The sequence below is a fragment of the Ruminococcus sp. RTP21198st1_G1_RTP21198_201120 genome (assembly GCF_040924265.1).
Lineage (GTDB): Bacteria > Bacillota > Clostridia > Oscillospirales > Ruminococcaceae > Hominimerdicola > Hominimerdicola aceti.
In genome coordinates, this window is the sequence record NZ_JBCOMH010000017.1 from 1 (window position 1) to 57,671 (window position 57,671).

The 57,671-nt window shown below is 43.0% G+C and carries 54 protein-coding genes (1 of these 54 running past the window's edge); 18 read left to right on the forward strand and 36 right to left on the reverse strand.

Annotation, left to right across the window (positions count from 1 at the left end; genetic code table 11):
* Positions 1 to 129: 129 nt before the first annotated feature.
* Both AB5627_RS11205 and AB5627_RS11210 read right to left on the reverse strand, forming a co-directional pair.
* Positions 130 to 2,757, reverse strand: a complete 2,628-nt coding sequence (locus AB5627_RS11205) for a valine--tRNA ligase (protein ID WP_022286824.1) — start codon at positions 2,755 to 2,757, stop codon at positions 130 to 132.
* A 363-nt stretch (positions 2,758 to 3,120) separates the two neighbouring features.
* Positions 3,121 to 4,320, reverse strand: coding sequence for a 6-phosphofructokinase (locus AB5627_RS11210; RefSeq protein WP_022286825.1), 1,200 nt, complete (start codon positions 4,318 to 4,320; stop codon positions 3,121 to 3,123).
* Positions 4,321 to 4,664: 344 nt separating this feature from the next.
* On the opposite strand from AB5627_RS11210, the gene AB5627_RS11215 reads away from it, so the two are divergent.
* Entirely contained in the window at positions 4,665 to 5,201 is a 537-nt protein-coding gene (locus AB5627_RS11215) for an SH3 domain-containing protein (RefSeq protein WP_022286826.1), read from the forward strand.
* A gap of 177 nt (positions 5,202 to 5,378) precedes the next feature.
* Here the strand turns inward: AB5627_RS11215 and AB5627_RS11220 are convergent, their stop codons facing one another.
* The 5 genes from AB5627_RS11220 to nth form a co-directional block, all read right to left on the reverse strand.
* Entirely contained in the window at positions 5,379 to 5,786 is a 408-nt protein-coding gene (locus AB5627_RS11220; RefSeq protein ID WP_022286827.1) for a DUF6465 family protein, read from the reverse strand.
* Between the two features lie 31 nt (positions 5,787 to 5,817).
* The gene (locus AB5627_RS11225) at positions 5,818 to 6,093 is read right to left on the reverse strand and encodes an HU family DNA-binding protein (RefSeq protein WP_022286828.1); all 276 of its coding nucleotides are present in this window, start codon (positions 6,091 to 6,093) and stop codon (positions 5,818 to 5,820) included.
* A gap of 350 nt (positions 6,094 to 6,443) precedes the next feature.
* Positions 6,444 to 6,647, reverse strand: coding sequence for a hypothetical protein (locus AB5627_RS11230; RefSeq protein ID WP_022286829.1), 204 nt, complete (start codon positions 6,645 to 6,647; stop codon positions 6,444 to 6,446).
* A gap of 11 nt (positions 6,648 to 6,658) precedes the next feature.
* A complete protein-coding gene (locus AB5627_RS11235) occupies positions 6,659 to 7,195 on the reverse strand; it encodes a DUF5662 family protein (RefSeq protein WP_038670656.1) in 537 nt (178 codons plus the stop codon).
* Positions 7,196 to 7,261: 66 nt separating this feature from the next.
* Positions 7,262 to 7,888, reverse strand: coding sequence for an endonuclease III (nth, locus tag AB5627_RS11240; protein ID WP_117857484.1), 627 nt, complete (start codon positions 7,886 to 7,888; stop codon positions 7,262 to 7,264).
* 411 nt (positions 7,889 to 8,299) lie between these two features.
* Here nth and gdhA point away from each other — a divergent pair, with 411 nt between their 5' ends.
* A complete protein-coding gene (gene gdhA / locus AB5627_RS11245; protein WP_265290808.1) occupies positions 8,300 to 9,652 on the forward strand; it encodes an NADP-specific glutamate dehydrogenase in 1,353 nt (450 codons plus the stop codon).
* A 143-nt stretch (positions 9,653 to 9,795) separates the two neighbouring features.
* Here gdhA and AB5627_RS11250 read toward each other — a convergent pair whose 3' ends face one another.
* The 3 genes from AB5627_RS11250 to AB5627_RS11260 all read right to left on the reverse strand — a co-directional run bounded on the left by AB5627_RS11250 (position 9,796) and on the right by AB5627_RS11260 (position 13,334).
* Positions 9,796 to 10,563, reverse strand: a complete 768-nt coding sequence (locus AB5627_RS11250; RefSeq protein ID WP_265290847.1) for a uracil-DNA glycosylase family protein — start codon at positions 10,561 to 10,563, stop codon at positions 9,796 to 9,798.
* A 2-nt stretch (positions 10,564 to 10,565) separates the two neighbouring features.
* On the reverse strand, positions 10,566 to 11,606 hold the full coding sequence (locus tag AB5627_RS11255) for a YafY family protein (RefSeq protein ID WP_022286522.1): 1,041 nt from the start codon (positions 11,604 to 11,606) through the stop codon (positions 10,566 to 10,568).
* A gap of 738 nt (positions 11,607 to 12,344) precedes the next feature.
* The gene (locus tag AB5627_RS11260) at positions 12,345 to 13,334 is read right to left on the reverse strand and encodes a 2-hydroxyacid dehydrogenase (RefSeq protein WP_022286523.1); all 990 of its coding nucleotides are present in this window, start codon (positions 13,332 to 13,334) and stop codon (positions 12,345 to 12,347) included.
* A gap of 209 nt (positions 13,335 to 13,543) precedes the next feature.
* On the opposite strand from AB5627_RS11260, the gene AB5627_RS11265 reads away from it, so the two are divergent.
* Complete coding sequence (locus AB5627_RS11265) at positions 13,544 to 14,953, forward strand: helix-turn-helix domain-containing protein (RefSeq protein ID WP_022286524.1); 1,410 nt, start codon at positions 13,544 to 13,546, stop codon at positions 14,951 to 14,953.
* Positions 14,954 to 14,989: 36 nt separating this feature from the next.
* On the opposite strand, the gene AB5627_RS11270 is transcribed toward AB5627_RS11265, so the two are convergent.
* The 4 genes from AB5627_RS11270 to galE form a co-directional block, all read right to left on the reverse strand.
* Complete coding sequence (locus tag AB5627_RS11270; RefSeq protein ID WP_022286525.1) at positions 14,990 to 15,655, reverse strand: sigma-70 family RNA polymerase sigma factor; 666 nt, start codon at positions 15,653 to 15,655, stop codon at positions 14,990 to 14,992.
* Between the two features lies 1 nt (position 15,656).
* Positions 15,657 to 16,073, reverse strand: coding sequence for an anti-sigma F factor (gene spoIIAB, locus AB5627_RS11275; RefSeq protein WP_117863155.1), 417 nt, complete (start codon positions 16,071 to 16,073; stop codon positions 15,657 to 15,659).
* A 4-nt stretch (positions 16,074 to 16,077) separates the two neighbouring features.
* Positions 16,078 to 16,494: an anti-sigma factor antagonist gene (locus AB5627_RS11280; RefSeq protein WP_022286527.1), complete on the reverse strand. Its 417-nt coding sequence runs from the start codon at positions 16,492 to 16,494 to the stop codon at positions 16,078 to 16,080.
* A gap of 159 nt (positions 16,495 to 16,653) precedes the next feature.
* Complete coding sequence (gene galE, locus AB5627_RS11285) at positions 16,654 to 17,664, reverse strand: UDP-glucose 4-epimerase GalE (protein ID WP_038670643.1); 1,011 nt, start codon at positions 17,662 to 17,664, stop codon at positions 16,654 to 16,656.
* A gap of 170 nt (positions 17,665 to 17,834) precedes the next feature.
* Here galE and AB5627_RS11290 point away from each other — a divergent pair, with 170 nt between their 5' ends.
* From AB5627_RS11290 to AB5627_RS11310, 5 genes are all read left to right on the forward strand, one after another.
* On the forward strand, positions 17,835 to 18,704 hold the full coding sequence (locus AB5627_RS11290) for an AraC family transcriptional regulator (protein WP_195249534.1): 870 nt from the start codon (positions 17,835 to 17,837) through the stop codon (positions 18,702 to 18,704).
* A 48-nt stretch (positions 18,705 to 18,752) separates the two neighbouring features.
* On the forward strand, positions 18,753 to 19,337 hold the full coding sequence (locus AB5627_RS11295; RefSeq protein WP_038670641.1) for a hypothetical protein: 585 nt from the start codon (positions 18,753 to 18,755) through the stop codon (positions 19,335 to 19,337).
* A 78-nt stretch (positions 19,338 to 19,415) separates the two neighbouring features.
* The gene (locus AB5627_RS11300; RefSeq protein WP_022286531.1) at positions 19,416 to 20,363 is read left to right on the forward strand and encodes a glycosyltransferase family 2 protein; all 948 of its coding nucleotides are present in this window, start codon (positions 19,416 to 19,418) and stop codon (positions 20,361 to 20,363) included.
* Positions 20,350 to 23,298, forward strand: coding sequence for a YfhO family protein (locus AB5627_RS11305; protein ID WP_368369843.1), 2,949 nt, complete (start codon positions 20,350 to 20,352; stop codon positions 23,296 to 23,298). Before AB5627_RS11300 ends, AB5627_RS11305 begins: the two co-directional genes overlap by 14 nt.
* Positions 23,299 to 23,430: 132 nt before the next feature.
* Complete coding sequence (locus AB5627_RS11310) at positions 23,431 to 24,252, forward strand: zinc ribbon domain-containing protein (protein WP_022286533.1); 822 nt, start codon at positions 23,431 to 23,433, stop codon at positions 24,250 to 24,252.
* Between the two features lie 75 nt (positions 24,253 to 24,327).
* Here the strand turns inward: AB5627_RS11310 and nrdD are convergent, their stop codons facing one another.
* From nrdD to AB5627_RS11325, 3 genes are all read right to left on the reverse strand, one after another.
* On the reverse strand, positions 24,328 to 24,618 hold the full coding sequence (nrdD, locus tag AB5627_RS11315) for an anaerobic ribonucleoside-triphosphate reductase (RefSeq protein ID WP_022286534.1): 291 nt from the start codon (positions 24,616 to 24,618) through the stop codon (positions 24,328 to 24,330).
* Positions 24,619 to 24,750: 132 nt separating this feature from the next.
* Positions 24,751 to 25,437 carry a M48 family metallopeptidase gene (locus AB5627_RS11320; RefSeq protein ID WP_181986022.1) on the reverse strand — a complete coding sequence of 229 codons (687 nt, stop codon included), beginning with the start codon at positions 25,435 to 25,437 and terminating at the stop codon, positions 24,751 to 24,753.
* A gap of 56 nt (positions 25,438 to 25,493) precedes the next feature.
* The gene (locus AB5627_RS11325; RefSeq protein ID WP_022286536.1) at positions 25,494 to 26,045 is read right to left on the reverse strand and encodes an SH3 domain-containing protein; all 552 of its coding nucleotides are present in this window, start codon (positions 26,043 to 26,045) and stop codon (positions 25,494 to 25,496) included.
* 314 nt (positions 26,046 to 26,359) lie between these two features.
* On the opposite strand from AB5627_RS11325, the gene AB5627_RS11330 reads away from it, so the two are divergent.
* Both AB5627_RS11330 and fliB read left to right on the forward strand, forming a co-directional pair.
* Positions 26,360 to 27,292, forward strand: coding sequence for a hypothetical protein (locus AB5627_RS11330; RefSeq protein WP_022286537.1), 933 nt, complete (start codon positions 26,360 to 26,362; stop codon positions 27,290 to 27,292).
* 101 nt (positions 27,293 to 27,393) lie between these two features.
* Positions 27,394 to 28,497 (forward strand): flagellin lysine-N-methylase, encoded by a 1,104-nt coding sequence (fliB, locus tag AB5627_RS11335; RefSeq protein ID WP_022286538.1) that lies wholly within the window; start codon positions 27,394 to 27,396, stop codon positions 28,495 to 28,497.
* On the opposite strand, the gene AB5627_RS11340 is transcribed toward fliB, so the two are convergent.
* The 3 genes from AB5627_RS11340 to AB5627_RS11350 are packed head-to-tail and all read right to left on the reverse strand — an operon-like array spanning position 28,494 to position 29,568.
* Positions 28,494 to 28,829: a hypothetical protein gene (locus tag AB5627_RS11340; protein ID WP_022286539.1), complete on the reverse strand. Its 336-nt coding sequence runs from the start codon at positions 28,827 to 28,829 to the stop codon at positions 28,494 to 28,496. The genes fliB and AB5627_RS11340 overlap by 4 nt on opposite strands.
* Positions 28,816 to 29,268 carry a hypothetical protein gene (locus AB5627_RS11345; protein WP_022286540.1) on the reverse strand — a complete coding sequence of 151 codons (453 nt, stop codon included), beginning with the start codon at positions 29,266 to 29,268 and terminating at the stop codon, positions 28,816 to 28,818. The genes AB5627_RS11340 and AB5627_RS11345 overlap by 14 nt, the downstream gene beginning before the upstream one ends.
* Positions 29,269 to 29,307: 39 nt before the next feature.
* Positions 29,308 to 29,568 (reverse strand): hypothetical protein, encoded by a 261-nt coding sequence (locus tag AB5627_RS11350; protein ID WP_022286541.1) that lies wholly within the window; start codon positions 29,566 to 29,568, stop codon positions 29,308 to 29,310.
* A gap of 82 nt (positions 29,569 to 29,650) precedes the next feature.
* On the opposite strand from AB5627_RS11350, the gene AB5627_RS11355 reads away from it, so the two are divergent.
* Positions 29,651 to 30,133, forward strand: a complete 483-nt coding sequence (locus tag AB5627_RS11355; RefSeq protein WP_022286542.1) for a metallophosphoesterase — start codon at positions 29,651 to 29,653, stop codon at positions 30,131 to 30,133.
* 78 nt (positions 30,134 to 30,211) lie between these two features.
* On the opposite strand, the gene AB5627_RS11360 is transcribed toward AB5627_RS11355, so the two are convergent.
* Positions 30,212 to 31,138: a LysR family transcriptional regulator gene (locus AB5627_RS11360; RefSeq protein ID WP_022286543.1), complete on the reverse strand. Its 927-nt coding sequence runs from the start codon at positions 31,136 to 31,138 to the stop codon at positions 30,212 to 30,214.
* A 309-nt stretch (positions 31,139 to 31,447) separates the two neighbouring features.
* Between AB5627_RS11360 and AB5627_RS11365 the strand changes: the two genes are divergently transcribed.
* The 3 genes from AB5627_RS11365 to AB5627_RS11375 all read left to right on the forward strand — a co-directional run bounded on the left by AB5627_RS11365 (position 31,448) and on the right by AB5627_RS11375 (position 35,260).
* Positions 31,448 to 32,758, forward strand: a complete 1,311-nt coding sequence (locus AB5627_RS11365) for an MATE family efflux transporter (RefSeq protein ID WP_022286544.1) — start codon at positions 31,448 to 31,450, stop codon at positions 32,756 to 32,758.
* Between the two features lie 125 nt (positions 32,759 to 32,883).
* On the forward strand, positions 32,884 to 33,990 hold the full coding sequence (locus AB5627_RS11370; protein ID WP_022286545.1) for an ATP-binding protein: 1,107 nt from the start codon (positions 32,884 to 32,886) through the stop codon (positions 33,988 to 33,990).
* A 79-nt stretch (positions 33,991 to 34,069) separates the two neighbouring features.
* Positions 34,070 to 35,260: a metallophosphoesterase gene (locus AB5627_RS11375; RefSeq protein WP_022286546.1), complete on the forward strand. Its 1,191-nt coding sequence runs from the start codon at positions 34,070 to 34,072 to the stop codon at positions 35,258 to 35,260.
* A 52-nt stretch (positions 35,261 to 35,312) separates the two neighbouring features.
* On the opposite strand, the gene AB5627_RS11380 is transcribed toward AB5627_RS11375, so the two are convergent.
* The gene (locus tag AB5627_RS11380; RefSeq protein WP_022286547.1) at positions 35,313 to 37,703 is read right to left on the reverse strand and encodes a CotH kinase family protein; all 2,391 of its coding nucleotides are present in this window, start codon (positions 37,701 to 37,703) and stop codon (positions 35,313 to 35,315) included.
* Positions 37,704 to 37,921: 218 nt separating this feature from the next.
* On the opposite strand from AB5627_RS11380, the gene AB5627_RS11385 reads away from it, so the two are divergent.
* The 3 genes from AB5627_RS11385 to AB5627_RS11395 all read left to right on the forward strand — a co-directional run bounded on the left by AB5627_RS11385 (position 37,922) and on the right by AB5627_RS11395 (position 40,807).
* On the forward strand, positions 37,922 to 38,944 hold the full coding sequence (locus AB5627_RS11385; RefSeq protein ID WP_022286548.1) for an ABC transporter substrate-binding protein: 1,023 nt from the start codon (positions 37,922 to 37,924) through the stop codon (positions 38,942 to 38,944).
* 86 nt (positions 38,945 to 39,030) lie between these two features.
* The gene (locus AB5627_RS11390; RefSeq protein ID WP_022286549.1) at positions 39,031 to 40,002 is read left to right on the forward strand and encodes an ABC transporter permease; all 972 of its coding nucleotides are present in this window, start codon (positions 39,031 to 39,033) and stop codon (positions 40,000 to 40,002) included.
* Positions 40,003 to 40,012: 10 nt separating this feature from the next.
* A complete protein-coding gene (locus AB5627_RS11395; protein ID WP_022286550.1) occupies positions 40,013 to 40,807 on the forward strand; it encodes an ABC transporter ATP-binding protein in 795 nt (264 codons plus the stop codon).
* Positions 40,808 to 40,872: 65 nt separating this feature from the next.
* Here AB5627_RS11395 and AB5627_RS11400 read toward each other — a convergent pair whose 3' ends face one another.
* The 10 genes from AB5627_RS11400 to htpG all read right to left on the reverse strand — a co-directional run bounded on the left by AB5627_RS11400 (position 40,873) and on the right by htpG (position 52,801).
* Entirely contained in the window at positions 40,873 to 41,577 is a 705-nt protein-coding gene (locus AB5627_RS11400; RefSeq protein WP_022286551.1) for a hypothetical protein, read from the reverse strand.
* Positions 41,574 to 42,029, reverse strand: coding sequence for a LytTR family DNA-binding domain-containing protein (locus AB5627_RS11405; RefSeq protein ID WP_022286552.1), 456 nt, complete (start codon positions 42,027 to 42,029; stop codon positions 41,574 to 41,576). The genes AB5627_RS11400 and AB5627_RS11405 overlap by 4 nt, the downstream gene beginning before the upstream one ends.
* A 154-nt stretch (positions 42,030 to 42,183) precedes the next feature.
* Positions 42,184 to 43,806, reverse strand: coding sequence for a von Willebrand factor type A domain-containing protein (locus AB5627_RS11410; RefSeq protein ID WP_022286553.1), 1,623 nt, complete (start codon positions 43,804 to 43,806; stop codon positions 42,184 to 42,186).
* A 51-nt stretch (positions 43,807 to 43,857) separates the two neighbouring features.
* Positions 43,858 to 44,661, reverse strand: a complete 804-nt coding sequence (locus AB5627_RS11415; RefSeq protein WP_368369844.1) for a hypothetical protein — start codon at positions 44,659 to 44,661, stop codon at positions 43,858 to 43,860.
* Complete coding sequence (locus tag AB5627_RS11420) at positions 44,654 to 45,214, reverse strand: RNA polymerase sigma factor (RefSeq protein ID WP_195249543.1); 561 nt, start codon at positions 45,212 to 45,214, stop codon at positions 44,654 to 44,656. The genes AB5627_RS11415 and AB5627_RS11420 overlap by 8 nt, the downstream gene beginning before the upstream one ends.
* 220 nt (positions 45,215 to 45,434) lie before the next feature.
* Entirely contained in the window at positions 45,435 to 47,069 is a 1,635-nt protein-coding gene (gene ptsP / locus AB5627_RS11425) for a phosphoenolpyruvate--protein phosphotransferase (RefSeq protein WP_022286556.1), read from the reverse strand.
* Positions 47,070 to 47,202: 133 nt separating this feature from the next.
* Positions 47,203 to 47,460 (reverse strand): HPr family phosphocarrier protein, encoded by a 258-nt coding sequence (locus AB5627_RS11430; protein WP_022286557.1) that lies wholly within the window; start codon positions 47,458 to 47,460, stop codon positions 47,203 to 47,205.
* A gap of 19 nt (positions 47,461 to 47,479) precedes the next feature.
* On the reverse strand, positions 47,480 to 49,633 hold the full coding sequence (locus AB5627_RS11435; RefSeq protein ID WP_333635118.1) for a glucose PTS transporter subunit IIA: 2,154 nt from the start codon (positions 49,631 to 49,633) through the stop codon (positions 47,480 to 47,482).
* Positions 49,634 to 49,741: 108 nt separating this feature from the next.
* Positions 49,742 to 50,578, reverse strand: a complete 837-nt coding sequence (locus AB5627_RS11440) for a PRD domain-containing protein (RefSeq protein WP_022286559.1) — start codon at positions 50,576 to 50,578, stop codon at positions 49,742 to 49,744.
* 333 nt (positions 50,579 to 50,911) lie between these two features.
* Positions 50,912 to 52,801 carry a molecular chaperone HtpG gene (htpG, locus tag AB5627_RS11445; RefSeq protein WP_368369845.1) on the reverse strand — a complete coding sequence of 630 codons (1,890 nt, stop codon included), beginning with the start codon at positions 52,799 to 52,801 and terminating at the stop codon, positions 50,912 to 50,914.
* Positions 52,802 to 53,053: 252 nt separating this feature from the next.
* Here htpG and AB5627_RS11450 point away from each other — a divergent pair, with 252 nt between their 5' ends.
* Positions 53,054 to 54,079 carry a lysostaphin resistance A-like protein gene (locus AB5627_RS11450; RefSeq protein ID WP_368369846.1) on the forward strand — a complete coding sequence of 342 codons (1,026 nt, stop codon included), beginning with the start codon at positions 53,054 to 53,056 and terminating at the stop codon, positions 54,077 to 54,079.
* 76 nt (positions 54,080 to 54,155) lie between these two features.
* Here the strand turns inward: AB5627_RS11450 and proS are convergent, their stop codons facing one another.
* The 4 genes from proS to ppk1 form a co-directional block, all read right to left on the reverse strand.
* Positions 54,156 to 55,598: a proline--tRNA ligase gene (proS, locus tag AB5627_RS11455; protein ID WP_022286562.1), complete on the reverse strand. Its 1,443-nt coding sequence runs from the start codon at positions 55,596 to 55,598 to the stop codon at positions 54,156 to 54,158.
* Positions 55,599 to 55,623: 25 nt separating this feature from the next.
* Positions 55,624 to 55,956, reverse strand: a complete 333-nt coding sequence (locus tag AB5627_RS11460) for a hypothetical protein (RefSeq protein ID WP_288177657.1) — start codon at positions 55,954 to 55,956, stop codon at positions 55,624 to 55,626.
* 149 nt (positions 55,957 to 56,105) lie between these two features.
* The gene (locus AB5627_RS11465; protein ID WP_022286564.1) at positions 56,106 to 57,020 is read right to left on the reverse strand and encodes a CorA family divalent cation transporter; all 915 of its coding nucleotides are present in this window, start codon (positions 57,018 to 57,020) and stop codon (positions 56,106 to 56,108) included.
* A protein-coding gene (ppk1, locus tag AB5627_RS11470; RefSeq protein ID WP_368369847.1) for a polyphosphate kinase 1 crosses the window boundary here: on the reverse strand, positions 57,017 to 57,671 show its 3' portion. The gene runs 1,406 nt beyond the window's last position; only the last 655 of its 2,061 coding nucleotides appear in the window; the start codon falls outside the window, past its right edge; the stop codon is at positions 57,017 to 57,019. Before ppk1 ends, AB5627_RS11465 begins: the two co-directional genes overlap by 4 nt.

Genomic DNA, 57,671 nt, shown 5'->3' on the forward strand with positions numbered 1-57,671 from the left:
CTGTACCCTTTTTTCAAGATTAGATAGTTCTTTTTTGCTGTGTGATATATTAAAGCCCGTGGGCTTCCATATCGAGGGAATCCACGGGCTTTGTTGCGCTTTTTTTTACAGCGCCATTGATTTTTTATATTACTTTCTTGCTTCCAGAGCGGAGATAGATTCCATTATCTTTGACATCTTCTCCTCTGCCTTTGCAAGCTTTGCCTTTTCGGCTTCGATAAGCTGTTCAGGGGCTTTTGCAAGGAAGCCCTGATTGCTGAGCTTTTTGCTAAGGAAGTCTATATCCTTCTGTGCGTTCTTTCTGTCCTTATCAAGACGTGCAAGCTCCTTGTCAACGTCTATGATATCAGCAAGCGGAATGAAGAATCTTGCACTGTCTGTAACAGCGGCGGCGCAATCCTTTTCCTCACACTTGTCTGTAATGATGACCTCAGATGCAGAAGCAAGTCTTTCAAAGAACATTACGCCCTGTGAGAATACTTCCGGCTGTGCAGTTTCAATATAAAGCTTTGCCTTTACAGACGGCGGAACGTTCATTTCACCACGGCAGTTTCTTATGCTCTTTATGCCTGCGATTATCTTCTCAAATGTTGCTTCTTCGTCGGCAAATTCAAGCTTTTCGTCATATACAGGATAATCCTGAACCATGATAGCTGTGCCGTCATTTACGAGAGCCTGCCAGATCTCCTCGGTGATATAAGGCATGAATGGGTGGAGCATTTTAAGCATTCCTTTCATTACCCACACGAGAACTGCCTGTGCTGTGGCTTCTGTTTCACCGCCTGCGGCTATTCTTGGCTTTGTAAGCTCGATATACCAATCGCAATAGATATCCCAGATAAAGTCATAAAGCTTTGAAACTGCTACGCCAAGCTCGAACTTATCAAGATTATCGTTTACTTCCTTTGCAAGAGTATTGAACTTTGATATTACCCACTTATCCTCAACATTGAGGTTTTCAGGGAGCTTATCAGCCTTGAAATCGTCAGGAAGATTCATCATGATGAATCTTGCGGCGTTCCATATCTTATTGGCAAAGTTTCTTGAGGACTTTACCTTATCCTCGATAAATCTCATATCGTTTCCAGGTGCGTTGCCTGTTGCGAGCATAAATCTCAGGGCATCTGCGCCGTACTGGTCGATGATAACAAGCGGGTCGATACCGTTGCCAAGAGATTTTGACATCTTTCTGCCCTGTGAATCTCTAACAAGACCATGGATAAGAACAGTATCAAAAGGCTTCTGCTTCATGTTCTCCATGCCTGCAACTATCATTCTGGATACCCAGAAAGGAATGATATCATAGCCTGTTACGAGAGTGTTTGTTGGATAGAAATACTCAAGCTCCTCTGTCTTGTCAGGCCAGCCGAGAGTTGAGAACGGCCACAGTGCTGATGAGAACCATGTATCAAGTGTGTCAGGATCCTGACGCATTTCCTTGCCGCACTTAGGGCAACAAGCATGGTCTTCCTTTGTTACCACAGTTTCACCGCAATCGTCGCAATAAAATGCCGGTATCTGATGACCCCACCAAAGCTGACGTGAGATACACCAATCTCTGATATCGTTCATCCAGTTAAGGTAGTTCTTCTCAAATCTTTCAGGAACAAACTTGATAGAGCCGTCCTCAACAGCCTTTATTGCAGGCTTTGCAAGCTCGTCCATTTTAACGAACCACTGGAGGGATACTCTTGGCTCGACAGTTGTTCCACAGCGGTAGCAAGTACCTACATTATGCTCGTGGTCTTCAACATAAGCAAGGAAACCGCCCTTTTCAAGATCTTCGACTATCTTCTTTCTTGCCTCGTATCTATCCATGCCTGCATACTCAGGATAATCGTCAACTATCTTTGCGTCCTCAGTAAGAACGTTGATAACAGGCAAGTTATGTCTTTTACCGACTTCAAAGTCGTTAGGGTCATGGGCTGGAGTTATTTTTACAACGCCTGTACCAAACTCCATATCAACATAGCTGTCGGCAACGACAGGTATCTCTCTGCCAACAAGCGGCAGTGTGAGTGTCTTACCTACGATATCCTTATATCTTTCGTCCTTTGGATTTACTGCAACGGCAGTATCGCCCAGGAGCGTTTCAGGACGTGTTGTAGCAAGCTCTACATATCCGCTTCCGTCTGTTAGAGGATATTTAAGATGCCAGAAGTGACCAGCCTGATCTTCATACTCAACCTCTGCGTTTGAGATAGATGTACGGCAATGCGGGCACCAGTTTATTATTCTTTCGCCTCTATAGATAAGTCCCTTATTATAGTAGTTTATGAAAACTTCCTTTACAGCCTTTGAACAGCCCTCGTCCATTGTGAAACGCTCTCTGTCCCAATCGCAGGAAGAGCCGAGCTTTTTAAGCTGCTCAACTATTCTGCCGCCGTATTTCTTTTTCCAATCCCATGCTCTTTCAAGGAAACCGTCCCTGCCGATATCATCCTTTGTAAGACCCTCTTTACGCATAGCTTCAACTATCTTTGCTTCTGTTGCGATAGAAGCGTGGTCTGTACCAGGTATCCACTCTGCGGCATATCCGCTCATTCTCTTCCAGCGGATAAGTATATCCTGCAAAGTTTCATCAAGGGCATGACCCATATGGAGCTGTCCTGTGATGTTCGGTGGTGGGATAACTATACAGTATGGCTCTTTCTTGGAATCAGGCTCAGCGTGGAAAAATCCGCCGTCAAGCCAATATTTGTAGATCTTATCTTCTACCTTATTAGGCTCATAAAGCTTTGAAAGCTCTTTTTTCATTATAAAACAATTCCTTTCGCAAATATTTTTTCTATCACAGTATCGTGGCAAGACCAAGAGGCATTGCCTTTTTGCCGTCAGACTCGTGTCTTAGGCTGTCTGCGAAACGGAACTGTGAATTTCATTTGAAAGCTGAATTTGAGATCACACATTATATTCTTTCCTTTCCGCATGATATGGCATTACTGCACCTATTATAATATTATCTCACTTTTGCACCGAATTGTCAAGGGCTGATGACGGTATGGAACGAAAAAAGCAGAACAGCTTGAAACTGCTCTGCTGAGAGTGTTGAAAAAGACTTAAACAAGCGGGACGTCGAGGGCGCCGTCCCCTACAACTTGCATAAAAACGAATTTACACTTACAGCTTGAAATGAACGGGCATACCGTTTTTCATTGCTATTTTTACCTCGCCTTGGATAAGTGGCAGGAAGTATCTTACGGCTTCCGGATTTACGTCATTGCCGTCCTCGCTTAACCACTGGGCAGGGAAGAATTTTTCCTTATTTGCAGCATCATGGGCGTCAACGCTGTCAACGGTCACAACATAAGGCACGTCGCTGATACGCTTGAATATCATCATTTTACCTGTTTTCCCTGCAAGAGCCGCTTTTACGCCTGCTGAGCCTATTTCCTCGGCTTCGTCTATATCCGTCTTTGAGCAGATATGAGAAGAACATCTCTGCATAACGTTAAGTTCAATAGAACGGACTTTACAGCCGATATTCTCTTTAACGAGCTGTTCAAGTGTCTTTCCTATGCCAGAGAGATACTCGTGACCGAAATTATCCACAACTCTCGGCTTATTTTCCTCGCCCTTAAGCTTTACGCCCTCGGAAACTGCGATGATAACGGCTTTGTGCTTTGCCATTTGATTTCTTATGTCCTCGAGGAACTTTTCGGCGGTAAAGTTATTTTCAGGGAGATAGATAAGGTGAGGGGCTATCTCGTCATTTGCTCTGAGTACGCAGGTGGAAGCTGTGAGCCAGCCAGCGTGTCTGCCCATTATCTCAACGATAGTGACGGACTCGATAGAATAAACCGAGCTGTCACGGATTATCTCCTGAACCGTTGCGGCAACATACTTTGCGGCAGAGCCGAAGCCTGGTGTATGGTCTGTTACAGGCAGATCGTTATCTATAGTCTTTGGTATGCCTATAACTCTTATCTTTGAATTTCTTGCCGCAAGATAATCGGAAAGCTTTGCCACGGTATCCATAGAATCGTTTCCTCCGATATAAAAGAAAGCTTCTATCCTATGCTTTTCAAGGCAGTTCAAGATACGCTCATATGTTTCACCGCCCTCCTCAACATCAGGAAGTTTATAACGGCATGAGCCGAGAACTGTTGACGGTGTCTGTCTTAGAAGCTCCATATCCTCGTTTGTTTTTATAACAAGCTTAAGATCTATGAGCTGGTCGTTTATGATACCCTCGATACCATTGAGCGAGCCGAAAACGGCGTCTATCTGTGGTGTTTTCACAGCCTGTTTGAAAACTCCCACCAATGAAGCGTTGATAGCGCAGGTAGGTCCTCCTGATTGTGCAACGGCAATATTCATTATCATCAATCTCCTTACAGCTTACTGAGAATATTAAAATTCTCATATTTGTTATTATTATAGCATATTATATATACAAATAAAAGGGTTATGAAAATTTATTAACATATTTTTTCCCTTTGTAACAAAACAAGCCTTCAATAAAACGTTATATCTATCCACTTTGATAATTTTCACATCTATTACATAAAAACGCCTCCCGATTTACACCATATTGTTATAAAGTAAATGTAAATCGTAACCGAATTTTAATTGACAGAACAGTTTATATTTTGTATAATTAAAGATATAGACACGAAATGTGTCGAACTCTAGTCAATGAACCGAAAGGAAGAATATAAATAATGCCTGACAACAGAAACAATAAAGGCTACTATCGTCCTGAACAGAATCGCAGACCTCAGCAGCAAGAAGGCTCCACTTGGCTCACTCCTACTGTAAAGGGAATAATAGCGATACTGCTGACTGTACTTGTGGTAGCCATAGTAATAATGATATTTGCAAAAACTCTTTTTGTGAACACCAACACCACTCCGAAAAAGACCGGTACGATAACTTCTACGGAATACATTCCGCCAAAGACCACCACAACTTCGGAAGAGCCACAGAAAACATCTAAAAAGTCCAAAAAGGCCACTGAGCCTGACGAAGATCCATATGACGGTGATAAGGATGACAACGGTGACGCTGTTGGTGATATCCAGTGCATAAGTGCAGTTTATCTCCACCCACAGCCTACATCGAGCAGTGAAAATCTTCTTACTATCCCATCGGGTGCGACCTGCAAATACTACCGCAACGAAAACGGCTGGTATTATGTTGAATATAATGGCACAAAGGGCTACGCATGGCAGACATTCTTCTCGACACCACCACAGTAATGTGTTTTACGATTTCTTAAATAACGCAGAAAGTGCAGCATGGAAATATGCTGCACTTTCTGTTTATATACGCAAAAAAGCGGAGGTGTTGTCCTCCGCTTGATGTAGCTTATCATACAGATAGAACGTGTTAAATAGCGGGCGAACGCTGTTCGCCCCTACACACAAATGTTACAATTAGAGTTCTACCTTATAGTCCTCTGAGCCTACACCCTTTACAGTGTAGTAAGCAACGCCCTCTTCAGGCTTGATGTATACTGAAACTGTCTTTGGTGTTCTGTGACCCTTTGCCTTGTAGTCAGCCTTTGCAGCAGCCACTACAGCTTCAACATTTATCTCTCCGCCTGCGAACTGAACGAATACCTCGTCCTTTATCTCAGCCTCAACTGCTTTCTTTACAGTTTCCTTCTTTGCCTTTGTTGCCTTTGCTGCGGTCTTTACTGCCTTTTCTGCCGTCTTGACAGCTTTCTTTGCTGTTTCCTTTACTGCTGCGCCTGTCTTTTCAGCGGCAGACTTTACCTCAGCCTTGACTTCCTTTACAGCTTCTTCTGCCTTCTTGTCAGCGGTGATCTTCTTTTCAGCCATTGTAAAACCTCTCCTTTAAAAGTGTTACTAATTACTTATCCACAGCCTCTTTAAGAGCCTTGCCTGCCTTGAATGCAGGAACCTTCTTTGCAGGAACATGGATAGGCTTCTTTGTTGCAGGATTGATAGAATCCTTAGCTGCACGATCTCTTACCTCAAATGCACCAAAACCTACGATAGATACCTTTTCGCCCTTTACAAGTGCCTCTGTGATAGTTTCTGTTACAGCCGCAAGTGCCTGCTCTGCTTCCTTTTTAGAATAGCCGCCCTTTTCTGCTATTGCGGATATCAGATCATTTTTTGTCATTTTGAATCTACCTCCGTTATAATTTTTTACATTGTTTTTATGCTGTTATTATAACGTATTTGACCCCTATTGTCAAATAAATTGCCCGATTTTGCGTGCTTTCTTGCAATCTTTGTAGCTTTACATAAAAAAGAGGCATAGTCGCCGCTTGATTTTTGTACTTATTCACACGTTGGAAATAGTATTTATAATTTAGCCATAATTAACTTTCGATCAGCATCATTATTTTTTTATAAACGCCTATTTTTCGCACTTTGTAAAAGTCACCCATAAAATATTCTTACATATATTTCATCTCAAAGTTCATTAAATATTTACATTCTTTTATATATTCTCTCATGCAACATAATTCATTTTTTCAATCCGTATTTTTCATAAAAAGCCTCAACATCGCTGTCGCTTTTCACAAGCTCGGGATACATTATCTCACGAGTGTTGCGGTTATAAAATCCGATAGTTTTCTCGCCTGTGCAGGTGCTTGACATTATTTTTATCTCCATTCCCCTGCACTCCTCAGGGACGGGCTTGACAGTTTTCTTTTTGAAAATTTCCATGGAAACTCCCCCTAATATTTTTTCAAACGTCTTATATAAGCGAAAGTGTAGTCCTCGCCTTTATCACGAAGCATTGTAAGAAGCTTCTCCAAAAGGTCTGATGTTTCAGGGTGGATGGCTCTTGTTTTTTTCGCTCTTAAAAAGTACGCAAGAGGTGCACCGTCGTCGTATTTGTCTTTCATATATATCTTGCTTGCGGCAACTCTGTCGCAGAACATTTCTTTCACATATTTAAGGGGCATTTTCACAGGGGTCATCAACTTAGTCCGCAGGTCATAGTCCGTCCAATATTCAAAGTGATGCTTATTTCTTCCCTTGTGATGCATCCAGCCGTAAGAAAATCCGTATTCTTCACGCTCTGCTTCATGGGGCGAACGTGTGCCTTGATAATATTTACAGCCCTTGAGAAACTCCTCCGGGGAATATTTTGAAAGGTCATGCCTCAGACCCTGCCACAAAATGCCTGCCTTATAGCAGTTTTTTATCACTCCGTGGCGATGTCTTGTAATGGTCTTGAAATGCTCCCATGCCTTTATCAAAACGCTCATCTCCTCTGCATTTCATCTTGTGACCTTATTATACTACTTTTGCTTTATTATTTCAACAGCCCGCGGTCATTTTCTGCTGCCGCAGATATCAAGCAGAGGACACTCGCTGCAGCGTTCTCCCCTTGCCTTGCAGTATTCACGTCCGAACAGTACAAGGCGGTGACAGAAATCCGAGGATCTCTCAGGGGGAAGTATCTTTCTCAGATCCTCTTCCACCTTTGCAGGCTCTTTATTTTTTGTAAGCCCAAGTCTGCCGCATATCCTTATACAGTGGGTATCCGTCACCACCGCAGGCTTATGAAAAACATCTCCCATAACAAGATTTGCCGTCTTTCTGCCTATGCCTGCAAGGGTAGTGAGCTTTTCTATGGTATCAGGTATCTCACCGCCGAAATTATCCATTATCTGTCTGCACATTGCTACGATAGAGCGAGCTTTTGTTTTATACAGACCACATGGGCGTATTATCTCCTCGATATCAGCAACATCTGCGTTAGCAAAATCCTCAATGGTCTTATATTTTGCAAAAAGCTCTTTCGTGACGATATTCACCCTTGCGTCTGTACACTGTGCAGAAAGCCTGCCTGCTATCATAAGCTCGTGGGGCTTTTTATAGTCAAGGGAGCATATGCCCTCGGGGTAGACCTGCTCCAGCCTTTCCACTATCATTTGTGCACGTTCTTTCTTTGTCATCGGTACTGCTCCTTTGTTTATAAGTGCTTTATTACTTTATATTGTACACTTTTTTGCAGGATTCGTCAACCAAAATTTCATATCAGGGACGATATTTCAGCGGGTTTGTGCGTTATATCGGCATAAAAAATGCGTTTTGTCATTTTTGTGGGCTGAAACAGCTTTGGTCACAGTGCACTGATTTGTCGACATTTCACGGAAATTTTACACGAATTATGAATTTATAATCGTGATTTTACTTCACATTTCAAAAAAAGGCTATGATTTTTATACAATTTCAATAAAATTATGAAATTTTGCATTTTACTACTTGCAAATTGCAAAATAGTGTGCTATAATAAGTAGGTGATGTGCGGAATGAGTAAAAAAAGCCGTGCACAAATTATAATTTATAAGATGGGAGTTTTAATAATGGCTTTGAACAATGCGTATCTTGAAAGCGTTTATGAGAAGGTTGAGAAGAGAAATCCCGGCGAAAAGGAATTCCTCCAGGCAGTATATGAGGTACTGGAAAGCCTCATTCCTGTTGTAGAAAAGAGACCTGACCTTGTTGAGGCAGGTATAATCGACAGAATAGTTGAGCCAGAAAGACAGATCATTTTCCGTATTCCTTGGGTAGATGACAATGGCAAGGTACAGGTAAACAGAGGTTTCAGAGTTCAGTTCAATTCTGCTATAGGACCATACAAGGGCGGTATCAGACTTCACCCTTCAGTATGTGCATCAGTAATCAAGTTCCTCGGCTTCGAGCAGATCTTCAAGAACAGCCTTACAGGTCTTCCTATCGGCGGCGGTAAGGGTGGTTCAGACTTCGATCCTAAGGGCAAGTCTGACGGAGAAGTTATGAGATTCTGCCAGAGCTTCATGACAGAGCTTTGCAAGCACATCGGTGCTGACACAGACGTTCCAGCAGGCGATATCGGTACTGGTGCAAGAGAGATCGGCTATATGTTCGGTCAGTACAAGAGAATCAGAAACGAGTTCACAGGCGTTCTTACAGGTAAGGGTCTTTCATACGGCGGATCACTTGCAAGAACAGAGGCTACTGGTTATGGTCTTTGCTACTACACATCTGAGATGATCAAGTGCATGAAGAATGAAACATTCGCAGGCAAGACAGTTGTTATCTCTGGTTCTGGTAACGTTGCTATCTACGCTACAGAGAAGGCTACAGAGCTGGGCGGCAAGGTAGTTGCACTTTCTGACTCTAACGGTTATGTATACGATCCAAACGGCATCAACCTCGATGTTGTTAAGCAGATCAAGGAAGTTGAGAGAGGCAGAATCAAGGAGTATGTAAACAGAGTACAGGGTGCTGAGTACCATGAGGGCTGCAGCGGCATTTGGACTATCAAGTGCGACATCGCTCTCCCATGCGCTACACAGAACGAGATCAACGAAGAGTCAGCTAAGGCTCTCGTAGCTAACGGTGTATTTGCTGTTGCTGAGGGTGCTAATATGCCTTCAACTCCAGAGGCTATCGCTGTATTCCAGAATGCAGGTGTTCTCTTTGGACCAGCTAAGGCTGCTAACGCAGGCGGTGTTGCTACATCAGCTCTTGAGATGTCACAGAACAGCGAGAGACTTTCTTGGACATTCGAGGAAGTTGACGCTAAACTCAAGAACATCATGACAAACATCTTCCACAACTCATACAATGCAGCTAAGGAGTACGGTCTTGAAGGCAACCTCGTTGCAGGTGCTAACATCGCAGGTTTCCTGAAGGTCGCTGACGCAATGAAGTGGCAGGGCATAGCTTACTAATATAAGCGTATAAACAAAGCTATATACGAAGCGGACAGTCAACTGACTGTCCGCTTTTTTATATCATATATGATGCGTCAAAAATAGAACATCCCCCTATCAGCGTCTTAGTGTCACGCTGATAGGGGGAACATATTCAATATTTACTTTTTCGTATCTATGTTTATCTTAATATAATCTATTACATTTTCTATTTCATTTTTATTGTTTGTACCCTTTCTCATGTTTAAAAATTTCGGATGATATGTCCAGAAAGCAGACTCAACAGAACTATATTTCTCTAATTTATCCGTTATGTTCACGATCGGCTTCGATTGTTTTTTAGTGAGCATGGGTTTGTCATCGAAAGAAGTTCCAAGAGCATATCCCATTGTTTTGTAATAACGAGGTCCTGTAAGGAAAATAATAACTGCTGGGTTTATTATCTCTATTTCCCTTTCAAATATTGACGACTTATCATTTAGATATTTTTTATTGAGAACTTTTTCACATTCGTCTTTTAGTCGTTTTGTTTTCCCTTTTGAAATGAGATGTAGTTTATCAATATTAGTCCAGTATATGCTATAATCAGTAAAACCGCAAACAAACCTCCAAAAAGGTGAATTGACTTTACTGTATGTCTGATTTTTCAAATATTTCTTACAACCCAATTGCTTCGACATGAATCCGATGCTCCACATCTGATATTCTTTTAGTGATTTACCATAGTCATTCAAACCTCTTGCTTCCTGACCCACGATCATAATGTTTTTCTTTCCCGCACCAAAATTATCACACACACCTCCTATAAAAGGTCTGGAAAATGTATAATTCATAGATGGCGTCACTTCTGAAGCAACCTTATTATACCAAGACGTAAATGCGTCCAGTAACTCCTCATTTATCTTTTTTACAGTTTCATTCTCTGCCATACCTACTCCTCCCCATATTTCAAAATAATGTCCCTAGCCACTGATACAACTCTGTCCGCCACGCTTTGAGGCTTGATTATTTTAACAAACTGACTATACTGCATAGTCCAATAAAACAGGGCGTTTTCATTGACCTTTAGTGATATTACGCATTTGTCATTGCTTTCTGACAACACGTTAAAGCCCTTACCAAACCAATCGATTATCTGCCCTATAAGGAAACGATCTACCTCAAGCTCTGCATTCACTGTCTCCCCACTGAACATATAAATATGGTCTTTCATGTATTTTGAAAGGTCAAAGCCATGGCTGTTGCCTGCCGTTTTTCGTATATCCTTCTGCGGCATATCTATCAACTGTATTTCCAGTATTTTATCGACCCGAAAATTTGCGATATTATCATATTTGTCAACATTGCAAATAAGGTAGTACCTGCCGTTTGCGGTCACTGTGTAATATGGATTAATTATATATTTGTCAGTTTTCTTCGGGTGCAGTTTTTTATCTGTTCCATATTCGCAGTATAAAAATTCTATCTGCTTTTTCTCCTCTATTGCCTGATTAAGCAACTCGACAGTATAAAGCACCTGTGCATTTTCTGTATGCCCAATAGTTTCATAATTCACTGAACCTTTAATTCTATTTTCAGCAAATGGACTTGACTGTTTTTCAATTTTGCTAATAAGTCTCTCCGTTTCTCTACCCGTAACATACCTTGAGAACAGCAAGCCGTCAGAAATAAGCTTTACCTCACTCGGCTCCAATGTGTGATTATAATATATATCGGTGATAATCACATTCACATCATCAACAGATTTCTGCGAACCATTTTTGCGCTCTATTTCTGTATATTCAATATCGAACCCAAACTCAATCAAATTCATAAGATTTCGCTTTACAGTTTTTCTGTCACAGGTAAGTTCAAAATCAGTTTGCAAGTATTCCTGTATATTTTTCTGCGTCAGCCTATGATCAACGTCAGAATGCCGTTTTATTACTTCCAGCGTCATTATAAGATTATTTTTTACAGGCTGTCTGCCCATACTTATCATCTCCTGTCTACGTATTTAATGCCAAACACGATGCGGTATTAGTTACTCATCTTTATTATATTGTACCGAGTTGCGTAGGACAAGTCAATGGATATGAGATGTTTTTCAGAATAAAATCAATGATTTTGTAGACATTTACAAATTTACAAATATGTTTTTGGCTACTATTAAAATCACAGAAAACTATCACAGCCTTTTCCCATACTATCGTATATCTCTTTACGAAGTTCTCTAAGTTTGGATTCACATTTGGCGATACTGTTAGTGTATGGAGATTTTTCTTTAAGTTCATTTGTAATATCATTAATTCACTTTTGAAATTCTTTATTCCGCTCTTGTATTTTGTCTGCTGTTTTTGCAAATTCTTTAAAAAAATTGATTATTCTTCGCATATTTCCATTGGCTGATGATCCCATTTCTATGTAAAAAGGAACGTTATTTCTGATCAAGCATATTGCATATTTTGACTTTTCAAGGTTGTTTCCGTCATATTCACGCTTTTTAAACCCTGCAAAAATTTTGTTATATGCCTCTTCAATTTTCCATATTCTGTCCTGATCTGACAGTGTGTTTGCTGTACCCTTTTTTCAAGATCAGATGGTTTTTTTTGCTGTGTGATATATTAAAGCCCGTGGACTTCCATATTGAGGAAACCCATGGGCTTTGTTGTACGTTTTTTACAGCGCTTTTTTTATATCATGCCAGACTTATGGGAATGTTCCCGTAGGTCTATTTGACCTGATTTTCTTTTATTATCCTGCCACTCTCAAAAGCACAAGCATTCTCAAGCGTTGTGCGGCTTATGGCGGCTAGGGCTTCTTCGGTGAAAAAGCCCTGATGAGAGGTGACGATAACGTTAGGAAAAGACAGAAGCCTTGCGGTCACGGAGCTTTCTAGGATATCCTCCTGTCGGTTTTCAAAGACGTTCTCCGTTTCTTCCTCATAAACGTCAAGACCCACTCCGTGGAATTTTCTGCTTCTGATACCTTTTATAAGGTCTTCGGTATTCACAAGCGCACCTCGGGAGGTATTTACGAAAACAACATTCTCTTTCATAAGGGAGATAGTTTCAGTATTGATAAGATGATAGCTTGCCTCTGTCAGCGGGCAATGGAGCGAGATAAGGTCGCTTTCCCGCAGGACTTCGCTAAGGGGATAATATTTCACAAAATCAAGGTCGGGGTTTTGATAAACGTCATAAGCTATAACACGCATACCAAAGCCGTGGCATATCTTGCACATTGCCGCACCTATCCTGCCTGTGCCTATTATACCAGCGGTCTTGCCATGAAAATCAAGTCCCATAAGACCATTCAGGCTGAAATTGTTCTCTCTTACCTTTATATAGCCCTTGTGTATTCTTCTTGTTACTGCAAGCGCAAGCGCCACGGCGTGTTCTGCCACGGCTTCTGGAGAATACCCAGGCACTCTAAGCACTGTTATGCCGTATTTATCGGCGGCTTTTATATCAACATTATTATAGCCTGCACATCGCATAAGAAGAAGTTTTACACCGTGTTCATGGAGCCGTCTAAGCACTGAGCCTGTTATCGTTGAGCTTACAAAGGCACACACGCCCTCACAGCCCTCGGCAAGCCTTGCTGTGTCTTCCGACAAGTCGGCTTCAAGGTAAACGCTTTCTATATCTGGATAGTTTTTTCGCTGCTTTTCAAATGAATCTATATCATACTGCTTTGCGTCATAGAATATTATTTTCATGGAAACTCCTCCAAATTTTAAAGTATTTCATTTTACGCTTGTATTTTTTGCAGCTGTTTATAAAAATATACGGTTTTTGCCTTAATAAGATAAAATTATCAAAGGTTGACAATTGTGCATAAATAGGATATAATATAGGTATCGGTATGTAAAAATATACTTTAAATATACTTTAAATGCCTGTTTTCTACAGAAAGGATATGATGCCAATGTCACAATTTTCGGAACTTCTCAGAGAATACATAAAGAAAAAAGATATTACTATAAAAGCCCTTGCCGAAAAATGTGGTATCGACAGAACATATCTTCATAAGATACTCAAAGGTGAAAGGAAAGTGCCAAGCGTAGATTTTGTAGAAAATATAAGCTTGCAGCTCATGCTTTCCACAGAGGATAAAAGCAGGCTCATGGAGCTTTATAACATTTCTGAGATGGGGGAAGATGTCTACAATCGCCGTAAGCAGGTGTCAAAGATAATACACGATATGGCAAACACCAACATGGAAGATCCTGACGCTCTGACTTTCAAGACAGAAGTTGATATTGACTCTGTGCCTGAGATATCCATCTACACCGACAAACGTGAGCTTAGAAAAAACCTGCAGGTGCTTATATGCAGCGATGTTCATAATGGTTCTGACATTCAGGTCATCGCTCAGCCAACAGAGTTTCTTACCAATCTGTTGTCCATTGCCGCAGAAGGCAGCGAGTCTGCCATAAACCATCTGTTCTTCTTTGACAACACCTCAGGTGAAAAAAACACCGCAAAATACAATCTGGATATTTTTCCGTTCATATGTCACCTTGCGCAAAAGCATGAAAAATATGAGGCTTTTTATTATTATGAGGGTGCGTCGGCATATTTCAACTCCACGAACATCATGCCAAACATAATGATAACGAATAATTTTCTGATCAGAACAGACAGCGATTATTGCGAGGGCGTTATATACAGATCTAAGCCTATGGTAGAATTTTATATGCGGCAGTTTGAAAAGTTCAAGACAAAATGTGCAAAGCTTCTCGACCACGCCGTGGATATCTTGGAATATGTTTACTTTTGGTACGATGACAACGCAAATTTCATCGGCGTGGATTTTCAGCCATGCACCATGCTTTGTCTTACAGAGGATATATACAACGCCCATGCACTTTTGCCAGCTGACGCAAAGAAATTTGTAAAAGCAAAGCTCACCATGGGCAAGAAGGCTCTTTCTGAACACAAATTTGTAAATCTGTTCAGTGAAAAGGGCCTTGCAGAGTTTATGACGACGGGAGAGATTTTTGAGCTTCCGAGAAATTCATATACTTTTCCCACTCTTGCAGAACGCAAGATAATGCTACAGATAATGATATCGCTTTGTGAAAACGGCATGGCAGACTACAGGATAATAAAGAACGACTATTTTGCGGTGTCGAAAAATCTTTGTATCAACATTTCTGACAACACAAGTCTTAACATCATTGCCAGAAACAACTGCTTCTCTGATTTTTCTTATTTGAAGATAAGCGAAACGAGCCTTGTTCAAGCTTTCTGGGATTATTTTCAGCACTTTATAGATTCTGACGCTGTTTGCTCACATGAAGAAACTATCGAGATACTCAGGTCTTATTTGTAAAAAATGGGCGACCAAAAGCCGCCCACTGTAATGATATTATTTAAGCTGTTCACGCATTAAAGTGAGCAGCTTTTTTTCACGTCTTGACACCTGCACCTGCGACATACCAAGTTGTTTTGCCGTTTCCATCTGAGTTTTATTCTGAAAATATCTCAGATATATAAGCTTTCTATCCTCCGCTTCAAGGGAAGCTATGACCTGACGGAGAGAGAGCCTGTCAGCAATTTCTATGTCAGGAGCATCAACAGGGATATCTATTTGTCCGTGGCGGTCGTCTTCATCTGAGCTTTCAGTAAGACTAACAGGGGGCAGGGCGACGTTCATGGCTAGAGTAACGGCTTCTTCGCTTTCTCCTGACAGCTCACAAAGCTCGCTTACTGTAGGTTCTCTCCCCTGCTGTATGGAAAATCGCTCACGCTCTCTTACAAGGCGCATGGAAAGCTCTTTTATGCTCCGTGACACTTTTATCGTGCCACCGTCACGGAAAAGCCTTTTTATCTCCCCTAATATCACTGGCACTGCATAGGTGGAGAATTTCACACCACGGTCGCTGTCAAAGGCTTTCGCAGCTTTTACAAGACCTATACAGCCTGCACCGTAGAGGTCGTCATACTCTATGCCACGGTTGCGGAAGCGGTTTGCGCACAGGTGAACAAGCCCCAGATTTTCTTCTGCAAGAGGGGTCTCGACTATGCTGCTCATTTTATACTCTTTCTTTCAAGGTTTTTTCAAGGATAAGGGTAGTTCCTTCTCCAAGCTTGCTGCGCACCTTCACTTTATCCATAAAGCTTTCCATGACCGCAAAGCCAAGGCCTGCTCTTTCCTCCTCAGGTGCAGTGGTGAAAAGCGGCTGCATGGCCTGCTCGATATCGGCGATACCGCAGCCCTTATCCCTTATTTTTATGTAGACGTGTCTGTTCTCGAATATCCTTATCTGCATGAATATCTCCCCTAGGGTGTTTCGGTATCCGTGGACAATGGCGTTTGTGACTCCCTCTGACACTGCGGTCTTGACATCTGCAAGCTCGTCGATCTGAGGGTCAAGCTGAGTAAGGAAACCGCTGACTGCAACTCTAGCAAAGCGCTCATTTTCAGAATAGCTGGGAAAACTGACTTTCATTTCATTAAGGGGTTTTCGTTTCAATTTTATCACTCTCCTTTGTTTTGTCATCGGGGCTTTCATTCTGTTCCTGAGCTGCTTTCTTCTCTTGTATATACGGGGCAATATCCGTGACTATCTTTGTGAGTCTGTGCATACCTGCAAGCTGCAAGACCTTTCGGATATAAGCAGGAGGCGACGCCACTATCACCTCGCCACCCATTTCTGACATTATCCTGTATCTGCCCATAACAAGTCCGATGCCTGAGCTATCCATAAAAGTCACCTGAGAATAGTCGAGGATAAGGGTAAGAGGGTTATGGCTTCTAATGGCTTTATCTATCTCTCCCCTGAAATATTTTGCTGTATGGTGGTCGATATCGCCGCATATCTCTGCCACAAGAGTTCTGGCTGACGGATAGTTTTTTATCTCCACATTCATGCTTTATCATTCCTTTCATCTTTTCGTTTTATCCGCTGAAAATATATTATCACTTACAGTGGGATTTTTTTGTCGCATTATCGTATGGGTGAAAAAAGCAGGAACACACTTTTTTGTGTGTCCCTGCCTAGGAAAATTATTATGTTCTATGCTTATGTATTAAAGTCCATTAGGATTATTCTTAATGAAGTTCCAGCTATCTGCTGTCATTTCATCAAGACCATATTGTGCTTCCCAGCCAAAGACCTTCTTTGCCTTTGCTGTATCAGCATAGCAGGTTGCGATATCGCCTGCACGTCTTGGCTTTACTACATATGGAAGCTTCTTTCCGCAGGCTTTTTCAAAGCTGTGAAGAACATCATAAACGCTTGAGCCTTTTCCTGTGCCGAGGTTTACGGCTTCAACACCCTTGTTTTCCATTACATACTTGACTGCGCAAAGGTGACCCTTAGCAAGGTCAACAACGTGGATATAATCTCTTACACCTGTTCCGTCAGGGGTATCGTAATCGTCACCAAACACACCGAGCTTTTCAAGCTTTCCTACTGCTACCTGACAGATGTAAGGAAGCAGATTGTTTGGTATACCGTTAGGGTCTTCACCGATAAGACCGCTCTTATGTGCGCCGATAGGGTTGAAGTATCTCAGAAGTGAAACTGACCAATCGTTGTCGGAAACATAAACATCTCTCAGTATCTGCTCTATCATTACCTTTGTATAGCCATAAGGGTTTGTTGCTGATGTAGGCATATCCTCCGTATATGGAGCTTTGTTTACAGGGCCGTAAACTGTTGCGGAAGATGAGAAAACTATCTTCTTACAGCCGTATTTTCTCATTGCCTTGATAAGCATGAGAGTGCCTGTGATGTTGTTGTGGTAATATTCAACAGGCTTCTGAACAGATTCGCCAACCGCTTTAAGACCTGCAAAATGTATAACAGCGTCTATCTTGTTTTCTTCAAATATCTTTTCGAGCGCTGCAAGGTCAAGAAGATCTGCCTCATAAAAAGCAAAGTCCTTGCCTGTTATCTTCTTTATTCTGTTAAGAGCCTCCGGCTTTGAGTTTGAAAAGTTATCAACTATAACTACTTCATAGCCTGCTTCAAGAAGCTCAACGCAGGTGTGGCTTCCGATAAATCCTGCTCCGCCTGTAACGAGTATTTTTGCCATATTCTTTACCTCCCAAATATGTCAGGTTTTTTCTTACACTTACATTATACCATATTTTCACGTTTTTGCAATACCATTTTTGTTTCAAACGCATGGATTTTTGTTGCAAAGAGAATAAAAATATGCTATCATATCTATAACAGACCATCTCACTGAAAGGATCACACAGAATGAATACAGACCGCCATTCCTTTAAATCAGATCAGACGGACGCACTTTCGCTGTCAGTATACAACGTGGGCTATGAAAAATGTCAGGGGCTTCACAGTTGGGGAAGCGGCGTTCGTGACCATTATCTTATCCACCACATCATAAGTGGCAAGGGCGTATACAAAACACCTCAAGGAGAGTATCACCTTAGCGCAGGGGACACTTTTCTCATTTACCCCTACACTGTTATAACATACACTGCCGACAAGAACGACCCATGGGAATACTACTGGGCAGGCTTCAACGGCTCTGACGCTGAATTTATCCTTGATCGTGCAGGCTTCACAAGAGAGTGTCCCGTTATCTCCGCAGACTTTGGAAGCGAGCTTAAAGACAGTCTTGAACGCATTTATCGTCTTAGTGGAAACAGAAGCTCAGATCTTGTGAAAATGACAGGTCAGCTTTACATCACGCTGGGCATTCTTATGGAACGCTCTGGAAGTCAAAGCCGTTCGGGGAGCACCGCAAAGGGATATGTCACAAAGGCGAAAAACTACATCGCACACAACTACACCCTTGGGATAGGGGTCGAGAATGCCACCGATTTCGTTGGCGTGAGCCGTGCCACGCTATATCGGGCTTTCATGGAATACGAGGGGATTTCTCCTGCACAGTATATAACTGATTTCCGTGTGAACGCCGCCTGCCGTTTGCTGGAAGAAACTGAGCTTCCTGTGTCGGCTGTGGCAAGGTCGGTAGGGTATAATGACAGCCTTTATTTTTCAAGGATATTCCACAAGACAAAGGGTGTGTCACCTACGGAATACAGGGCTGACGCTTTGTGTACAAAAGGTGAAAACAAGGCGTTTTCGGTTGACAAGGGTATATAAATGAGATATAATAAATAGGTATAATCAGCTACGAAAGGGTCTTAAACAATGAATTTCTTTATGGTCGGCTCGTTTTTCATGCTTTTCATGCTAAACGCAGGCTGGACTTCTAATTACGTTATAAAGCTTGTAGGCTTTTTATTTTTCGCAGTGGGAACGGCTGAGGCTGAAGAACGCACTGACGCTTTCGCACATCTTAAAAAGCCTGCTTACACTTCTTCCGCTATGTGCGCTCTTGCGGTGGTATGTCAGCTTCTATTGAAACTTCTCTCCCCTGCGGCAATGGCGGCGAACGTTATAAGCATTTTGCTGTCGGCGGCAACTGTCTATATGTCACTGAACCTTATGAGAATGTTCCTTGTGGCGCTTGACAGCCACAGAGAGCTTGTGGAAGACGTTTCAAACATTGTAAGGCTTCAGGGCAGTTTCAACAAGCTTGCTCTTATGACGTTTATTTACTTTGGGGGCGACCTGCTCAACAGGCTAATACCAATAGAGTTCGTCACCACCCTTGCAGGCGTTATTGCGGCAATAGCAAAGATACTTGTGTATATTTTCCTGCTCATCATGCTTTACAACTTCAACAAGCTGAGGACAGATTATGAAAAACGCCGTGAAAGAGAAAACAAATAAGGATATTTCAAGAACGTCATGTTCACAAATGGCGTTCTGTTTTGTGTATAAAGGCAACAAAGAATAGGAGAACGAAAAATGCTATCAATAATAATACCAAGCTATAACGAGGAGGGCAACGTTGCAAAATGTGCTTCTGTTGTTTCAAAGCTTCTCAGCGAAAACGGTATAGACTATGAGCTTGTTTTTGTAAACGACGGCTCAAAGGACAGAACATGGGATATAATCTCAAACCTTGCACGCAATGACGAGCATATCGTGGGCGTGAATTTTTCAAGGAATTTCGGCAAGGAGAGCGCAATTTTCGCAGGACTTGAAACTGCAAAGGGCGACGCTTGCGTTCTGCTGGACTGTGATTTGCAGTTCCCGCCTGAGGTCATAATCGAGATGTACAACATCTGGAAAAACAATGACGTTGACATTGTTGAGGGCAGAAAAAATTCCCGTGGAAAAGAAAACCCTGTATACAAGTTCTTTTCACTGTGGTTTTACAAGATGATAAACAAGTCAAGCGGACTTGACATGGAAGCGGCTTCCGATTTCAAGCTTCTTGACAGGGCTGTGGTAGATTCACTGAATGCAATGCCTGAAAGACTGACGTTTTTCAGAGCAATGTCAAGCTGGGTAGGCTACAAGACGGAGCGTGTATATTTTGACGTTGCTGACAGAGAGATAGGCGAATCAAAGTGGTCTGTAAAGGGGCTTTTCAAATTCGCCATAAACAGCATAACCTCTTTTACCTCTGCGCCTTTGCAGATAGTGACAGTATGCGGTGTTATAACCTTCATATTCTCAGTGATATTAGGACTTCATACCCTTATCAAAAAGCTTATCGGTGCGTCGGCGGTAGGATTTTCAACTGTCATAATCCTACAGCTTCTCACATCGAGTATAATAATGTTCAGTCTTGGAATAATAGGCTTTTATCTCTCCAAGATATACGAGGAGATAAAACAGCGACCTAGATACATAATCCGTGATATCATAAGAAAAGACGATGAGGAGAAAAAGAATGGAAAAGACTAAGACATCTCCCCTTTCATTTATAAAAAAATGGTGCTATGATAAGCGGCTGTACTTTTTGGTGTTTTTTCTGCCTGTGGCAATAATGTTTTCTGCCTATGCGTTTTTCAAGATACACCCTATCGGCGACAGCTCGGTGCTTGTGCTTGATTTGAACGGTCAGTATGTTTACTACTACGAGCAGTTCCGTGACGCTTTCCATGGCAACGGCAGTTTTATCTACAACTGGTCACGAAACCTCAGCGGAGAAATGTTCGGTGTGTTTGCATATTATCTTGCAAGTCCTTTTATGCTGATACTTGTGCTGCTGCCGAGAACGATGATGGCGACCTCTATCCTTATTTTACAGCTTGCAAAGATAGGCACGGCGGCTGTGACGTTCATGTTCTTCTTAAAAAAGATATCAGTGCAGAAGCCTAAGACTATCTCACTTATCATATTCCCTACCATGTATGCTCTTATGTCATACATGGTGGTACAACTTATGGACCCTATGTGGCTTGACGGACTTATCTATCTGCCGCTTATATGCTGGGGCGTTCACAGGCTCGTTGATGAGGGCAAGCTTGTACCTTATATAGTGCCGCTGGCGCTTATGTTCATTGCACATTTCTACATCGGCTATATGGTGGGGATTTTCACGTTTTTCTACTTCTGCTGGTACTGCCTTTCAAGAGAGGGCAGGATATTGCCAAAAAAGTTCTTCTCACGCTGTGTGGCTTTCGGTATCGGCACACTTGTTGCGCTTATGTGTGCGGCGTTCGTTCTTATAACCGTTTACAATTCTTTGAAGCTTGGCAAGTTTGAGTTCACTGACCCTGATTTCTCACTTGCAACGCAATTTGATTTCCTTACGTTCATAACAAAGCTTTTCCCAATGTCATATGACACTGTTTACCCTGAGGGTATGCCTATGATATACTGCGGAACGGCTGTATTGATACTTGTTCCGCTGTTCTTTATGAACGACAGGATAACAATGAAAGAAAAGACCTCTACAGGTCTGCTCACTTTCCTGCTTGTAATACTAATGTATATAAAGCCTGCGGACATGGCGATGCACGGCTTCCAAGTGCCGAACTGGCTGCCTTACAGATATTCTTTCATATTCTCATTCCTGATGATAGTAATGGCATTCAGGGCGTTTGAAAACCTCGAGGGCATAACTGCAAAGAACATCGGCGGAATTTTCTTCGGACTTATGGTGTTCCTCTTCTGGTGTGAGCGTGAGAACTACTCTCACTTCCAGCTTTTTGAAACAAAGACAAGCGAAACAGGCGACACCACAAACGTTATACAAGGCATATGGGTATCCATGATAGCTCTGGCGGCATATTTCGCACTTATCTATCTTATCAAGAAATATCCAAAATCAAAGGCTGTTTGTATCGTAATGGTAGGCGTTCTTGCGGTTGAGCTTTTTGCAAACAGCGCTGACACTATCGACAAGATAGACACTGACGTTGCATACAGCAAATACACCTCTTATGAACCTTACATGACGCAGACGAGAAACGCTGTGTCAATGATGAAGGAATATGACCCGTCGCTTTTCTACCGCATGGAGGCAACTTTCCACAGAACCGTAAACGACCCTATCGGAACAGGCTACAAAGGTATTTCACATTCAAGCTCAACGATGAACGCACCTGCCCTTATGATGCTCCACAAACTTGGATATGCTTACGGCGGTCACTACACAAAATATGACGGCACAACTTTCATGACGGACGCTCTGTTTGACATAAAATATCTTATGGACAAAACAGGCGACACCTCTTTTGTTGGCACAAGAGTTAAAGTTCCAGAGGAATACAAGCTCACAACAGAATACACTGAGGGCGACGCAACATATAAATTCTACAACAACCCTAACGCTCTTGGTCTTGGCATGGTATCTTCGCCTAGTATTGAGGACGTGTCACTTTCTGAAGATAATCCTTTTGAAAATCAGAACATGGTATTCAACGCGCTAGCAGGCACAACAAAGGAATATTTCACAAAGATACCTGTTATAAACAGCGAAATGGAGAACGTTTCTACATCTCAGCTCACTGACGGACACACGAAATACTTCCCTACAGACACTTCCATTGCAGAATGTCACATTGACTATGTTGTGAAAATGGATAAGGACTCATATCTTTATATGTATCTTCCAACCAAATATGAGCGTTCCTGCAACGTGTGGATACAGGACGAGGACGATTATATGGACGGCTCTGAGCCTATGGAATATGCAGGTCAGTTCTTTGTGGGCGACAATTATTCTATTATGAATCTTGGCAAATTCTATGAGGGGCAGGAGCTTCGCATACGCATAACGGTGGCAAATGACGATAACGAAGCTTACTGGAAAGACCAGCTTTTCTACACCTTTGATTATGACAGCTTTGCACAGACCTGCGCTGATATGCAGAAAAATGTGCTTGAGGTCACAAGCTTTAAGGACACTTATCTCGAAGGCGCTGTTAATGCTGAAAATGACGGCTCTGTACTGTTCACGACCATACCATACGAAAACGGCTGGACTATCACTGTGAACGGCAAAAAGGTGACGGCTGAAAAATCTCTTGACAGCCTTATAACTATCCCTTTGGAGCAGGGTGAAAACAAGATAACAATGAAGTTCTCACCTGACTATTGGAAGGTATCTCTTATCATAACGGGCTTCGGTGTTGCCCTGTTGGTGCTTATATTCCTGTTTGAATATAAGCGTGGAAAAGTCATGAAAAAGGTGCTTGCAAAAGCTAACTTTACGGCTGAGAGCAGTGAGGAAGCCACAACCCCTGTGATAAATGACACAACTGATACAACGGACGAGCCGCTGAGGATATACCGACCTGACAATGATGATGACGAAAAGCTTCGGCACATAAACGAGATGATGAAAAATATTCTCGGTGAGGACGAGGATAGCGGCAAAAACGATAAATAGCGACGGAAGTTGCGAAAAAAATCTATTGACAAGGCTTTTATAAAATAGTATTATAATAGGGACGGAAATTCTATCCGCCCCTATTTTTTCGGACAGCGGATAAAGACTTCACAAATGAAAGGACTAATCAAAATGGCAAAAAAGATCTACACCAAAAAGCTTACATATGCAGGAATGTCCCTGTGTCTGCTGAGTTTTTTCGCATTCATTCTCTCTACGGCAGGCGCACTGGCTGACCCTGTGGGAAAGCTCGTTTACAACAACGTTTTCACAAACAAGATAGACTTTTTGTTCACCCCCGACATTTTCGCTTATGTGAACACCTATGGTCTTTCATGCGCACTCGCCATATTCAGCCTTGTGGCGTTTTTCACATCTGCAAGAGCAAAGGGCAAGAAAAAGCTTGATGGTGCATTCGCAGGCTTTCTTATCCTTTTCCCGCTTGTTGTGATGATAACAAAGGGCATAATGATATACTATGTTACGGTAAAAGGTCACTTCTCAAACGCTATAACAATGGGCTATGACAATGACAAGTTCAGGGTAGCCCTTTCACTTGCTGATGATGTTCTGCCATTTATTGCGGCTTTCCTGCTTTTTATCGGTGGACTTGTTATTGCAGGCAGACTTATGGGCGAAGATTTCGCCGTTGAGATACCTGTTGCCGCAAAGACGCCTGACAATGCCCCTGCGCCTATCCCAATGACTACACCGCAAGAACAGAGTTTTGCTCAGCCTGATATGTCACAGTTCAGAAAGCCCGACAATGCCGAGCCTGTTATGTCACAGAGCGTAGTTGAGCCTGAGATACCACAACAGACTGAGCCTATAGAACCACCTACAGAAACGGCTGAACAGCCTGTTGAGCAGACCTCACCTGAAAAGTGTCCTCACTGTGGCTCAGAGCTGAAGAGCGGAGCCAAATTTTGCAGCGTTTGCGGAAACAAGGTCTAAAAAGCTACACCAATACACTTCCATAAAAAATACGGCATATGCCACTTTTTCGGTGACATATGCCGTGTTTCATTTTTACTGTTCTGATACGCTGTGGCTTACAAGACCATGCTTTACTCGGTCACGGACCTCCGCTCTCTTTGCGTCGTTAAATCTGTCGAGAGTTCCAACAAGATAGCCTGTTATTCTTCTTATACGCTGAAAAGGCACGTCTGCAAAGTGATAATCAACGTCAACAAAGTCGCCGTCTATTTTTAGGTCGATAGTCTGGATAGTCTTTTCAGGGTAAAGCTTCTGCGCCCTGTCGATATATGAATTTATCTCTGCCTGGGACATCTCCCCGCCTGTTACGTTCACATTTACCATTTTACATTACCTCCATTTTTCTTTGTTGTACATATTGTTGCCACAATAAAAGGATACCACAATATCTTGTACTTGTCAATAGTTAATACCTACAAAGCACATGAGTATATTTTGTAGGGTATGCCTGCATGGTCAGCCTTTCATTTCTTCTCTTATGCCTCGCCAATCGGGACAGAACTTGCCCACCAAAGCCCAGAAATCCTTGCTGTGATCCATAAAGACCAAGTGGCAAAGCTCGTGGAGGCAGACATAATCAATGCACTCTCTGCGGAAAACGATAAGCTTTGAGTTTATGGAAATATGCCTGTTTGAGATACATCTTCCCCAGCTTGCTGTCAGCGGTTTTATTGTGACCTTTTCAGGCACAAGCCCTGTGGAGGCAGACATTTTCTGCATGCTTTTTGTTATCTCCGCCACTGTGAGATCGTTTATGAACTTGGTGGTCTGCTCTTTTACATAGGTCGTGTCGCTGGTCTTGTTCACGGCAATGAGAAGCTTGCCGTCCTCTATCTTGGGAGAAAAATACTTATCAGCTTGAACAAGGGTCAGGGTAAGCTCGTTCCCCAAAAGTCTGAGCCTTTCGCCATCACAGAAATCTTTCGGCAGACCCACCGACGCCTTGTTTTTTTGCTCTTTTATCCAGCCCAGATTGTTATTAATAAAGCTTTCAAGCTGCTGCTTTGAACAACCGTAAGGCACACGCACTGTCAAAGTGCCGTCACGCATACCCATATTAAGGCGACTTCTTTTGGCAACGTCAAGGACAAAGTCTATGCGCTCTCCGTTTTTATCCTCGATAAAAGTATTATATTTCGGCACTTCAAAGCCCCCATATCCAAAAACGCCGCACATTCTTTTGTGCGGCGCTGTATTTTTTACCACTGTACTGCTATAGAGCTGTCTGTTGTAAGATAATCCTTATAAATATATCCTGTGAGTGGACCGTCTATGTTCATGAAATTTATCTTCACATATCCGTTATCCTCATATTCAAGAACGTTTACCTGAACGCCCGGTGACATACAAACGATATTCTCAGCGTCATTATCAGGTGCCACATGAAGATAAGCATACTCTGTGACATACATTACCTCAAGCACATCTGTCTGGCTAGACTCGTCGCTGGACACATCTGTTACCGCACCGCTTTCGTCCACACTGCTGTTATCAGTAACGGACGTATCCGCAGGGGCGGTGCTGTTCACTGGCTCAGCCACAGACTCATTTGTATTTATGGTGGCAGTATTTATACCCTTTGGCACTTCTGAACTATTGCTTGCAAAAAGCCCCTTGGCAAGCAGAAGTATCACGCACAGCACAAATATGCCCACAACTATTATTGCGACAACGCTCGCCGTATTTCCCGAAGCCTTGCGGGAAACGTTATTCTTGTTATTATCCATATATTGCACGGCACAAGCCGTCACATTTCGCCTCCTTTTGCAGGAACACACCTGCACACCTGCAAACAAAGCACAGGTACATAAACATATTATAATATTTTTTATCATCAATGTCAATGACAGTTTAATTACAATATTGTCACATTTCACTCTTTAAGCCCTATTCTTGAGATATTTGCCATATTTGCACCGATATTTTGACATTATAGCCAAATAGGCGTTTACTAATTTGATTAAAATACATATTAACAGAATCAACAAAATGTGATATAATGAGTTTTAAGGGCGTGCCTTGGGAGGCGTTGCCCTTATAGTATAAAAGCAAGGGGGGCAGGAAGTTGCATAAAAAAATTATCTGCGGTGCATTGTCTGCTGCAATGTTCCTGACCCTTTTTTCAGCCTGCGGTCGATCTGAAGAGAGCGTGGTCAATACTAAAAACTCTTCGTTTATGGAACAAGAGGAAGTCGTTGACAGCCCTGCAAAGATATTTTTCTCGGCATGGAACGGCAGTGAGATAACCGCTGACACGGCTAAAGAGCATGGTATGATTTTCATGGACTCTTCAGAAGAAAGCGATATGCGCTGGGCTGAGTTCTGCGAGTGCGTAAAAAGCGGCACTGAGGCTGAGATAACAGTATGCACAAGCACGCAGGTGATACATGCTGAAAGCTCTTTGGAGGGGGACAGCGGTGTTCTTACCATAGAATCTGAGGACTTTTCTGAGGGCAGCATGAAGCTTTTCTCAAAAAATCTTTCTGCCGACAGCCTTTACAGCGTTTGTGAAAACGGATTGACGGTATATTACGCAGGAAGCAACAAGCTTTATCAGACAGAGAATGTAACAAGTGAGCTTACAGACGTTCCTTTTGAGCAAAAGATATACAAGTGCAGCAGTGAAGCCAACATGACATTCCCCTATCAAAAAATGTTTTCAAATTATGATGATTTCAATGAATATTATTTGAAATACAATGGTGAGCTGCAAATTCAGGAAATGAAAAAGGATATGGAAGCTTTTGAAAACGAAGGCGGCTTCAACAACCATGTTATTTTTCTAAAAGGAGAGCTTTCGGGATATGAGCATATCGACTACAAAGCAGTAAGGGCGGTCAAGGACAAGGATTCCCTTTTCATATATGTGGCTAAAGAGATACCTGAGAACAAGGCAGGGGCGACTTCAAAACGGCAGATAACTGTTACAGTGCCGTCAGAGTATCTTGACGAGATAAGCCCCAAAAACATAAAATGGATAGTTTTCACACAAGAGTGACAAAAGGCGGACAAGGTGTCTGCCTTTTTTTTATTCTGAAAGTTGACAGATAAAAGCATTAGTATTATAATAAGGTCAACACCTCATAAGGAGATATTTATATGAAGCTTTTTTACCCTGAGATATTTGATGAATTTGTCTGCACAGGCTCGCAGTGTTCTGACAACTGCTGTATGACCGATTGGGATATCGAGATAGACGAGGACACCTACGGCTTTTACAAAAAGCTTGACAATGATATAGGCAGGAAGTTTGTGAACTCAGTTACAGAAGACGAGGGCGTGAAATATCTTGTCCACTGTGACGGAAAATGCCCTATGCTCAACGAAAAGGGGCTTTGCTCTGTTCAGCTTGCTTACGGTGAGGAAAACATCTCAGACATATGCCGTGAACACCCGAGGTTTTACGAGTGGTTTGGAGATTACAAGGAGGCAGGCGTGGGACTTGCCTGCGAAGAAGCTGTGAGAATGTATCTTTCTGATGATGAGCCTGTAAGGTTTTTTACCAAAGAGATAGATGAAGAGCCTGACGACCTTGAGTTCGATCCCCAGCTTCTTGAAACCATGCTTTTTGCACGGACGGCTTTCATTGACCTGCTTCAAAACAGGGAATATTCTCTCCATGACAGGCTTGTGAACGTTCTTTCAGCGTCAGCGGAGATACAATATGCTCTTGACGAAGAGGATACAGAGGAGATAAAAGCCATTGCCCAGAAGCTTTCCCACCCTGAGATAATTGCAGAGCGTGTGGAGAGCTTGAAAAAGGCTTTTCCTGAAAAGCCTTTGGAAAATGCCGAAAATATGCTTTTATATCTTGAACGTCTTGACTTTATAGGCGACATTCTCCCACAGCAGATAAAGGACGCAAGCCGCTTTGTGAAAAAGCTTTCCGCACCCTTAAAGGCTCAGACGAGCGGCGAGTACGAAAAGCTTGCGGTGTATTTTGTATACAGATATTTTCTTAAAGCTGTGAGAGATTTCGACCTGCTGTCAAAAATAAAGGCTATGATAGTGTTCGTTTTTGCCGCAGAGGTCATAAACCTCAGTCGTGAGCAGGACGCTCCCGCACGCTTTGAAACCGTCAAGGAGCTTTGCAAGGAGATAGAATACTCAGGTGACAACATGGATAGGATATATGACGACAGCTATCTTTCCGATATTTTCTCCGATATTTCTATGCTTGCACTTCTTGAATGGACGCTTTAGAGAAGAAGGTAACCAAGCGCCAGAAGAAGCTTTATGTCTGCGCCCTGCTTGTATAATATGTAAATAAGCAGACCGATAAGGGCTTTTTCCTCGTCTATCTTTATATCGCCTAAATTCCCCCCAAGCAGACCGCTCAAAAGCGAACTGCTCTGAGGGGCTTTTTGTGGGCTATGAACATTCTGAGTGCGAGGGGTTTCCTCTGCTTTAGGTGATGCAGGCTCGCTATCAGGGCTTACGCCCACAATGCTTCGTGAACGCCTTTGCATTTCTCTCACACGGCGAATGGCTTCCTCCTGCATGGTGGTGAAATTATTGTCATCAGAATAAGCCAAGCAGATCACCTCCCAGAAGTCCGCTTTCTTTCAGTGCGGGATACACCGCAAAAAGCTTGAATATTTTTATGAGCCTGTCTATTTTCGCCTGATTTTCTTCTTTCAGCAGAGGTCGCAGAGCAAGAAGAAGCTGGATATTTTTATCGGGCTTTGAAGCCGACTGCATAATGCTTTGTATCTTCATAAGCTTTGCAATATCAAGCCCCCCTGTCTGTGTCGCTTGCGCAGGCTTGCTTTCCTCAGGAGGAGAAACGCCGCCTAGGCTTTGGAGAAGCTGAGAAAAGTCCATGTTCCGGGGGCTTTGTGGAGCTTCGCTCTGACCGCCCTGTTCTCCCTGTCCGCCGTTATCCGCCGTGAGCATATCCGCAAGCTCCTTTATCTGTTTCATGCTTTCCTCGTCATTAAGCACATTCTGTATTTTGTTCATCAGATCGTCCAATTATTTCACCGCCTGTTCAAGCTTTTGCCCTGTAAAATACTATTTTCCCTGAAGCTTTTTGAATATCGCCCTTGCCTGTGGTGAGGACAATATTTTCTCGGCAGTTTTCGGATCTGACAAAGCCTTTTGAAGCATCATAGCCTCGTTTTGTGGCATACCCTGAAGCGCCCTGTCATAAACTCCGCTTTCAAGCTGACCTTTCAGCACATCAGGAGTAGTGCCTAGCTTTCTTGAAGCCACTGCAAGAAGCGCCTGCATGGCTTTTGGATCCATAGAATTGAAGCTGTTTTTTGCGCTCATAAAAAATTCTCCTTTTTTCTATAGTATTTATAAATATTTATGTTATAATATTGCTTGTTATAACTGGTAAAGGGGTGTAACTATGAGAATAATCGTTTTTTCGGATACTCATGGAAATTATTCTGCAATGCACAAAATATTCAAGAGAAACGGCGACGCCGACCTGTTTATTTTTCTTGGTGACGGCGAACGTGACCTTGACAGCCTGAGAGTTCAGTATCTTGACAAAAAGATAGTAAACGTATCAGGAAACTGCGACTTTGCCTCGCTCACTCCCGAAAATGACATATACATGACCGATGACGGTATAAAGATATTTTTCACACATGGCCACAAGTGGGGTGTGAAATACTCTACCGACAGACTTTTTTACAAAGCCAAGGAAATAGGCGCACAGATAGCACTTTTCGGACACACACACTGTCGCTACTATGCCTATGAGGAGGGTATCCACATTTTAAACCCCGGCAGTGCAGGTCAGCCGAGAGACGGCAAGCCTGCAAGCTATGCCTATATTGACATTACAAAGGACGGTGGCATATTCTGTAGTCACGTTGACCTATAATATGCTCAGAGCTTAGATCTTGTTAAACAAAAAGCGGACGAACACTTTTCATGTTCGCCCGCATTTTTATGCTAAAAATTATTCTGATATCTCTTTTCTTACCCTTTCAAGCTCATCAAGGAACATCTGATCCGCATGGCTAAGGCGGTAATTGCTCTGATAGATAAGAACGTCCTTATTGGTCTTTTTGAAGCTATGACAAACTCTCTGCACAAGGCCATAACGCTTCAATATCTCCTTTGGCAGAGGACTTACCCACATAAAAGAGTCTGGACAAGCCGAGAGGATATCGAACTGACTTCCTCTCTCATAGACGTAAATATGCCTGCTGTGATTATTAAGCTCAGCGTTTTTCTTCTGATAAGTCGCTGAGATATTCGGCACGATATTATCCCCGTGCAATACCTCTATGTATTTATCAAGGACAGTTTCGTTTATCTCTTTTTCTTTAGCAAGCTGACTGTTTTCGCTTGTGATAAGTACATAATCGAACTCCCACACGTTATGATATTTCAGATTTTTCTCTTCTATCATAGACATGAAAAAGCTCTCATACGCCACAGGATAACGGATTATACCCATGTTATATTCGCATTCCACCACTGCGTTTATGGCTTCCATGGAGTTTGTTTCCCTTATTTTTGCGTCAAGCTCCACATTCGTGCCTAACTTGTTCACAAAGCAAGTGAAAGCATGGGTTATATAGCTTGCCCTTGGCAAAAGCAGAGAGAAGTTCACAGCGTTTTCACCATTATCCTTATAAAGGCTCTCCATTTTATCCATTTGCACAAGTATAGCCTTGGCATACTGCAGGAACTGTTTGCCCTTTTCTGTGGCAACAACACCCTTTGCACTTCTTTTAAAAATCGGTATGCCAACTTCTCTTTCCATTTCCTTTATGGCTTTTGAAAGGTTAGGCTGACCCATATAAAGTGCTGAAGCTGCTTTTGTGATAGACCCAAGTCTTTCGACCTCTACCATATATCTGAGATGAGTTAAATTCATAGTTTCCCCTTCTTTGTTATCGGTATATAAAATTTTAAGGCTGTCATATAATATTATATATGCTTTCTGTCAATTTCATTATAAAGCTTTGTTAAAAACTTGTCAACCACAAGGAGCGTTTTTTAACATTTATTTAACATAAAGCAAAGTCATTTACCTCTTGACAATGCCTTTATACTCTGTTATAATCTTATATGTTTAAGGCTTACTTCTGCCGCCGGGTAGAAGTTTTGCGTCGGACCTGCTGTCGTTAGGCTTTAAAAGACAGCGGTGTTCGGCGTTTTTTTGTGGGATAAACGGAGGGTAAAAATGAAGAAAAATTCACATCTTAGGGACTTTGCCAGATACGCTTCTCTGAACGTTCTTGGAATGATAGGTGTATCGTGCTATATCCTTGCGGACACGTTCTTTGTCGCAAAGGGCATGGGTGCAGACGGCGTAACTGCACTGAATATCGCCATTCCAATATACAGCCTTATCCACGGCACCGGACTTATGATCGGCATGGGCGGAGCGACAAAGTTTGCAATATACAAAAGTCAGGGACGTGACGAAGCAGGAAGCAGAGTTTTCACCTGTGCACTGCTTATGGCTCTGGTGCTTGGAGCGATATACTTTTTGGGCGGAGCGTTTTTCTCAATGCCACTTGCAAAGCTTCTTGGTGCAAAGGGCAGCGTTGTGGGCATGACTAATACCTACCTAAAAGTGCTTATGATGTTCGGACCGTTCTTTGTGCTTAACGACACTTTCAACTGCTTTATAAGAAATGACGGAAACCCAAAGCTTTCAATGGCGGCAATGCTTACGGGAAGCTTTTCAAACATAATACTTGACTATGTGTTCATTTTCCCGCTGGATATGGGCATTTTCGGAGCTATCCTTGCAACAGGGCTTTCGCCTGTCATAAGCCTTTGCATACTGAGCATATACAAATTCCGCAAAAAGAACAGCTTCCATATCGTCAGGGCAAGGCACGAAGGGAGAACTTTTGGCGGCATATTATCCATAGGCGTGCAGTCGCTTATAACTGAGCTTTCATCAGGCATCGTAGTGCTTGCGTTCAATATAATAATACTTGGTCTTGCAGGCAACACAGGAGTTGCAGCTTATGCAGTGATAGCGAATACTTCCATTGTGGCTGTATCCATATTCACCGGTATCGCACAAGGCGGTCAGCCGCTTATCAGTGCTGCTCACGGCATTGGCAACAAAGACCGTCTTAGAGCAGTGCTGAGATATTCTGTTATATCACAGCTTGTGATTGCGCTTATGGTTTACCTTGCTATTGCATTTTTCACAACGCCTATCGCCGCTATATTCAACAGCGAGCATATCGACTCTCTTCAGCGCATGGCAGAGGACGGCATGAAAATATACTTCACCGGATTGTTTTTCTCAGGCTTCAATATAATAATATCTGCATTTTTTGCGGCTTCTGAAAAAATCATACCAGCCCAGACCATCACCATATTAAGGGGCTTTGCTCTTATCGTGCCAATGGCTTTCATTATGTCCAAGGCAGCAGGATTAACTGGCGTATGGCTTGCTTATCCTGTCACGGAATTTATCGTAGCGGCAATATCCATAATATTCTATATAAGAAACAGACACAAGACATAAAACAAAAGGCAAAGCATCAGGCTTTGCCTTTTTATTTTTGCGTATTTGTGCATAAAGCTTGAAAAACGGTGATTTTTGTGATATTATAAAGGGTAGTGATAAATTTTGCGGAGGTCAACTGACAAATGATAAACACAAGCGGCAACACGCTGATAATAGATATAAGGGACGAGCTTTCTTTTGAGTATGGTCACATTGACGGAGCAGTGAACATCCCTGCCGAAAAGCTTGATAAAAGCGACCTGCCAAAGGACAAAAAGCTTCTTATCTGCTGTAAAAGCGGACTTATAAGCGACACTGAGGCCGAAAAGCTTCGAGAGCTTGGCTATGACGCTGAAAACCTGGAGGGTGGCTACTATGGCTGGCTGAGAGAAAAGCTTTCCAAAGAAGTCGTAGAGGATATCTCACAGGACGCTGAGCGGAGCATACAAAAGAAATTCCGCAAGGAGATATGGAACAGATTCACACAATCTGTGAACGAATATGAGCTTATAAAGCCTAATGACAGGATAGCGGTGTGCATATCGGGCGGCAAGGATTCAATGCTCATGGCGAAGCTCATACAAATGCTTCACCGCCACAGCAAGTTCCCTTTCGAGGTAAAATATCTTGTTATGGATCCGGGCTACAGCCCTGCAAACCGTGAGATAATCGAGCGCAACGCAAAGCGGCTTGGAATACCCATAACAGTGTTTGAGTCTGATATTTTCGACTCTGTATACAATGTGGAGAAAAATCCATGCTATCTGTGCGCACGAATGAGAAGAGGTCATTTATACAGCAAAGCACAGGAACTTGGCTGTAACAAGATCGCACTTGGACATCACTATGATGATGTTATCGAAACTATACTAATGTCAATGCTTTACGGCGGACAGATACAGACAATGATGCCAAAACTCAACAGCACGAATTTTGAGGGTATGCAGCTTATAAGACCTCTCTATATGGTAAGAGAGGACGACATAAAAAGGTGGCGTGACTATAACGGGCTGCGTTTCATACAGTGTGCCTGCAAGTTCACCGACACCTGCACCACCTGCGCACCTGACAGCAGGACAGTATCAAAGCGTATGGAGATAAAACAGCTTATCGCAAAGCTAAAGCTTGTTAATCCGCAGGTGGAATACAACATTTTCAAGAGTGTGGAGAATGTTATGCTCAATCAGGTCATTGCATACAAAGATGACGAGGGCAGACACAGCTTTTTGGAGAGATTTAAAGAGGAATAAAAAATCATCGCCGCAGGCGATACCTTAATTCCTCATTCCTCACTCCTCATTCCTCACTTATCTATAAGGTGGCATAATAATGATCTTTCTATTTCTTCTGCCCTTTTATCTGGGCGTATCATCATACATGATGTTCCGATTTTTCTACTGGATGAAGCACTGCAACCACAGATTTAACTGGCTGCGTTTCAAAGTGCCTTTTGCAGTGGTCTATCTTTTCATGGCGCTTTCGCCTGTTATAGCTTTTCTGCTTCCAAAATCCGCCGTTGCTATCGTCATAAGGCGACTTTCTACATACTGGATAGGCATTATGCTCTACTCACTCTTGTATGTGGTGCTTTTTGACCTGCTAAGACTTATCGCAAAGCACACGAAGCTCAAAAACACGCTGCTTTTTTCCCGTGGAAGCGTTATTTCCATAGGTTCGGTGGTTGTGGCTTGTGCGGTGGCGACCTGTCTTTACGGCATTTTCAATGCACGAAACATCAAGGTAAATGAATACAGCGTAACTGTCAACAAGTCATGCGGCAGTGACAAGCATTTAAAGGCTGTGCTTGTGGCTGACCTGCACATGGGTTACGCTATCGGTGTGGATCACATCACCAACATGGTTGAGAAAATAAACCAGCAGGACGCTGACATTGTTATAATAGCAGGAGATATTTTTGACAACAGCTATGACGGCATGGACGATCCCGAAGGTATAAAGGCACAGCTCAGGTCCATAAAGAGCAAATATGGTGTTTATGCTGTCTACGGCAACCACGATATAGATGAAAAAATTCTCATGGGCTTCACATTCGATTGGGGTGGCAAGCAGCTTCATAGTGAAAAAATGACAAACTTTATGAAAGAGTGTAACATAAAGCTTATCAATGATGAGTCTGTTTTGATAAACGATGAATTTTATCTTGTGGGCAGGCGTGACACTGACAAGCCCGGTACTGAGGACGGCACTCGTGCAGAGATATCAGAGCTTACGAAAGATCTTGACAAGACCAAGCCGATATTCGTGCTTTCCCACGAGCCTGACGAGCTTCAAAAGACCGCTGACGCAGGTGCGGACATAGATTTCTCAGGTCACACACATGACGGGCAGCTTTTCCCAGGCAATCTGACAATAGGTCTTTTCTGGGAAAACCCATGTGGCATGATAAAGAAAGATAATATGTACTCCATTGTCACCTCTGGTGTTGGTGTATACGGCACTTTCATGAGGGTAGGAACTGACGCTGAGATATGCTCTGTAGATATTGATTTTGCAGGTTAAGTTATATAGTAAAAGGTCTGTCACTTGATTTTGGTGACAGACCTTTTTTATGCTAAACAATATCTTTTTCAAAAACGGCTTTGATATTCATATCACCATTCACCTTAGCCTTTATCTCCGATTGGGTATTATCGCCATTTACGCCCTCCCAATGGTCAAAATGCCAGCCTGATTTTGCTTGTGCGTTCAATTTTATCTCACAGCCGTCAAAATATGTGCCGCTATAATCACTTTCTATTTCAACGCCCCCTATCAAAACGCTTCCCTGCTCGTTATCCGCTGATATCTTCACTGTTCTGCGCTCATAATAGTCAAACTCTCTTTCAAGATAGCCAAGCACTTTATCATATCTTCCCTCAATAAAATTCTGCCAACGTATTATCATAGGGTCTGTAGCTTTCGCAAGGTTTGCCCATGTTGGAAAACGGTCGAAATAATTATCAAGCTCGCCGTAATAGATATTCTTATAATATTCGAGATACTCCCCGAACCGCTCCGCAGTAAAGTTCACGCTTCCAAGCTGACACATTGCCGAGGTGAGCTTCAAATCAAATTCCTCGTTATCTATAAGGCTGCAAAGTATTCCGCCAAACTTTGTATAGCTTTGGCTTCTAAGATACGAGAACATATTTGTTTCCAGATCCTTCTCGTTATAATGCGAGCATGACGATTCCGTGTCGAAAAGCACAAAGCGCCATCTGCCATCTGCATAGCTATTGCCCTGCTCTATGGTTCTTGTGCGCCAGCAAGCATAGTTGTTCTGCGGCCAATCGTCATTGAAGATATACATTTCCGTGGCGGCATACTCCACAAGGTTATCCATATCTATCATTGCGCAGGCTTTGCGATAATTCTCCTCAATGGACATATCGTTTTCTGTGATAAACTTATACATATCATTGAAAAGCTTTTCGTCCTCAGCCTCACCCTCGCTCAGCTTATCATTTTTATACATGACAACGTTGCTTTTTGCAACATTATATCTATCCGCAAAATATCTGTCGCTGTAATCCGACTGCAAGGTATAAAGTCCCCAGTATTCACCGTCTATAAACACCACGCAGGCTGTTCCCTGCTGAGTTTCAACACCTCTGCCTGACACCATATTTTGTATCATCATGTCCTTGAACTTTGAGTAATTGGCGTCATTTCCGCCGTTTCTAAGCACAAAGGTCTTGCAGGAGGTGATAGCCTCGCCGTTTACATCTGTAAAGCTATCCCAGAAAGCTGTATCAAAAGAGCTTTTGCCGTAATCGTTTCGAGCATAAAGCCTGAACGACTTTTGATAATCCGCCCTAGACCAGCCACCTTGTATCCTTATGCCGCAATCCTGAGAAATAAGGCTGTTGCCCTCACTGTCGAAATACTCAACATAACATTCCTTTTCCCACTCTCTGCCACGCTGATTGTAGTTTGCAGGGATAGAGCCGTTCCAAGGGTGGTCGGGATTTTCTTCGTCATATTCTTTGTATACGTCCCCAAGACAGTAAATGCCCGTTTTTTCGTTGAAAAGCCCATCAGGATCGGTGGTAATGGATACTATAGGCAGATCGTTATGATCTGCACTTGAAACGTCCACAAAATAAGTGGCAGTAACAGTTTTTCCGCACTTTCCGCTTGTACCCTCTGCGCAGGCTCTTATGACAGTGCCTTTATCAACTGCACTTTTGGCAGGCAGTTTTATGCTGTCACGATAGTCAAGCTGTATCTTCATAGGGTCATAAGCCGAAAGGACATTTTCATCATCTGACCTGTCGTCAATTCTCAGGGCATTTTCATAGACCTTTCTTGTGTCTGACGTGGCAGGGTCGGTGCCGTCGGTGGTATAATACACCGTCTGACTCTCTCCTGCGGTTATCTCAAGGTCAAAAGCCTTTTCATAGCTACCTGCCGCCTGAGAAAACACAGGTGTATCTCCGATAGTTTTCTCTGCATTCGCCGCAAGAGGTGTAGGCTCTGAAACGTACATTTCACCCTTGACATTTTTAGAATAGCTCACGCCCTTGTTAAGCTTAGGCATTTTTATGCTCTCACACTGGAACGAGTCATATTTCAATATTATCTCCGCTTCGCTGACCTTGCCTATGCTGAAATCAGCGTGAGGAAAATCAGCATTTTCAAAGCCTGCTGACGAGCAGTATACTATTATATAGTCATGGGCTTTAATGACATATCCGCCCAAAGGCTGATCTCCACCGCCATTTTTTGAAAGTGAAAATCCCGTAAGTGAAATATCTTTATTTGTAGGATTATATATCTCTATCCAATCGCTTGGTTCTCCGTTTTTGTCCTGCATAGCTGTTTTCTTAGATGTTTCGCTGTTTGAGGGGCATATCTCGCTTATATATATTTTCGGCGGTCTTATTATCACCGCAGCGAGCATTACCACCGCTGCCACCGCCGCAAGACAAAGCCCTATCACGAAAGCCCTTTTTAGTCCCAATACAAAACCTCCTGCTCTGCAATACTACAGATATCATTATAGCCTTTTTTCACATTTCTGTCAACCAACTGCAAAACATACAAAATCCATGGGGATTTTCTCTGTGGCTTTTACTATTTCTACAATCCTTTTAACTTTTACTTGACAAACTTTTACGGCTGTGCTTTAATAGAGTAGTAGGGTAAAATCCCCGTAAATACGAAAGGAATGGTACATATATGAAGTTAAGAAAAGTTCTGGCACTTGCCGCTGCAGCGGTAATGGCTGTGGCTGCTCTTGCGTCATGCGGCGTTAAGGAGGACTCCTCCAACGATTCAAAGGCAGGCGGCTCATCAGAAAAGCACTATAAGATAGGCATTGTTCAGATAATGGAGCATACATCTCTCAACACTATCAGAGATGCTGTTATTGACAGACTTGCAGAGCTTGGCTATGTTGACGGCAAAAACTGCACTATCGACGCTCAGCAGGCTAATAACGAGTCAACAACTGTTCAGCAAATACTCGACCAGTTCAAGGCTGACGGTGACGATATCATCATCGCTATCACAACACCATGCGCACAGCTCGCAGCTCCATACTCTGAGGAGATACCTGTAGTATTCTCCGCAGTAACAGACCCTATCGGTGCAGGTCTTTGTGACTCGCTTGAAAGCACAGGGGCAAACATCACAGGCACATCTGACAAGCTCGCTATCACAAAGATACTTGACTTTGCGCTTGAAATGAAGCCTGAAATAAAAACTCTCGGTTATCTTTACAACACAGGCGAGGACAACTCAGTTTCTACCCTTAAAGAAGTAAAGGCTTACTGTGAGGAAAAGGGTATCACTGTTATCGAAGGCGCTGCTTCAAACACATCCGAGGTGCAGGAAGCTGCTCAGAACCTTGCCGCAAAGTGCGACGCTGTATTCTCACCTAACGACAACACTATCGCAGGCGCTATGGGTACAGTTACAGAAGTTATGAACAAGGCGAAGGTTCCAATGTTCGTTGGCGCTGACTCAATGGTAATGGACGGCGGTCTTGGCACTGTTGGTATCGAGTATTCCGACCTTGGAAAGGAAACTGCAAACATGGCAGCTCAGATACTCAGCGGTGAAAAGAAGGCTTCCGAGATACCAATAAAGGTATTCAACGAAGACCTCAGCACTTATATCAACAAGACAACTGCTGACACGATCGGTATCACTATTCCTGACGATATTGCAAACGGAGAAAAGACAGTTTACTTTAATTAAACTATTGCAAAATCAAATCAAACATAGTATAATAGTAGGGAGCGGGACTTTCGCTCCCTGCTATTTTTTATTGAAAGGAAAATTATATGAAACTGAATAAGAAAACAGTTATCTCGCTTATACCGAAAGCTGTGCTTTTGATCTTACTTCTTGTGATAATAAACACTCAGCTCACGGAAAGCGTTGTTACGGGAACATTTGAAAAGGGTCTTGTTTTTTCTATCCTTGCACTTGGAATATTCATCTCATTCAGGATACTTGATATCCCTGACCTATCAGTAGACGGAACTTTCACCCTTGGCGTTGCAGTATCAGTTATGCAAGCTTTCAACGGCGACCCTATCAAGGGCATACTGCTGTCAATAGTTGCAGGAGCTATCGCAGGAAGCGTGACGGGAATACTTATCACAAAACTCAACGTTCAGCCTATACTTGCAGGAATAATCACAATGACGGCTCTTTACTCCATAAACCTGAAAATCATGGACAGACCTAATATTTCACTCTATAAGAAAGATACTATATTTACAATGGCACAGAAATATTTCGGCGACTATTACAAGCTTGCGGCGGCAGGTATCGTGCTTGTTATTGCGGCTGTTCTGCTTTTCTGGTTTCTTAAAACTCAGGCAGGAATGTCACTTAGAGCCACAGGCGACAATGAATACATGGTAAGGGCTTCTTCAATAAACTCAGACAGAATGAAGATAATGGGCTTTGCCATTGCAAACGCTTTGGTATCCCTTTCAGGCGCAATGTACGCTCAGTATTCCTCGGCAGGCGACTCAAACAGCGGTACAGGTATGCTGGTGGTAGGTCTTGCTTCTATCATTATTGGTGAGATATTCTTCAGCAAGCACTCGATCCTCTGCGGAATACTTGCGGCGATATTCGGTGCGATAGCATACAGATTTGTTCTTGCTTTTGCAATGAATCTCGGTATGGACAGCAACTACACAAAGCTTTTCTCAGCCTGCATAGTTGCCCTTGCTATCTCTCTGCCTGCTATCAAGAAGTATATCACAAAGGCATACAAGCGTGTATGCAGTGACAAATAGGAGGTTTAAAATGCTTAAGCTTGAAAATATAAACATAACCTTCAACAAGAACACTGCCAACGAGCGTAAGGCACTCCAGCACATAGACCTTGATGTGGCTGACGGAGATTTCGTTACTGTAATAGGTTCAAATGGTGCAGGAAAATCCACACTTATGAACGTTATCAGTGGCAGCTACGAGGCTGACACCGGCAAGATATTCCTTGACGGAAAGAACATCACTCACCTAAAGGAGCACCAACGCGCAAGAACTATAGGCAGGCTTTTCCAAGACCCGCTGAGAGGAACTGCGCCAAACATGACCATAGAGGAAAATCTCGGCCTTGCCTACAGCCGTGGAAAGCGTCGTTCGCTGACTATCGGTATCAGGAAAAAGGACGTTTCAGTGTTCAGAGAAAGACTCAAGGAGCTTGACTTAGGTCTTGAGGACAGAATGAAAATGCCTGTGGGCTTGCTCTCAGGCGGACAGCGACAGGCGCTCACATTGCTTATGGCGACTATCGTTACACCAAAGCTTCTGCTTCTTGACGAACACACTGCGGCACTTGACCCTAAGACCGCAGAAAAGGTCATGAGGATAACCGAAAAAATAGTAAAAGAAAACGCACTGACTACTCTTATGATAACACACAACATTTCAAATGCCATTGAATACGGCAACAAGACTATCGTAATGAGCCAAGGCAAACTGCTTCTTACTATCGAGGGCGAGCAGAGAGCAAACATGACGGTGGAAAAGCTTATGAAGCTTTATTCCGACACCGCCGAGGACGAACTTTCAGACAAGATGATACTTCAAGAATAATCAGACATACAAAAAGCTGCGGAGTTTTCCCTCCGCAGCTTTTACTTTTGTTCTTTCACATAAGACTAAACATATGTTATATCTATTCCTGCGATCTTTGCTCTGCCCTTTATGATAAGGATCTTTTCTTTTTCATCATAAGCTCCGTTAGGCTGGTCTATTCCGCCAAGAACGCAGTCGGCTTCCACCTTTATGCCCCAGTTCTTCGGGATATAAAGCTCCACTCCGCCGCAAAGCACATCAACATTCAGCTCGACTTCGTTTCCTGCCATATCGGCAGAATCAAAGTACACCTCCATACCGCTGTAACGGCAGCTTATGTCAACTCTTTTCAATACCTTTGAGGTTATATATTTTGTGCAGCCTGAAAATTTTGCGTCGATACGCACATATTCCCCGTTGTCTGAGGATTTATCCCATGCAGGATTATCGGTAGTGTGGGTGGTCCACTTGCTTTGTGTAAACCTGTAGCGGTAAGGGAAAATAAATGAAAATCCCACGCTGAGAAGCAGTGCCGCACCCAAAACAGGCCATGGGGTGAACTTCTCGATACCGAGAGTTTCGTCAAAGAGTATCGCCATGATAGCCATAGGGAAGAATATTCCCCAGAAGTTAAGGTGTCTGACGCTCGTTACGATAACAGGAACGAGGAGCAGTGAGATCACAACGCTCCACACGCTTACACTTCCAAGCAGACCTGTGCGGTCAAGGATAAGCGCAACGCCTGCAAGGATAAAGAACAAGCCCCATATAAGATTTTTGTTTTTCATAGAAATCTCCTTTCTCCAAGTCTGAGCTTCAAAAGCTTGTAATAGCTTCGTGAGGCGTAAAGCTGTTTGTGAGTGCCTGCAAAGCTTATAAGGCTTGCAGAGGTTATGTTTCGCTCAACGGAATAGATGTGCTTTACATTCACGATTGCTGATTTTGACACCCGCACGAACTTTCGTGGAAGTATCTCTTCAAGCTCGAAAAGTTTCATTTTCACTTGAAAAACGTCGTCAGAGGTATGAGCGTTAAGATTATGTTCCCCTGTTTCAAAAAACAGTATGGAATCAAGGGGAGGATAGAACTGAACTGCGTCTTTGAAAAAAGCTATCTCAGGCTCGCTCTCAGCGGACTCAGCCGCCCTTTTCATTTTAAGCACACGTTCATCGGGCTGGGCGCACCTTATGACTATCTCGTCTTCAGACATATTCTCGTCTATCTCTATCCTGACCTTCACGCTTTCACCCCCGTTTTATCTGACAGCCTTATTATAATCTATTTTTCTTTTCATGTAAACCTCTTTTGGCTGACAGGTGCAGATTTCTATGCAAGAGGTAAATTTTATGGTCCAAAGGGGTGCTGACCATGCAGCACCCCCTTGATTTAGTTTTTTACCAGTAGCTTGCCTCGCTGCCTGTGCCGTTTTGCATATATTTGTATATGAGTTCAAAAAGCTCGCTGTTGTCAACATTGTTTTGTTCCATATAATCCACAACGCCCTGAGCGGTAAGACCGCTTGCATAGTCGCTGTTTCTAAGCAACATTGCAAACTCTGCCGCAGAGCAAGCCTTTGCAAAATTCTGTGACACAGCCTCTGTATAGTCAGAACACATAACAGACTTGTCTATAAGCTTGCTTTCGCTCGCCTCCGGGTCTTTATACCTCACTGAAACTGTGAGCATTTCTCCGCTGAGCTCGTTGGTTTCAGCCTTGCTCTCGTTATCCTGATATTTCAGCGACTTTTCATTGCCGTTATTTGGCACTATCTCATACAAAACCGTGACCTGCTGACCCGAGCCGATATCGCCTGCGTCCTTTGTATCGTCTTCAAAGTCTTCGTCATTGAGAATTCTGTTTTCATAGCCCACCAGCCTGTATGCTGAAACATTTTCGGGATTAAACTCTATCTGCACCTTTGCGTCCTTTGCGACAGTGAAAAGAGTTCCGCTCATTTCTGTTACAAGCACTCTTTTTGCTTCGTCAACGCTGTCGATATAAGCATAGTTTCCGTTGCCGTTATCAGCAAGGGCTTCAAGCCTGTTATCCTTATAGTTTCCTGAGCCGAAGCCAAGCACTGAGAGATATACCCCTGAGTCACGCTTTTGTGATATAAGGTCGGTAAGCTCTTCTTCACTTGACAGACCAACGTTCAGATCGCCGTCAGTTGCAAGGATAACTCTGTTGTTGCCGTCCTCTATGAAATACTCCTCTGCAAGCTTGTAAGCTGTGGTAATTCCTGCCGCACCTGCTGTCGAGCCGCCTGCTGACAGGCTGTTAAGTGCTGAAACTATCTCCTCGCTGTTGTCGCCACTTTCGCCCTCAAGAACAACGCTGTCGCTGCCTGCATAAGTGACGATAGAAACTCTGTCATCAGCCCCAAGGTTTTCAGCAAGCATTGAGAAAGCCTGCTGAACAAGAGGAAGCTTATCCTCGTCCTCCATTGAGCCGCTCACGTCTATGAGGAAAACAAGGTTTGTAGGAACGTCCTTGACCTTTGCTTCCCTTGCCTGAAGCCCCACCAGCATAAGCTTTGCTTCACTGTTCCAAGGACAATCAGAAAGCTCGGTATTTATAGACACCGCGCCCTCCGTAGGCTTTTCATAGTCATACTTGAAATAGTTTATGAACTCCTCTGTTCTAACAGCGTCAGGGTCGACCTCCCAGCCATCATTTATCATTCTTCTCACGTTTGTGTAGGAAGCCGTGTCAACGTCTGTGGAAAAGGTGGAAAGCGGTTCGTCTGAAACGAGCTTATAGCCGTTTTCCGTCAGGTGGTTATATTCCTCGGTATTGTAACCCCCTCCTATATTCGCCGTGCCGTCAGTATCTCCGGCTGTAACATTGCTGTATCTGTAGTTTCCCGTAGTTGTTCTTTCATTGTTATAGCTGCCGCTCTTTCTGCTCTCCGAGCCGTCATAACCGCTTCCGCATGAAGCAAGCATTGTCGCCGTCATCATAAGCGACAGAGTCATGGTCAAGTTTCTTTTTATGCTGTTTGAAGTTGTCTTTTTCATAGCTGTCATCTCCCGTAAAATAGCGTGGGCGATATGCCCTTGCGTTGTTAGCTACATAGTCCTCCACTTAGCAAGCAGGTCTTGCAGATCGTTTTTCGAGGAATATCTCATTCGGTCATAGAAATAATCGTTCTTGCTTTTCTGCGAGTCTTTAAGAATACCCGAGTCATCGTCAAGACTTTTCCAGCCGTTTTGAAAAACGATATCCCCGTCAAGAGAAATTTCTATCTGAGGTGCATTTTCAAAGGCCATAGAATAAGTGCCGTTTTCTTTCCTCAGTGGTATGAAATATTCTCTGTTTTCCTGCATGATATAAGGGGTAGAGCTTTCAATGGTGATATTTGTTTTGCTTTCTTCTCCTGTCTTTGATACAAGGCTGTTTATTTTCAGGGTGTAATGTGCGCTGTCGCTGTCGAGCCTTGCTGAAAGCACTGTCACATCTGCAAAGAAGTCTGTATCTTCCAGAACGCTGTCCTCTGTGAAATAATCATCGCCCTTTGGAATGTAGCTGTCCTCATAAGCCTTTGTGTCTGTGTGGCTGAAACTGAGCTGTTCGTATGTCTTTTCTTCTCTGTTTTCAAGCCTAGCCTTGTCAGCCGTTTCTACGCTATGCTTTGAAACACTGTCCGACTCTGAGCGGATATCGGCGTAAAGGCTTACGCCGCCGATAATAAGCACGAGCGAGGCTACTGCCGCTGCAAATTTTCTGTAATTTCTGCGGCTTACTTTTATCTGTGTCTGATCTTTGTCCGTTTTGTTTTCAAGCTGTCCATCTATCCTGTCCCAGAGCTTTTCCATGTCAGGGGCAGTATCAGAAATATGCTTTTTGTAAAGAAATTTTATGTTCTTAGCCATAGATACTGTCCTCCTTTATGGTCTTTTTTAGTTTGAAAACAGCCTGACGGTATTTCCATGTGACAGTACCCAGCGGCTTCCCCACTGCCCGACTTATCTCACGAAATGTCATATCCATTCCAAGCCTCATGTTCAAGATATCCCTTTCGCCCTCTGAAAGCAGCTTCAAAGCCTCCTCGAAGGTGAGCTTTCCGATCACATCGTCGTCTACCCGCATACTGTCCTGCTGTTCTTTGTGCCCTACTTCATCATCGTCAAGGGTCGGCATTTCGTGCCGCCTTTTTCTGATAAAGTCAAGAGCGAGATTTTTCGCCATTACAGTCAGATATCGCTTATGCCCCGTTCCCTTTCGGTACTGACCTGCGGTGTCCCATAGCTTTAGGAAAAAATCTGATGTGAGGTCCTCAGCGTCCTGAGGACTTTTCACAATGTCAAGCATGATGTTATATATCACCTTGCCGTAGCATTGATAGATCTCCCTAAGCCCGTTTTTGTCATTTTTCAGGATCAGCTCCACCCTGAAATCGAACTCAGTGTCGGTCAAGTCTTTCACACCCCTCGATAACTTATATACGATTCTGCACGGGAGATTTTATGGCAAAATAGTATACAAATTTTACTTTTATTTTTTGTGCATTGATAACAAACTTATGTGCAAACACGATTGTGCCGATAAGATATTTTAGCACATTTAAGCATATCTGTCAAATAAAAGAACACACCCCCGTCCATATGAACGAGGGTGTGTCCTTTGCGTGAAGATCTATGAGAAATTATTTGGAGAGGTCAATATTTCTTACAGCGTCCCTTACCTTAAGAACAAAGGTCGGAGAAACTGAAAGCTCGTCAATGCCCATTCTCAGGAAGGTTTCTGTGAGAGTAGTGTCAGCCGCAAGCTCACCGCATATACCTATCCATGCGCCGTTCTTGTGGGCATTCTCTGCGGACATCTCAATAAGTCTGAGTATAGCCTCATGGTGAGTGTCGCAGAACTGCTCTATATCAGGGTTCTGTCTGTCGCAAGCAAGGGTATACTGAGTGAGGTCGTTAGTGCCAACGCTGAAAAAGTCCACAAGCTTTGCAAGCTTATCGCTTATGATAGCCGCCGCAGGGGTCTCTATCATGATGCCAAGCTCAACGCTGTCAGAAACTGTTATACCCTGTTCTTTAAGCTCAGCCTTGACTTCGCCACACATAGCAAGGGCTTTTTCTACCTCTGAAACGCTTGTTATCATAGGGAACATTATGCCCAGATTGCCGTATACGGAAGCTCTGAAAAGTGCTCTGAGCTGAGTTTTGAATATCTCAGGTCTGGTAAGACAAATTCTTATTGCTCTGTAGCCAAGTGCAGGGTTTTCCTCTTTTTTCAGACCGAAATAATCCACCTGCTTGTCAGCACCGATATCGAGCGTTCTTATGATGACCTTTTTCCCTGCCATGCTCTCAAGAACACGCTTATAAGCATGAAACTGCTGTTCCTCTGTAGGGAAATCTGAGTTTTCAAGATAGAGAAACTCGCTTCTGAAAAGACCTATTCCGCCTGCGTCATTGAGAAGCACAGCACCGATGTTGTCAACGCTTCCGATATTTGCATAAATGTTTATCTTTTTACCGTCCTTTGTGACATTCTCCTTGCCTTTGAGGGTCTGCAAAAGACGCTTTTTCTCCTCGTCTGCTTTCTGCTTTGCGGTAAGCTCAGCGGTGGTCTTTTCATCTGGGTCAACGAATATCTCCCCTGTAAAACCGTCAACGATAGCAAAGTCGCCGTCCTTTATTTCAGACAGAAATTTGCTTCCTACGCCTATTACCGCAGGTATGTTCATATTTCTTGCAAGGATAGCTGTATGTGAATTTGACGAGCCATGTGCAGTAACGAAGGCAAGCACCTTGTCTTTATCAAGAGATATAGTTTCGCTTGGTGCAAGATCATCGGCACAAACTATCATCTTGTCGTCACCTGCTGAGCCGTCGCTGACATTGCCTGTGAGGTTTGCGATGATCCTGTTGGAAATATCCTTTACATCTGCGGCTCTTGCCTGCATATAAGGATCGTCCATAGATGCAAACATCTCCGCAAAGTTGTCTGCCGTCACCGCCACTGCATATTCTGCGTTGACTTTCTGGCTGTCGATGATATTCTCTATAGACTCGTTATAATCATCATCTTCAAGCATCATCATGTGTATCTCAAAGATCTGAGCATTTGTTTCGCCCACCTCCCTGAGTGCCTTGTCATAAATGCTCTGGAGCTGTTCTGTGGCTGCCTGCTTAGCTTTGGCAACTCGCTTCTTTTCTCCCTCGCTGTCTTCTGTGTGAATACGTTTTATAGCGGTATCCTGCTTTTTGAATACTGAGATCTTACCCATTGCTACCGCACCGTAAACGCCTTTTCCTGTATACTTAGTCATAAATATCCGCCCCTTTTCTCATAGATCTTATTATTTTTCATGCTTTTTCCAGCCGATGGGACGCTCCTGCGAACACACCGCAGAAACGTCCCGTCGGCTGGACGGCTTTTACCGCCCAGCTGACAGATAATAATTAAAGTGTTTCCTCAAAAAATGCCTTGAGTGCTTCGGAAGCCTTGTCCTCGTCTGCACCCTCGCAGGTAACAGTAACAGTATCGCCCTGCTTAACGCCAAGACCCATAAGAGCCATAAGCTTTGTGATGTTCACGCTCTTTCCGCCCTTTTCGATAGTGCAAACGCTCTCGAACTCCTTTGCTTTCTTTGCAAGAAGTCCAGCCGGTCTTGCGTGGATACCAACTTCGTCTGTGATAGTGTAGCTAAATGTTTTCATGATGAATACCTCCAAATAATTATTTTATCTTCAAGATCATATCTCCTGCCGAAACGCTGTTTTGTGCAACAGGTTCAACAGACGCAAAATCGTCCGTGTTGCCTATTATCAAAGGCGTTGTCACCTTATAGCCTGCGGCTTTTATCTTATCCATATCAAAGCTTATGAGCAAGTCGCCTTTCTTGACTTCTTGACCGTCACTGACATGGGCTTCAAAATACTGTCCGCCAAGCTTTACAGTGTCGATACCGATATGGAGAAGTATCTCCACTCCATCGTCCGATACCATATTTACGGCATGCTTTGTGTCAAAAACGCTGTCTATTTTTCCGTCGCATGGGGCGTAAAGCTTGCCCTCTGACGGCTCAACGGCTGCGCCCTCGCCCAGTATCTTTTGTGAGAACACCTCGTCCTCAACGTCCTCAAGCTTAACGGCAGTGCCGTTCATGTGGGAGTAAAGCGTTATTGTCTTGCCGTTAGTTTCTGTGTTTTCTGCACCCTCGGTCTGCGGTTTTTCTTCTATTTTATCAGAAGCTTTCTCAGTGCCGATAATGCTGTCAGGATCGTCGCTGTATGGTGAATCGATAAAGTCCTCAAGATCTGATTTTATAACTGAGACCTTTGGTCCGTAAATGACCTGAACGCCGTTGCCCTTGTGGATAACGCCTGAAGCACCGCTGGCTTTGAGCATATCGTCCATGACCTTTGAGGCGTCATTTACTGTAACTCTAAGTCTTGTTGCACAGCAGTCAACGTCTGAAAGATTTTCCTTGCCGCCAAGGCCTTTGAGTATCATTGCACTTACAACGTCTGAAGCCCTCTTGTCTGTGCCCTTTGCCTTTGCCGCCTTAGCCTCGTTCACATCGCTTCTGCGATAAAGCTTAGGTTCAACGTCATCAGGCTCTCTGCCAGGTGTTTTAAGATTCATCTTTGTTATCATAAAGTAGAACACAAAGTAGTAAACAACTGCATAGATAAGCCCCACAACAACTATCCATATCCAGTGGGTCTTTGCGTTGCCCTGCAAAATTCCGAAGAGGGTCATGTCTATAAGACCGCCTGAGAACGTCATTCCAACGCCAACGTTAAGAATGTGCATAAGCATATAGGAAAGTCCTGCCAATACACAATGAACAGCGTACATAAGAGGTGCAACGAACAGGAATGTGAACTCCAAAGGCTCTGTTATACCTGTAATCATTGAAGTAAGAGCCGCTGACAGAAGCAAGCTTCCTACTACCTTTTTCTTTTCAGGACGAGCAGTTTTGTACATTGCAAATGCTGCAGCAGGAAGACCAAATATCATGAACGGGAATTTTCCTGCCATAAATCTTGTTGCCGATACTGAGAAAACTTCTGTTGACTTTGAAGCAAGCTCTGCAAAGAAGATGTTCTGTGCGCCTGCTACCATGTTGCCGTCTATCATCATCGAGCCGCCAAGCTCTGTCTGCCAGAAAGGCATATAGAAAACGTGATGAAGTCCGAACGGGATAAGAGCACGTTCAAGTATTCCATATATCCAAGTGCCTGCATAACCTGAGTTGAGTACAAGCACGCCAAGCTTTGAGATACCAAGCTGTACTACAGGCCACAGATAGAACATTATGATACCAACAATAAGGTATGTGACAGTTGAAACGATAGGAACAAATCTTGTTCCGCCGAAGAATGAGAGCACCTGCGGAAGTTCTGTTTTATAGAACTTGTTGTGCAGTGCCGCAACGCCAAGTCCTACAAGGATACCGCCGAAAACGCCCATTTGCAGCGTGGTAATACCAAGCACTGTCGTTGTGGAATTTTCTGCCATTGCCTCAACGCCGCCCTTTGCGGTGATAAGTGCGCTGATAGTGGTGTTCATTACGATATAGGCGATAGCACCCGAAAGGGCTGCGACTTCTTTTTCCTTCTTTGCCATTCCGATAGCAACGCCCATTGCAAACAGAAGCGCAAGGTTATCGAAAACGGCGCTTCCCGTTTTGCTCATTATGTCAAGTATAGTGTAAAGCACACCGCCCTCATAGATGAATTTGCCAAGATGATAGGTTTCGATAGTTGTGGCGTTGGTGAAAGAACTGCCTATTCCAAGAAGCAGACCCGCCACCGGCAGCAGTGCGATAGGGAGCATGAAAGAGCGTCCCACACGCTGCAATACGCTGAAAATTTTATCCTTCATAATAATAATATCCTCCAAAAAAATTATATCTCAGGCGAATTATCATTATGGTACCGTTAATGATAATACCGCAGCGAATACATTATATATAAGCTGTGGCAACAATGCCTATCCGCTTATTTTCTTCAGATGAATCGAAAGAGTTATCATTTCATCTTCCGATATAGTTTTAGCATAATTCTTCAAAATATGATCCTGCATATGCTTTGCGCATTTATACTGCTTTTTGAATTTCTTTTTTATGATATCAGCGAACTCCTCGTCCCTGCTGAGAACATTAGGAAGCTCCTGAGATTTGAAGAGTCTTTTCGCAAGATATTTTAAATGCACAAGAAATCTTTCATATGCCACCGAGTTCTTGTTTATCTTCCCTGCCAGACAAGCGTCCGCTATCTCAGCACAGCTGTTCACCATTTTAGTGATATCCTGTATCTGTTCCATTTTTGTGCCGAGCCTTGCGTTTATGATGTGCATTGCGATAAAGCCCGCTTCATCACCCCTTAGCTCAACGCCCAAACGCTGATATATCTCCGCCACGCAATATCTTCCAAGAGCAAGCTCCTTCGGGAAGCAGTCGCTTATGGCGTCCATAAGAGGATTATCAAATTCAAGTCCCTGCTTTTTTCTTTCAATGGCAAATGAGATGTGGTCTGAAAGTGTTATTATGAGCGACTCGTTTAGCTGTCCGTCGATATGTGAAGAAATATAGTCCACAAGATCTGCCGTAAGCTTTATATGCTCATATGGTATCTCGGTCAGGCACTCGATAAGTCTTTTTCTAAGCTCTGAGTCTGTGACAAGATACATTTTCTGAATCTTATCCTTATCAGGCTCGTCGCCGTATTTTTTTCCAAAGCCTATTCCCTTTCCTGAGATTATCTGCTCTTTTCCTTTATCGTCTATGACGCTTACGGTGTTATTATTTATCACCTTGATTATTTTCATTAAAAATCCCCCCTATAAAATAAAAAAACCAACCTTAATACGAACTCACACAATATGTTCGTACAAAGTTGGTCATGCCCAGTCTATAAATGAAAGGTAACACTCCAATAAAAGATGTTATGTATCAATTTCACTATAATTATATTAACACACCTGCATTTATTTGTCAACAGCATACATAAAATTTGTTTTCTGAATCTGTTTTTTTAACAAATAAACTCATTTTGTTTTGTATAAAACCTACAATTATCAGCCTGAAAAGCACAAAAAGCCGTGGAAACACTGCTGTCCCCACGGCTTTCGGTATGTTAAGAGAGTATCTGTATAGCTTTATTACTTTGTCATAAGCTCGCAAACAAGGTTTGCAAACTCAACAGGGTTGTCGATAGACATACCCTCGATAAGCAAAGCTTGATCGTAAAGAAGCTTTGTATAGTCTTTCAGCTTGTCCTTATCGTTAGCATAGAGGTCTTTCAGCTTCTCAAAGATAGGGTGATTTGGATTTATCTCCAGTGCCTTTTCAGCCTTTACCTTATTGCCGTCATTCTGAGGCATAGCGTTGAGGACCTTCTCCATTTCGATAGTTATGCTGCCGTCTGATGAAAGACAAACAGGGTGAGTTTTAAGCTTCTTTGAAAGACGAACTGTCTTTACCTTGTCAGCGATAGCTTCCTGCATGAAAGTGAACATATCCTTGTTCTCTTCGTCAAGCTTTTTAGCCTCTTCCTTTTCTTCCTCTGTGTCAAGGTCGAGATCAGCGTCGCTTATGGACTTGAAAGGCTTGCCGTCATAGTTTATCATCACCTTGATAGCGAACTCGTCAACGTCCTGTGTAAAGTAAAGAACTTCATAGCCCTTATCCTTGATCTTTTCAAGCTGAGGGAGCATTTCGATCCTTTCCTTTGTTTCGCCGCAGGCATAGTAGATCTCTTTCTGATCTTCTTTCATTCTTGAAACATACTCTTTGAGTGTAACGTTCTTGCCGTCAAATGAGGACGGGAACATAAGGAGATCTTTCAGAGTTTCGTTTGCAGCGCCGTATGACTGATAAATGCCAAACTTGAACTGAAGCCCGAATACGCTGTAGAACTTCTCATACTTCTCACGATCGTTTTTCAGAAGCTTTGCAAGCTCGTTCTTTATGGACTTTTCAAGGTTCTTTGCGATTATCTTGAGCTGTCTGTCCTGCTGTAAAAGCTCACGGGAGATGTTCAGTGAGAGATCCTCAGAGTCAACAACACCCTTTACAAAGCTGAACCAGTCAGGAAGCAGGTCTGCACACTTTTCCATTATCATTACACCGCTTGAATAAAGCTGGAGTCCCTTTTCATAGTCCTTTGAGTAATAGTCAAAAGGCGCACGGGCAGGTATATAAAGCAGTGCGTCATATGTGGCAACGCCCTCGTTCTTTGAATGGATATGTGCAACAGGTGGCTCATAGTCGCCGAACTTCTCCATATAGAAGTTGTTGTAATCCTCGTCCTTTAGCTCGCTCTTGTTCTTCTTCCAGATAGGGGTCATGCTGTTAAGGGTTTCGATAGCCTTGTGTACCTCAGGCTCTTTACCCTCCTCATTATAATGAGTATGCTCGACTTCCATTCTGATAGGGAATCTGATGTAGTCAGAATATTTCTTTACAAGTGACTGTATCTGATACTGATCAAGATATGTTGAATACTTCTCGTCATCAGTATCGTCCTTGAGTTTAAGTGTGATAGTTGTGCCGACGCCGTCAGGCTTGTCACACTCTTCTATTGTGTAGCCCTCAACACCGTCAGATGTCCACTTGTAAGCCTGATCGCTGCCAAAAGCCTTTGTTACAACGGTAACTTCCTTTGCTACCATAAAAGTAGAATAGAAGCCTACACCGAACTGACCGATGATATCAACATCATCCCCAAGGTCATTGTCTTTCTTGAAAGCGAACGAGCCTGAGTTTGCGATAGTACCAAGGTTGTTTTCAAGATCTTCCTCAGTCATACCGATGCCGTTATCAGAAACTGTAAGCGTTCTGTTTTCCTTGTCGATAGCGATATTGATAGCGAAGTCGCTCTTTTTCATTCCCACAGAAGTGTCTGTCAGGGACTTGAAATACAGCTTATCAATAGCGTCGCTTGCATTTGAGATTATCTCTCTGAGAAAAATCTCCTTATGAGTGTAGATCGAATTGATCATCATATCAAGCAGTCTTTTGGATTCTGCCTTAAATTCTTTTGTCTGCATAAAATCTCGACCTTTCCTTAATAATATTTTACTTTCTTTGAATACTGTTCCATATAATTAGCACTCTATCTATTTGAGTGCTAATTATATTATACAACAAGGTTGATAAAATGCAATAGTTATCACAAAATTTCTCTTATTTATTTACAAATCCATAACATTTCATCACATACCTGACAAAATACCATTTGCAAAAGCACCATGTTGTGTGTTATAATATATAGATAAGACCGAACAAGGGAGGAATAATATTTGACTACCAAAAAGTCTGTTTCTCTGCTGACCCCTGAAAAACAGCAGGAAAAGAAACTTCTTACTATAGATTGCGTGAAAATTTCACTTCTGCTCATTTTATACAACCTGCTAAACAGGATATTCGCAGTGTTATTCTTTTACGTTGCATACACTTACCACTCAGGAAAATTCACTCTTAGCTACTCGGCAGTTCTCAGCTATCTGAAAAAGCAGACCGCTTTTATAAGTTCAACTACTTTTTCCATGACGGCAAATTTGTTTATCACTCTTATGAGCGTGCTTGTTTTTGGGATAGTTTTTGCTATACTTTTCCGAAAACGAGAATCAAGCTTCATAAAGCCGAAAAAAGGCACGGCAGTAAAAGGGTTAAAATGGTTTTCAGCCTGCTTTGTGATAAACATTCTGCTGTCACAGCTCATATCTATCCTCACGGGTATACTTGGTCAAAACGGAGTGACAGTTCCCACAAGCGATTTTTCCATTCATCAGCCCTCTGCCATTGCAGTAATAGTGCAGTTCTCATACGTTGTGATAATAGCCCCTATCGTGGAGGAATTTATCTACCGTGGAGCGATCCTCACGGCTCTAAGCCCATACGGAAGGGGTGCGGCGGTGCTTTTCTCAGCGCTTGCATTCGGACTTATGCATGGAAATATTCCTCAGGCGGCTTCGGCATTCGGCACAGGACTTGTTTACGCTATTATCGCCGCAAAGTGCGGCTCGATACTGCCAACAGTTATAATACACTGTCTAAACAATCTGCTTGCAAACTTCTCGTCCATATCTGATGCGATAGGACTTGAACACTATGAAACATTCATGAGCGTTGCTGAGATAGTCATAGGTCTGGTGGGCTTTATGGTTCTTTTCACAAGCCTTAAAAAGCTTATCATTGATGACAGCAAAAACGTGCTTACACCGAAAGAATGTCGCAGATACGTCTTTACAAACCCTGCCACTATAGTATATATGCTCTGCCTTATCATACCGATAATAAAGAGTCTTGTCCAAGCAAACAGCTAAAAATCACAAACAAAAAAACGGGTGACTGCCAATAACAAATTGACAGCCACCCGATATTTTTTATCCAAAAAGCCTATTAATAAGCCTTGCCCCAAAGCACCATATGCTTCGCAGGCTTTCCACAGCATACGCAGGTATCTGCTATCTCTTCCTGCTCGAACGGGATACATCTTGAACCTACTCCTGTGAGTTCCTTTACCTTATCCTCGCAAGCTTCATCGCCGCACCACATTGCCTTAACAAAGCCGTCGCCCTTTTCCTCAAGAGCCTTTGTTATCTCGTCAAGTGTCTTGCAAACATAGGTACGTCTTTCTCTGTTTTCAAGTGCCTTCGCATAAAGGCCATCATGAACAGCCTGAAGTCTTTCATTTACAGTTTCAACAAGCTCACCAAGCTTGCAGAATACCTTTTCTCTGTTGTGTCTTGTAACAAGCACACACTGATCGTTCTCAATATCCTTTGGACCAATTTCAAGTCTTACAGGAACGCCCTTCATCTCATACTGTGCAAACTTCCAGCCAGGTGACTGCTCTGAATCGTCGAGCTTAACTCTTATGCCTGCATTTTTAAGTGTGTTGTAAAGCTCGTTAGCCTTGTCAAGAACGCCCTCTTTGTGCTGTGCTATAGGTACGATAACTACCTGAACAGGTGCAACAGCAGGTGGCAGAACAAGTCCGTTATCGTCGCCGTGTGTCATTATAACTGCACCGATAAGCCTTGTCGTAACGCCCCATGATGTCTGGAATGGGTGTGCAAGCTTATTATCTCTTCCAGTATAAGTGATATCGAAAGCCTTTGCAAAGCCATCGCCAAAGTAATGCGAAGTGCCTGCCTGCAAAGCCTTGCCGTCGTGCATAAGAGCCTCAATAGCGTACGTTGCTTCTGCACCTGCGAACTTGTCGCTCTCTGTCTTTCTGCCCTTTACGACCGGCATAGCAAGCTGCTTCTCGCAGAAATCAGCGTATACGTTGAGCATTCTCTCTGTCTCCTCGATAGCCTCCTCAGGTGTCTCGTGGATAGTATGACCCTCCTGCCACAGGAACTCTCTTGAACGAAGAAATGGTCTTGTTGTTTTTTCCCAACGTACAACAGATACCCACTGATTGTAAAGCTTAGGAAGATCTCTGTAGGAATGAACTATATTAGCATAATGCTCGCAGAAAAGCGTTTCAGACGTCGGTCTTACGCAAAGTCTGTCTTCAAGCTTTTCACTTCCGCCGTATGTTACCCAAGCTACCTCAGGAGCAAAGCCCTCAACGTGGTCTTTCTCCTTCTGAAGCAGGCTCTCAGGGATAAACATAGGCATGCAAACATTTTCATGACCAAGCTCCTTGAACTTTGTGTCAAGTATATGTTGGATATTCTCCCATATTGCGTAGCCGTAAGGTCTTATTACCATACAGCCCTTTACGCTTGTGTATGAAACAAGCTCAGCCTTCATACATATATCAGTATACCACTTTGCGAAATCCTCGTCCATGGAGGTTATCGCGTCAACCATTTTCTTATCCTTAGCCATTTATAAAACCTCTTTCTTATATCATTCAGGCATTGTCGTCCTTTTCGCTGCTGTTCGCAGGAGGAGCGGCACTGCCGTTTTTCTTTTTCTTCTTGAAATTAAAGGCGTAAATATCCTCATTATATATTTTATAGTTTGGATCCCAGTCATCAAGGTGGGACTTATCAAATATGCCCTGTACTTTATAGTTCTCAGGATCATTCCCTGTATCCTCACCGTCCACCCTTTCGGGATCGTCCTTTTCGGCAAGCTCAGGGTGACGTTTTTCAATAAATCGTGCTATTTTGGGAGTGATAAGGCAGGCAATGACGATAAAGGTCATTATTACGACACAGCCTGCTGCCAGCTTCAACAGCAATAGCAGTAATTCTTTATTCAGACAAGTCACCTCTTTTCGCAAATATAAAGTTATTATAGCACAATTATTATCCAAATTCAAGAGGTGAAATATGAATTTACCGCCATTTCTGACCTTTAGCACGAAAAAAAGGCGGAACAAAGTCCGCCTTAAAGCATTTTCTTTCGTTTGAAAAAGATTATACACACTATCACTACTATTACACTAAGGGCTATAACACCCGGATACCCCTCTTTAAGTTCGGGCATATTCTGAAAGTTCATGCCATACCAGCCTGTGATAAGGGTCAGAGGGAAAAATATAGTGGATATGACCGTAAGAAACTCCATATTCTTGTTCTGCTGAGCATTGACATGGGACTGATAAGCGTCTCGCACCTGCGTTGCATATTCAAGAAGATGTACAGTTCTGCCCATGAGCCTGTCGGCACGGTCTGAGATAGTGCCGAAATATTTTTTCTGCTTTTTCTCAAAGAAGCCGTTCTCGTCCTCTTCAAGCTCTCTGCCCAGATCCATTATTTCATCATAGTAGCTTCTCAAAATAAGAAGCTCTTTTCTGATAGGCGTTATGGTTTCAAGAAAATCGTCCGTCTTGCCATCGTTTACGTTTTCCTCAAGCTCCATAAGCTTTTGCTCATGTTCCGCAAGAAGCTCGGTGTCACGGAGCATAAATTCGCTGAAAAAATTGTAGATAAAATGCTCCCTGCTCTCTCCCTGATTATGCCTGCTTCTCTGTATGCGTTGGACTAACCTGAGCGAGAACTCCTCATCGTCTATTATCACCATGTTTTTGTTGTCAATAAAAAACTGTATCCTGTGTCGGCTTCCCTTTATGTCAAGAAGCTTGGGGATAGAAAGCGTGCCTGCCAGACAGAAAGGCTGTGATTCTATCTTACAGAACACAACGTCACGCAGGGATATCACGCCCTCGTAGGTTATGTTCGCCGTTCTGAGGGTTTCCTCTGCGTGAGCAGAGTCGGTAATAAACACAGCTGAGCAAGTTTGTTCGCTTAGCTGTGCCGGTGTTATTTCTTCAAGTGAACCCTTCAGGGCAAATATGGTCATTTATCCTCGACCTCCGCCTTTGAAGCTCTTTCATAGGCAAGGTCATAGAAAAGTTCCTGAGAATTGAGCGGCTCTTTGCCGTCTGAAACAAGGGTATATTCCCCGTCAGAGTCAAGCTCTCTTGATTGACAATTATCTGCAAGCATTTTGTCGAACATCATGCTTATCTGAGACTTGATATCCTCGTCAAGAATAGGTGTAGCGACCTCAACACGTCTGAGGGTATTTCTTGTCATAAAGTCTGCGGAAGCAATATATATCTTTCTTTCCTCGCCCTTGCCAAACATATAGATACGGGAATGTTCAAGAAAACGTCCTACAATGCTTATTATCCTGATGTTGTCGGTTTCGCCCTCAACGCCTGGGATAAGACAGCATATGCCTCTTACCACAAGGTCTATCTTAACGCCTGCTCTTGAAGCTTCGATAAATCTGTCGATTATCTTCTTATCAGTGAGAGAATTTATCTTCACGCCTATATAGCCCTCTCCCCCTGATTGTGCTATGGCTATCTGCTCGTCTATCATATCAAGCACCTTGTTTTGCAGACAATTCGGTGCAACAAGAAGCTTGTCAACGCTCTTTACAGTATCGTCAGAAGCAAGAGCATTGAACACGTCTATAGCGTCCTTTGCGATGTCCTTATCGCAG

Bases quoted from the DNA above. Each gene is read 5' to 3' on its own strand.
- AB5627_RS11205 (WP_022286824.1), bottom strand. From the start codon at position 2,757: ATGAAAAAAGAGCTTTCAAAGCTTTATGAGCCTAATAAGGTAGAAGAT.
- AB5627_RS11210 (WP_022286825.1), bottom strand. From the start codon at position 4,320: ATGAATATTGCCGTTGCACAATCAGGAGGACCTACCTGCGCTATCAAC.
- AB5627_RS11215 (WP_022286826.1), top strand. From the start codon at position 4,665: ATGCCTGACAACAGAAACAATAAAGGCTACTATCGTCCTGAACAGAAT.
- AB5627_RS11220 (WP_022286827.1), bottom strand. From the start codon at position 5,786: ATGGCTGAAAAGAAGATCACCGCTGACAAGAAGGCAGAAGAAGCTGTA.
- AB5627_RS11225 (WP_022286828.1), bottom strand. From the start codon at position 6,093: ATGACAAAAAATGATCTGATATCCGCAATAGCAGAAAAGGGCGGCTAT.
- AB5627_RS11230 (WP_022286829.1), bottom strand. From the start codon at position 6,647: ATGGAAATTTTCAAAAAGAAAACTGTCAAGCCCGTCCCTGAGGAGTGC.
- AB5627_RS11235 (WP_038670656.1), bottom strand. From the start codon at position 7,195: ATGAGCGTTTTGATAAAGGCATGGGAGCATTTCAAGACCATTACAAGA.
- nth (WP_117857484.1), bottom strand. From the start codon at position 7,888: ATGACAAAGAAAGAACGTGCACAAATGATAGTGGAAAGGCTGGAGCAG.
- gdhA (WP_265290808.1), top strand. From the start codon at position 8,300: ATGGCTTTGAACAATGCGTATCTTGAAAGCGTTTATGAGAAGGTTGAG.
- AB5627_RS11250 (WP_265290847.1), bottom strand. From the start codon at position 10,563: ATGGCAGAGAATGAAACTGTAAAAAAGATAAATGAGGAGTTACTGGAC.
- AB5627_RS11255 (WP_022286522.1), bottom strand. From the start codon at position 11,606: ATGGGCAGACAGCCTGTAAAAAATAATCTTATAATGACGCTGGAAGTA.
- AB5627_RS11260 (WP_022286523.1), bottom strand. From the start codon at position 13,334: ATGAAAATAATATTCTATGACGCAAAGCAGTATGATATAGATTCATTT.
- AB5627_RS11265 (WP_022286524.1), top strand. From the start codon at position 13,544: ATGTCACAATTTTCGGAACTTCTCAGAGAATACATAAAGAAAAAAGAT.
- AB5627_RS11270 (WP_022286525.1), bottom strand. From the start codon at position 15,655: ATGAGCAGCATAGTCGAGACCCCTCTTGCAGAAGAAAATCTGGGGCTT.
- spoIIAB (WP_117863155.1), bottom strand. From the start codon at position 16,073: ATGAAAGTCAGTTTTCCCAGCTATTCTGAAAATGAGCGCTTTGCTAGA.
- AB5627_RS11280 (WP_022286527.1), bottom strand. From the start codon at position 16,494: ATGAATGTGGAGATAAAAAACTATCCGTCAGCCAGAACTCTTGTGGCA.
- galE (WP_038670643.1), bottom strand. From the start codon at position 17,664: ATGGCAAAAATACTCGTTACAGGCGGAGCAGGATTTATCGGAAGCCAC.
- AB5627_RS11290 (WP_195249534.1), top strand. From the start codon at position 17,835: ATGAATACAGACCGCCATTCCTTTAAATCAGATCAGACGGACGCACTT.
- AB5627_RS11295 (WP_038670641.1), top strand. From the start codon at position 18,753: ATGAATTTCTTTATGGTCGGCTCGTTTTTCATGCTTTTCATGCTAAAC.
- AB5627_RS11300 (WP_022286531.1), top strand. From the start codon at position 19,416: ATGCTATCAATAATAATACCAAGCTATAACGAGGAGGGCAACGTTGCA.
- AB5627_RS11305 (WP_368369843.1), top strand. From the start codon at position 20,350: ATGGAAAAGACTAAGACATCTCCCCTTTCATTTATAAAAAAATGGTGC.
- AB5627_RS11310 (WP_022286533.1), top strand. From the start codon at position 23,431: ATGGCAAAAAAGATCTACACCAAAAAGCTTACATATGCAGGAATGTCC.
- nrdD (WP_022286534.1), bottom strand. From the start codon at position 24,618: ATGGTAAATGTGAACGTAACAGGCGGGGAGATGTCCCAGGCAGAGATA.
- fliB (WP_022286538.1), top strand. From the start codon at position 27,394: ATGAAGCTTTTTTACCCTGAGATATTTGATGAATTTGTCTGCACAGGC.
- AB5627_RS11350 (WP_022286541.1), bottom strand. From the start codon at position 29,568: ATGAGCGCAAAAAACAGCTTCAATTCTATGGATCCAAAAGCCATGCAG.
- AB5627_RS11355 (WP_022286542.1), top strand. From the start codon at position 29,651: ATGAGAATAATCGTTTTTTCGGATACTCATGGAAATTATTCTGCAATG.
- AB5627_RS11360 (WP_022286543.1), bottom strand. From the start codon at position 31,138: ATGAATTTAACTCATCTCAGATATATGGTAGAGGTCGAAAGACTTGGG.
- AB5627_RS11365 (WP_022286544.1), top strand. From the start codon at position 31,448: ATGAAGAAAAATTCACATCTTAGGGACTTTGCCAGATACGCTTCTCTG.
- AB5627_RS11370 (WP_022286545.1), top strand. From the start codon at position 32,884: ATGATAAACACAAGCGGCAACACGCTGATAATAGATATAAGGGACGAG.
- AB5627_RS11375 (WP_022286546.1), top strand. From the start codon at position 34,070: ATGATCTTTCTATTTCTTCTGCCCTTTTATCTGGGCGTATCATCATAC.
- AB5627_RS11385 (WP_022286548.1), top strand. From the start codon at position 37,922: ATGAAGTTAAGAAAAGTTCTGGCACTTGCCGCTGCAGCGGTAATGGCT.
- AB5627_RS11390 (WP_022286549.1), top strand. From the start codon at position 39,031: ATGAAACTGAATAAGAAAACAGTTATCTCGCTTATACCGAAAGCTGTG.
- AB5627_RS11395 (WP_022286550.1), top strand. From the start codon at position 40,013: ATGCTTAAGCTTGAAAATATAAACATAACCTTCAACAAGAACACTGCC.
- AB5627_RS11400 (WP_022286551.1), bottom strand. From the start codon at position 41,577: ATGAAAAACAAAAATCTTATATGGGGCTTGTTCTTTATCCTTGCAGGC.
- AB5627_RS11410 (WP_022286553.1), bottom strand. From the start codon at position 43,806: ATGAAAAAGACAACTTCAAACAGCATAAAAAGAAACTTGACCATGACT.
- AB5627_RS11415 (WP_368369844.1), bottom strand. From the start codon at position 44,661: ATGGCTAAGAACATAAAATTTCTTTACAAAAAGCATATTTCTGATACT.
- ptsP (WP_022286556.1), bottom strand. From the start codon at position 47,069: ATGACTAAGTATACAGGAAAAGGCGTTTACGGTGCGGTAGCAATGGGT.
- AB5627_RS11430 (WP_022286557.1), bottom strand. From the start codon at position 47,460: ATGAAAACATTTAGCTACACTATCACAGACGAAGTTGGTATCCACGCA.
- AB5627_RS11435 (WP_333635118.1), bottom strand. From the start codon at position 49,633: ATGAAGGATAAAATTTTCAGCGTATTGCAGCGTGTGGGACGCTCTTTC.
- AB5627_RS11440 (WP_022286559.1), bottom strand. From the start codon at position 50,578: ATGAAAATAATCAAGGTGATAAATAATAACACCGTAAGCGTCATAGAC.
- htpG (WP_368369845.1), bottom strand. From the start codon at position 52,801: ATGCAGACAAAAGAATTTAAGGCAGAATCCAAAAGACTGCTTGATATG.
- proS (WP_022286562.1), bottom strand. From the start codon at position 55,598: ATGGCTAAGGATAAGAAAATGGTTGACGCGATAACCTCCATGGACGAG.
- AB5627_RS11465 (WP_022286564.1), bottom strand. From the start codon at position 57,020: ATGACCATATTTGCCCTGAAGGGTTCACTTGAAGAAATAACACCGGCA.